Source organism: Rhizobium sp. NLR10b (assembly GCF_019685435.1).
Classification (GTDB): domain Bacteria; phylum Pseudomonadota; class Alphaproteobacteria; order Rhizobiales; family Rhizobiaceae; genus Rhizobium.
The window spans coordinates 57,672-115,342 of the sequence record NZ_JABDWV010000014.1; the positions used below are offsets into that span (position 1 = coordinate 57,672).

52 protein-coding genes (2 of these 52 cut by a window edge) are annotated in these 57,671 nt (G+C 61.4%); 21 read left to right on the plus strand and 31 right to left on the minus strand.

The window, feature by feature from the left end; genetic code table 11:
• Nucleotides 1-154, minus strand: the start of a protein-coding gene (locus tag HJB91_RS22195) for an ABC transporter substrate-binding protein (protein WP_210631859.1). It extends 674 nt beyond the left edge of the window; 154 of the gene's 828 nt are visible here — the first part of the coding sequence; its start codon is at nt 152-154; its stop codon lies off the left edge, out of view.
• A 178-nt stretch (nt 155-332) separates the two neighbouring features.
• On the opposite strand from HJB91_RS22195, the gene HJB91_RS22200 reads away from it, so the two are divergent.
• Complete coding sequence (locus tag HJB91_RS22200; RefSeq protein WP_210631858.1) at nt 333-1,403, plus strand: LacI family DNA-binding transcriptional regulator; 1,071 nt, start codon at nt 333-335, stop codon at nt 1,401-1,403.
• 31 nt (nt 1,404-1,434) lie between these two features.
• Here the strand turns inward: HJB91_RS22200 and HJB91_RS22205 are convergent, their stop codons facing one another.
• The 5 genes from HJB91_RS22205 to HJB91_RS22225 form a co-directional block, all read right to left on the minus strand.
• Nucleotides 1,435-1,698 (minus strand): hypothetical protein, encoded by a 264-nt coding sequence (locus tag HJB91_RS22205; protein ID WP_210632202.1) that lies wholly within the window; start codon nt 1,696-1,698, stop codon nt 1,435-1,437.
• A 99-nt stretch (nt 1,699-1,797) separates the two neighbouring features.
• Complete coding sequence (locus tag HJB91_RS22210) at nt 1,798-2,028, minus strand: hypothetical protein (protein WP_221155945.1); 231 nt, start codon at nt 2,026-2,028, stop codon at nt 1,798-1,800.
• Nucleotides 2,029-2,237: 209 nt separating this feature from the next.
• A complete protein-coding gene (locus HJB91_RS22215) occupies nt 2,238-2,486 on the minus strand; it encodes a hypothetical protein (protein ID WP_221155900.1) in 249 nt (82 codons plus the stop codon).
• Between the two features lie 66 nt (nt 2,487-2,552).
• Nucleotides 2,553-2,960 carry a hypothetical protein gene (locus HJB91_RS22220; protein ID WP_221102841.1) on the minus strand — a complete coding sequence of 136 codons (408 nt, stop codon included), beginning with the start codon at nt 2,958-2,960 and terminating at the stop codon, nt 2,553-2,555.
• Between the two features lie 15 nt (nt 2,961-2,975).
• Nucleotides 2,976-3,266 carry a hypothetical protein gene (locus HJB91_RS22225; protein ID WP_210631854.1) on the minus strand — a complete coding sequence of 97 codons (291 nt, stop codon included), beginning with the start codon at nt 3,264-3,266 and terminating at the stop codon, nt 2,976-2,978.
• Between the two features lie 286 nt (nt 3,267-3,552).
• On the opposite strand from HJB91_RS22225, the gene HJB91_RS22230 reads away from it, so the two are divergent.
• From HJB91_RS22230 to HJB91_RS22250, 5 genes are all read left to right on the plus strand, one after another.
• A complete protein-coding gene (locus HJB91_RS22230; protein ID WP_221155901.1) occupies nt 3,553-3,813 on the plus strand; it encodes a DUF982 domain-containing protein in 261 nt (86 codons plus the stop codon).
• A gap of 200 nt (nt 3,814-4,013) precedes the next feature.
• Nucleotides 4,014-4,202, plus strand: coding sequence for a hypothetical protein (locus tag HJB91_RS22235; protein WP_184491010.1), 189 nt, complete (start codon nt 4,014-4,016; stop codon nt 4,200-4,202).
• A gap of 207 nt (nt 4,203-4,409) precedes the next feature.
• Nucleotides 4,410-4,700: a hypothetical protein gene (locus HJB91_RS22240; protein WP_247241766.1), complete on the plus strand. Its 291-nt coding sequence runs from the start codon at nt 4,410-4,412 to the stop codon at nt 4,698-4,700.
• Between the two features lie 47 nt (nt 4,701-4,747).
• Nucleotides 4,748-4,969: a hypothetical protein gene (locus HJB91_RS22245; RefSeq protein WP_210631852.1), complete on the plus strand. Its 222-nt coding sequence runs from the start codon at nt 4,748-4,750 to the stop codon at nt 4,967-4,969.
• A gap of 11 nt (nt 4,970-4,980) precedes the next feature.
• Nucleotides 4,981-5,124: a hypothetical protein gene (locus HJB91_RS22250; RefSeq protein ID WP_210631851.1), complete on the plus strand. Its 144-nt coding sequence runs from the start codon at nt 4,981-4,983 to the stop codon at nt 5,122-5,124.
• 57 nt (nt 5,125-5,181) lie between these two features.
• Here HJB91_RS22250 and HJB91_RS22255 read toward each other — a convergent pair whose 3' ends face one another.
• The 7 genes from HJB91_RS22255 to treZ form a co-directional block, all read right to left on the minus strand.
• Entirely contained in the window at nt 5,182-5,343 is a 162-nt protein-coding gene (locus HJB91_RS22255; RefSeq protein WP_210631850.1) for a hypothetical protein, read from the minus strand.
• An 83-nt stretch (nt 5,344-5,426) separates the two neighbouring features.
• Complete coding sequence (locus HJB91_RS22260; protein ID WP_210631849.1) at nt 5,427-5,615, minus strand: hypothetical protein; 189 nt, start codon at nt 5,613-5,615, stop codon at nt 5,427-5,429.
• A 9-nt stretch (nt 5,616-5,624) separates the two neighbouring features.
• Complete coding sequence (locus HJB91_RS22265) at nt 5,625-5,801, minus strand: hypothetical protein (RefSeq protein ID WP_210631848.1); 177 nt, start codon at nt 5,799-5,801, stop codon at nt 5,625-5,627.
• A 10-nt stretch (nt 5,802-5,811) separates the two neighbouring features.
• The gene (locus HJB91_RS22270; RefSeq protein WP_210631847.1) at nt 5,812-6,027 is read right to left on the minus strand and encodes a hypothetical protein; all 216 of its coding nucleotides are present in this window, start codon (nt 6,025-6,027) and stop codon (nt 5,812-5,814) included.
• Nucleotides 6,028-6,130: 103 nt separating this feature from the next.
• Entirely contained in the window at nt 6,131-6,331 is a 201-nt protein-coding gene (locus HJB91_RS22275) for a hypothetical protein (protein ID WP_210631846.1), read from the minus strand.
• 11 nt (nt 6,332-6,342) lie between these two features.
• Nucleotides 6,343-8,262 (minus strand): 4-alpha-glucanotransferase, encoded by a 1,920-nt coding sequence (malQ, locus tag HJB91_RS22280; protein ID WP_221155902.1) that lies wholly within the window; start codon nt 8,260-8,262, stop codon nt 6,343-6,345.
• A 13-nt stretch (nt 8,263-8,275) separates the two neighbouring features.
• Nucleotides 8,276-10,054 carry a malto-oligosyltrehalose trehalohydrolase gene (gene treZ / locus HJB91_RS22285; protein ID WP_221155903.1) on the minus strand — a complete coding sequence of 593 codons (1,779 nt, stop codon included), beginning with the start codon at nt 10,052-10,054 and terminating at the stop codon, nt 8,276-8,278.
• Nucleotides 10,055-10,359: 305 nt separating this feature from the next.
• Here treZ and HJB91_RS22290 point away from each other — a divergent pair, with 305 nt between their 5' ends.
• Nucleotides 10,360-10,959: a hypothetical protein gene (locus HJB91_RS22290; protein WP_221155904.1), complete on the plus strand. Its 600-nt coding sequence runs from the start codon at nt 10,360-10,362 to the stop codon at nt 10,957-10,959.
• Here HJB91_RS22290 and HJB91_RS22295 read toward each other — a convergent pair.
• Together HJB91_RS22295 and HJB91_RS22300 are read right to left on the minus strand one after the other, a co-directional pair.
• Nucleotides 10,895-12,568 carry a response regulator gene (locus tag HJB91_RS22295; RefSeq protein ID WP_221155905.1) on the minus strand — a complete coding sequence of 558 codons (1,674 nt, stop codon included), beginning with the start codon at nt 12,566-12,568 and terminating at the stop codon, nt 10,895-10,897. The two genes, HJB91_RS22290 and HJB91_RS22295, sit on opposite strands and share 65 nt — an antisense overlap.
• A gap of 10 nt (nt 12,569-12,578) precedes the next feature.
• On the minus strand, nt 12,579-18,878 hold the full coding sequence (locus HJB91_RS22300; RefSeq protein ID WP_221155906.1) for a HAMP domain-containing protein: 6,300 nt from the start codon (nt 18,876-18,878) through the stop codon (nt 12,579-12,581).
• Between the two features lie 168 nt (nt 18,879-19,046).
• Between HJB91_RS22300 and HJB91_RS22305 the strand changes: the two genes are divergently transcribed.
• The 5 genes from HJB91_RS22305 to HJB91_RS22325 all read left to right on the plus strand — a co-directional run bounded on the left by HJB91_RS22305 (nt 19,047) and on the right by HJB91_RS22325 (nt 22,789).
• The gene (locus HJB91_RS22305) at nt 19,047-19,499 is read left to right on the plus strand and encodes a hypothetical protein (RefSeq protein WP_221147391.1); all 453 of its coding nucleotides are present in this window, start codon (nt 19,047-19,049) and stop codon (nt 19,497-19,499) included.
• Between the two features lie 26 nt (nt 19,500-19,525).
• A complete protein-coding gene (locus tag HJB91_RS22310; RefSeq protein WP_210631840.1) occupies nt 19,526-19,807 on the plus strand; it encodes a hypothetical protein in 282 nt (93 codons plus the stop codon).
• Between the two features lie 161 nt (nt 19,808-19,968).
• The gene (locus HJB91_RS22315; protein WP_221155907.1) at nt 19,969-20,994 is read left to right on the plus strand and encodes an ABC transporter substrate-binding protein; all 1,026 of its coding nucleotides are present in this window, start codon (nt 19,969-19,971) and stop codon (nt 20,992-20,994) included.
• Entirely contained in the window at nt 20,991-22,031 is a 1,041-nt protein-coding gene (locus tag HJB91_RS22320; RefSeq protein WP_221155908.1) for an iron ABC transporter permease, read from the plus strand. The genes HJB91_RS22315 and HJB91_RS22320 overlap by 4 nt, the downstream gene beginning before the upstream one ends.
• Complete coding sequence (locus HJB91_RS22325; RefSeq protein WP_210631837.1) at nt 22,028-22,789, plus strand: ABC transporter ATP-binding protein; 762 nt, start codon at nt 22,028-22,030, stop codon at nt 22,787-22,789. Before HJB91_RS22320 ends, HJB91_RS22325 begins: the two co-directional genes overlap by 4 nt.
• Nucleotides 22,790-22,807: 18 nt before the next feature.
• Here the strand turns inward: HJB91_RS22325 and HJB91_RS22330 are convergent, their stop codons facing one another.
• On the minus strand, nt 22,808-23,275 hold the full coding sequence (locus HJB91_RS22330; RefSeq protein WP_221155909.1) for an Lrp/AsnC family transcriptional regulator: 468 nt from the start codon (nt 23,273-23,275) through the stop codon (nt 22,808-22,810).
• Between the two features lie 153 nt (nt 23,276-23,428).
• Here HJB91_RS22330 and HJB91_RS22335 point away from each other — a divergent pair, with 153 nt between their 5' ends.
• Both HJB91_RS22335 and HJB91_RS22340 read left to right on the plus strand, forming a co-directional pair.
• Nucleotides 23,429-24,607, plus strand: coding sequence for an amino acid aminotransferase (locus tag HJB91_RS22335; RefSeq protein ID WP_221147389.1), 1,179 nt, complete (start codon nt 23,429-23,431; stop codon nt 24,605-24,607).
• Nucleotides 24,608-24,632: 25 nt separating this feature from the next.
• Nucleotides 24,633-26,261: a thiamine pyrophosphate-dependent enzyme gene (locus HJB91_RS22340; RefSeq protein WP_221155910.1), complete on the plus strand. Its 1,629-nt coding sequence runs from the start codon at nt 24,633-24,635 to the stop codon at nt 26,259-26,261.
• Nucleotides 26,262-26,282: 21 nt separating this feature from the next.
• On the opposite strand, the gene glgB is transcribed toward HJB91_RS22340, so the two are convergent.
• From glgB to HJB91_RS22355, 3 genes are read right to left on the minus strand one after another with little or no spacing between them, the layout of a single operon-like run.
• Nucleotides 26,283-28,487, minus strand: a complete 2,205-nt coding sequence (gene glgB, locus HJB91_RS22345; RefSeq protein ID WP_221155911.1) for a 1,4-alpha-glucan branching protein GlgB — start codon at nt 28,485-28,487, stop codon at nt 26,283-26,285.
• Nucleotides 28,484-31,765 (minus strand): maltose alpha-D-glucosyltransferase, encoded by a 3,282-nt coding sequence (gene treS / locus HJB91_RS22350; protein WP_221155912.1) that lies wholly within the window; start codon nt 31,763-31,765, stop codon nt 28,484-28,486. Before treS ends, glgB begins: the two co-directional genes overlap by 4 nt.
• Complete coding sequence (locus tag HJB91_RS22355) at nt 31,766-34,993, minus strand: alpha-1,4-glucan--maltose-1-phosphate maltosyltransferase (protein WP_221155913.1); 3,228 nt, start codon at nt 34,991-34,993, stop codon at nt 31,766-31,768.
• Nucleotides 34,994-35,262: 269 nt separating this feature from the next.
• Here HJB91_RS22355 and HJB91_RS22360 point away from each other — a divergent pair, with 269 nt between their 5' ends.
• The 3 genes from HJB91_RS22360 (at nt 35,263) to HJB91_RS22370 (ending at nt 37,361) form a co-directional block, all read left to right on the plus strand.
• Nucleotides 35,263-35,625: a hypothetical protein gene (locus HJB91_RS22360; protein ID WP_221147385.1), complete on the plus strand. Its 363-nt coding sequence runs from the start codon at nt 35,263-35,265 to the stop codon at nt 35,623-35,625.
• Nucleotides 35,626-35,695: 70 nt separating this feature from the next.
• A complete protein-coding gene (locus tag HJB91_RS22365; protein ID WP_221155914.1) occupies nt 35,696-36,577 on the plus strand; it encodes an MBL fold metallo-hydrolase in 882 nt (293 codons plus the stop codon).
• A gap of 10 nt (nt 36,578-36,587) precedes the next feature.
• Complete coding sequence (locus HJB91_RS22370) at nt 36,588-37,361, plus strand: phosphotransferase enzyme family protein (RefSeq protein WP_221155915.1); 774 nt, start codon at nt 36,588-36,590, stop codon at nt 37,359-37,361.
• Here HJB91_RS22370 and HJB91_RS22375 read toward each other — a convergent pair whose 3' ends face one another.
• Nucleotides 37,362-38,405, minus strand: a complete 1,044-nt coding sequence (locus HJB91_RS22375; RefSeq protein ID WP_221155916.1) for a magnesium and cobalt transport protein CorA — start codon at nt 38,403-38,405, stop codon at nt 37,362-37,364.
• Between the two features lie 160 nt (nt 38,406-38,565).
• A complete protein-coding gene (locus tag HJB91_RS22380) occupies nt 38,566-39,276 on the minus strand; it encodes a DUF4272 domain-containing protein (RefSeq protein ID WP_221155917.1) in 711 nt (236 codons plus the stop codon).
• Between the two features lie 198 nt (nt 39,277-39,474).
• Between HJB91_RS22380 and HJB91_RS22385 the strand changes: the two genes are divergently transcribed.
• On the plus strand, nt 39,475-41,358 hold the full coding sequence (locus HJB91_RS22385; RefSeq protein ID WP_221147381.1) for a HAMP domain-containing methyl-accepting chemotaxis protein: 1,884 nt from the start codon (nt 39,475-39,477) through the stop codon (nt 41,356-41,358).
• A gap of 89 nt (nt 41,359-41,447) precedes the next feature.
• Here HJB91_RS22385 and HJB91_RS22390 read toward each other — a convergent pair whose 3' ends face one another.
• The 4 genes from HJB91_RS22390 to HJB91_RS22405 all read right to left on the minus strand — a co-directional run bounded on the left by HJB91_RS22390 (nt 41,448) and on the right by HJB91_RS22405 (nt 48,357).
• A complete protein-coding gene (locus tag HJB91_RS22390) occupies nt 41,448-42,899 on the minus strand; it encodes an NCS1 family nucleobase:cation symporter-1 (RefSeq protein WP_221147380.1) in 1,452 nt (483 codons plus the stop codon).
• Between the two features lie 234 nt (nt 42,900-43,133).
• A complete protein-coding gene (locus HJB91_RS22395; RefSeq protein WP_210631823.1) occupies nt 43,134-46,205 on the minus strand; it encodes an efflux RND transporter permease subunit in 3,072 nt (1,023 codons plus the stop codon).
• Nucleotides 46,202-47,287, minus strand: coding sequence for an efflux RND transporter periplasmic adaptor subunit (locus tag HJB91_RS22400; protein WP_221147379.1), 1,086 nt, complete (start codon nt 47,285-47,287; stop codon nt 46,202-46,204). Before HJB91_RS22400 ends, HJB91_RS22395 begins: the two co-directional genes overlap by 4 nt.
• The gene (locus HJB91_RS22405; RefSeq protein WP_221155918.1) at nt 47,284-48,357 is read right to left on the minus strand and encodes an efflux RND transporter periplasmic adaptor subunit; all 1,074 of its coding nucleotides are present in this window, start codon (nt 48,355-48,357) and stop codon (nt 47,284-47,286) included. Before HJB91_RS22405 ends, HJB91_RS22400 begins: the two co-directional genes overlap by 4 nt.
• Nucleotides 48,358-48,465: 108 nt before the next feature.
• Between HJB91_RS22405 and HJB91_RS22410 the strand changes: the two genes are divergently transcribed.
• Both HJB91_RS22410 and HJB91_RS22415 read left to right on the plus strand, forming a co-directional pair.
• Entirely contained in the window at nt 48,466-49,098 is a 633-nt protein-coding gene (locus HJB91_RS22410) for a TetR/AcrR family transcriptional regulator (protein ID WP_210631820.1), read from the plus strand.
• 113 nt (nt 49,099-49,211) lie between these two features.
• Nucleotides 49,212-50,249, plus strand: a complete 1,038-nt coding sequence (locus tag HJB91_RS22415) for a LacI family DNA-binding transcriptional regulator (RefSeq protein ID WP_221155919.1) — start codon at nt 49,212-49,214, stop codon at nt 50,247-50,249.
• A gap of 161 nt (nt 50,250-50,410) precedes the next feature.
• On the opposite strand, the gene HJB91_RS22420 is transcribed toward HJB91_RS22415, so the two are convergent.
• The gene (locus tag HJB91_RS22420) at nt 50,411-51,439 is read right to left on the minus strand and encodes an AraC family transcriptional regulator (protein ID WP_221155946.1); all 1,029 of its coding nucleotides are present in this window, start codon (nt 51,437-51,439) and stop codon (nt 50,411-50,413) included.
• Between the two features lie 168 nt (nt 51,440-51,607).
• On the opposite strand from HJB91_RS22420, the gene HJB91_RS22425 reads away from it, so the two are divergent.
• Nucleotides 51,608-52,759, plus strand: coding sequence for an ROK family transcriptional regulator (locus HJB91_RS22425; protein ID WP_210631818.1), 1,152 nt, complete (start codon nt 51,608-51,610; stop codon nt 52,757-52,759).
• A gap of 137 nt (nt 52,760-52,896) precedes the next feature.
• Here HJB91_RS22425 and HJB91_RS22430 read toward each other — a convergent pair whose 3' ends face one another.
• The 5 genes in view from HJB91_RS22430 to HJB91_RS22450 are tightly spaced (at most 1 nt apart) and all read right to left on the minus strand, a layout consistent with a single transcriptional unit that may run on beyond the window.
• On the minus strand, nt 52,897-53,943 hold the full coding sequence (locus tag HJB91_RS22430) for a carbohydrate ABC transporter permease (RefSeq protein WP_210631817.1): 1,047 nt from the start codon (nt 53,941-53,943) through the stop codon (nt 52,897-52,899).
• A 1-nt stretch (nt 53,944) separates the two neighbouring features.
• Entirely contained in the window at nt 53,945-54,940 is a 996-nt protein-coding gene (locus tag HJB91_RS22435; RefSeq protein ID WP_210631816.1) for a carbohydrate ABC transporter permease, read from the minus strand.
• A 1-nt stretch (nt 54,941) separates the two neighbouring features.
• Nucleotides 54,942-56,048 (minus strand): ABC transporter ATP-binding protein, encoded by a 1,107-nt coding sequence (locus HJB91_RS22440; protein WP_221147376.1) that lies wholly within the window; start codon nt 56,046-56,048, stop codon nt 54,942-54,944.
• Nucleotides 56,036-57,400: a glycoside hydrolase family 28 protein gene (locus HJB91_RS22445; RefSeq protein WP_221155920.1), complete on the minus strand. Its 1,365-nt coding sequence runs from the start codon at nt 57,398-57,400 to the stop codon at nt 56,036-56,038. The genes HJB91_RS22440 and HJB91_RS22445 overlap by 13 nt, the downstream gene beginning before the upstream one ends.
• Nucleotides 57,397-57,671: the end of a glycoside hydrolase family 105 protein gene (locus HJB91_RS22450; RefSeq protein ID WP_221155921.1), read on the minus strand. The gene runs 820 nt beyond the window's last position; only the last 275 of its 1,095 coding nucleotides appear in the window; its start codon lies off the right edge, out of view — the gene reads right to left on this strand; its stop codon occupies nt 57,397-57,399. Before HJB91_RS22450 ends, HJB91_RS22445 begins: the two co-directional genes overlap by 4 nt.

The window sequence follows — 57,671 nt, forward strand, 5'->3', positions numbered from 1 at the left end:
CGCCCATCGTGCCAACGCTGATAACGCCAGGCTCGATCAGATTGTAGGGATTGTCGGCCGCTGCTGCGAAACCCACTCCCATCGCCAGAAAGCAAGCCGTGAGGCCGGCTTGCAGAGGCGCAATGACTGCCGGAAGTGATTCAAAAAGTTTCATGTTCGTTCTCCGCTCCGGAAGGAATGCTCTTGTCGGCATTAGCTGTTTATCCGTTGCCGCCGTTTTGCGGCAACACTTTCTGCAAGGAAACCGGTCTCTATCTAAAAGAGACCGGTCTCACAGCCATTTTGATAACTGTCAATTGACCGCCCGTCAATAACTCTTGTAGTGCTGCGGCATGGAAAATTCCGCTGGTCCGAAACGTTCAGTTACTGTCGCCGACGTCGCGAAGGCGGCACGGGTGTCGAAAGCGACGGCCGCCCGCGTGCTCGGCGGCTACGGTGTCGTTAGCGGTAAGATAAAGGATCAGGTCCTGGCGGCGGCGGCCGCACTCGAATACCGGCCGAACGAACTTGCGCGCAGCATGAGCACCGGCCGGTCCGGCATCATCGGGATCGTCGTCGGCGATATCGAAAACGCCTTCTTCAGTCTGGCGGTACGCGGCATCAGCGATGCGGCTCGGCTCGCCGGCTTCAACGTGATCATTTCCAATTCGGGCGAGAAGCTCGAAGCGGAGAAATCAGCCGTCGACCTCCTGATCGGCAAGCGTGTTGATGGCTTGATCGTGACGCCCGCTCGCTGCGACAGCGTCGACCATCTCCGGCACGTCGGCCGCGCCGGTATGCCGCTGGTCCTCTTCGACCGGAGCATCCCGGAACTCGATGTCGACGCCGTGACCGGCGATGATCGCGAGGCTGCCATCGCCGCCGCCCGGTTTATGGTCGAGGCAGGACATCGACATCTCGCTTACGTTTCGGCCATGGACGCCGAGGACGGCGGACCCACCGATGTCGCCCGCATATCGAATTCTGCCGTGCGTGAACGCGTGGAGGGCTTCGTGAGCGTCCTGACAGAGGCAGGCTTGCCCAACCCCCTTCACTATGTGCGGCTCGGCGCGACGGACCAACCGCAGACGGACGCCGTGATCAGACGCCTGCTCTCGGATTCATCACCGCCAACGGCAATCCTCGCATCAGACAGCCTGGTGGGGCTGCGCGTCTTCAAGTCGCTGCAATCACTCGGCCTCTCAATTCCCGACGACATCTCGATGATTTCCTTCCTGGATGCCGATTGGACAAGCGTTACCGTTCCCCCGATCACAGTCGTTGACCAGCGCGTATACGAGATGGGCAAACTCGCCGGCGAGCGGCTCGTCGCCCGCATCGAACAGATCCCCCTAGCCGTTGAACGGCTGCGGGTCAGCACGAGCCTCGTCATACGCAGCTCGGTCGCAAGGATTGGCCGGTGAGATGCGTCCTGAGCCGGATGTGAGCGACGTCCTAATCGAAAAGCTCACCATGGCCGATCTGCTCCCGCTTGCCCGGCACGTCGCTAATCACGGGATCTTCCGCAGGATCGGGATCTTTTTTATTGGCCTCGGTCAAAAACCGCGCCGCCTCAAGGAATGCGACCGAGATTTCTTCGGTTGCCCATCCGGCTTGATTGGCGGCTGCAATCAGCTCCTCCAAAGCGTCGCGCGCAGCAGCGCTCGCTTCTTCGAACCGCTGAGCGGGAGCCTCGGCTTTTGGCGGTGGAAAGGTCATCGGCGTTCCCTTCATGTCTGACTACCCAGGATGAACGCAGCTCCACTGAAATGGATGCACCACCAACACGATTTAGCGGTGGATGCTCGACTTTCTCGATCAGATGACCGTCCGCAAAAGAAACGGGGAACGCTCCAGCGGACGCTGGGCGAGGATCTTTAGCATCGCCGGACCCTGTATGCCGGTTGTCGTGCGCGAGCGGCCGTCGTGATAGACGACCGTCATAACATGACTGCGAATATCATAGCGTATCTGAGCGATCGTCCGGGTGTGAACCGGAAATACGAATTCGTCGGGCTCGGATATTTGCCCGGATGTTTCCAAAGTCATCGCGATGCCCCAACGATCACAGCGCCCCTGTTCCTCGTCCCCCGTTTCATGCATCCGGTGCCGGAAATCATAAGCGCTAAGCGGCCCAATCAAGCATATATTGCTTCCATGGTCGCGTGACATCGGCGTGACATGCAGTTACGCCTTAGAAAATTCCTTGGAAAACAGTAATTTATGGAAAACGACAGGGAGCCTGTGAAGTCACGCAATCAGTGCAATGTCGTCTGCAGCGCATGGACACGAGCGGCCTGCGGCCAGCGTTCGCTCCTGCGCGCGAGCGACCGGACGGCCTCCTCCACCGCAAGAACCGCGTCCCTCAGCAGCTCGATCTCATAATCGAGTTCATATCGCTCGCCCTCAGCAAGATCATGCCTGTCAAACAGCCGTCTCGCCGCTTCGATCAAGCGCTCCGCGCGCCGGACAATATCGAGAGCGCTTCGTATAAGGACGTCGAGCATGCATTTTCCCTCCTTGCCTGACAGAGAGTCGGGCAGAATCGGAATGCTGGCAATCCTAAAATCTTGTCAGATCCGCTCGCGCATCCTGTCGTAGAAATCCCTGAGATCTCGTAGGGCTGAGGACTCACGATGGCGTGGTGGGGAGAGCTGACGTGAGGCAAACGTCAACAAACCCGCGACAGCAGCCATGAGGGCAAACGTTGAGAGCGGATAATGCTTCACCAGAGCCTCGGTCTCGCGGACTGCGTTTCGGGCGCCGCCCTTCGCAGAACGCCCGGCACTGATGACCTGTTGCTGTAGCCTATCAACCTGTTGCCGCAGAGCGCCCAATTCAGTGCGCAAATCTTGCTCGGCCTGGCGGGGGACCCCGACAGAGGCGGTGTTGATATCGATGATCGCTTTCGGAACAGGCTCGCCGATCTTGGCTCCCTCGGTGTCGAGCGTCGTCCCAACATTGTTCTTACGGCGCGGCATGATCAGGTCTCCTTCCTAGTCGTCGTCGAGCGAAAAAACCGGTCGGTAGTGGCGCTGGGAAATCAGTAAGCTGCGGTCCGGCTGGATAATATAGATCTCCTCGACTTGCCGCCCCCATTGATCCGTGAAGCTGTGCGGGAACGATGAACCGACCGGCGATTTCGTCAGCTTTGTGCGCGGCTGCCCCTGATAGGTGATGCTGCCCGGAATAGGCTCAAGTCCCGCCGATGTGTAGCTGCCTGCGCTGGTGGTGCAACCCGTCAGCGCGATGGCCAGAACCAGCCCAAGCACAATGCTCCGCCTCATCGTATCCTCCGGCTGCTTCGGCATTCGCCTGTCGCACAAATAACAAGGCGAGGCAGACATTGTTCCAGTACTCGGTGGCGGCAGGCAGGAGTTCCTTTTTCGAACAGGAACAACCGTGCCATGGCGTAGTTCGACCGGCAAAGGAGATGCCATATGGACCATGAAGCACCGATCCGACCAAGGCTCCCGGCCAGGGCCCGCCATGCGTTTGTTCACCCGGGCCAGTACCGGACGTTCCAGGACAGCGGCAGGGGCCACCGTCCGAAAGACCATTCTGGATCATATCATGGCTGACGTCATCGAGGTCGATTTCCACCTGGTTTGGCAATATCCAGTTTTCATCCGCACCGCCGAGAGCGAGCAGCAGCGCATAGAAGGTCCGGACGCGGCACTCGACATCCTGAATCATCGCTGGACCAACGTTCGGGGCGGCGGTTATTTCGAAGCGAAGCGGCGCTGCGTCGATGCGCTTCGCCGACGCGGAAGCGCCGAACTGGCGCGCCAACGTTTCATCCAGGCCGCCATTGCCGCGGGTGTCCTTGCCTGAGGCAAAGGAGGCTCGGCACGCCGCTCGAAATAGCTGGTCCGTGCGCTAACGCACCGAAGAAACAAGCCGCTTGGTATCAAACAGGACGGGCATTATCTTGATTAAGTGAAGGCGACAAGCGGCAATCGTGGTGGGCGTTCATGGCGATTTTCTACAGACCGATACTACCGCAGGATTTCAGATGTCTTTCGAAGGCTGTCATGAGCTGGTATCGCCATTTCGGCGTCTCGGTGAGCGAACACGACAGCCAGATCCTGTGCAGCGCCGCCATTCAGCTCTTCAATGACGGCAAGACGGATGTCGACGACCTCGCAGCAGGATTGATCGAGATGTTTCCCGCCCCGGATCTGCTCAAGATCAACGCTCCGACCTCGCAGTCGATCCACTAACGTCTATTCTCCCTTTGCTGCGACGAGACCGGAGCTCCCGCACTGCCGGAGATCCCGCCATCGCGAACTGTGCCACCTAATCTGGGAACAGGGTGCGCTTTACCGCGTTTCCAACGTTCAAAAGGGAGCTGTACTATGGCCAAGACAAAGATTCCGAAGAGGATTGCAGGATACAAGGTACCTAAAGGCATCCGGAAGAATTCTATAGTGAAAACATTACTGGCGAGCTCGACAGGCCGCGATATCTTGGGAAAGGCGCTGATCGCCGGGGCCGGCGCTGCAGCGGCCGTGCTCGTGGAGGATAGCGACGACATTGCCGGCGCCGCAAAATCGGGTGGGCGCAAGGGCGCCAAGACCCTTGGGCTAGTCGGCCGAGCCTTTCACAGCGCAACCGATGCGGCCGTCGGCGTCGTGCGTGACGCCGCCAGTTCGGCGCTCCCGAAGAAAGTCCGGAAACAGGCCGAAGAAAACCCTCGGAAGGGCGTCGCCGTACATTAGATTCGACGCCGCCCCGAAAGCGTTCGAAGCGAAAGCTGGAATCTCTCTTGCGCAAACGCGCTAATAAAGGCGTCCTGTCTCAGGCCAAGGCGGCTGCAGCCGCCAAAGTGCTGGGCAAGCTTGTGCGCAAGCACCCTCTTATCGCCGCTGAACTGGCGCTGGCGGGAACGGCCAGAGGTATCGCGGTCGCGGCCGAGGAAGTGAAGCAGCGCATTCTGCCTCGTCATGATGTCGAGGAAATCGAAGACGACGGTTCGGGGAACAGCTGATCAAGGCGGTGATGAAATCGCATCCGCAGGCCACCAAGAAAGAGATCGTTCGAGCCGCCTTCCATGCTCTTATCGCCCATGCCGGCAGCGAGCCTGAAAAGGCCGGCATCCTCCAGGACTTCGCGATCACCCAGCGCTCCAACGAAGAAGAATGAACCTGCGGAGCCAAAGATACGGCACCCCAAGTATTGATGGCCCGTTGTAACGGACAGCTAAAGCTCGTCGCTGCGACGCTTTACGGCGTGTTTCACAGCCAGCAAATGTCGGCGCCGCTCGATCATGTAGTCAGCATAACCAACGCAGATGTAAAGCAATGTCGGGCCGGCGTAGATGATGAGGAGAGCCAGTGCAACAAGGATGAATGCGGTCGTCATGGTCTGTTTTCCGTCATGTTGATCATGTGAAGCGGTGGACCTGCGACGTTGGCCGATCAGGGTTCCGCCGCCAGGTCTGTCCCTCACTTCTCTCTTGCGTCGTGGGTGTGGTGGCGATCATGCTCGCCGCCGCCGCCGGAAACCTTGCTTCGCGTGCGTCTATCCGGCTCGGCTGCCGGCTTCGGTACCTCGAGCGGCGCCTTGGCGTTTTCGTGGGATGCGCCTGGGCCGCCCTGGCGGATAGTTGACGGGCTCTTCTGCGAGGTAGACATCGATGCCTCCTACCTGTCCTGCTGGTAACCCTGATGGGTAGTGTTGACTTTGGTGTTTCCTTGTTGACCCTTCTTCTCAGGGTTTTCGTTGCCGCTTGCGGTATCCTCCGCCTCGGTCCGCGCCGGCTTGCCGGCTCCCTTGTTGCTGACGTTTTTGGCGGGAATGGGGGGCAATCTGCTGCTCATCACCTTTTCCTCACTTAGGATTCCGATTGGAGCTGTGATCCGCGTATTGCTCAGTTTGGATCGTCTTGCCGTCGAGGCCGCGCTCCTTGGAATGCTGCGTCTTGTCGCGGTTCGAGAGGACCATGTTTTCGGGAAGCTGTTCCCGGTCGAGATCGGTCATCGCGCCGCCGCCGTCGCCCTTTCCCTTCGTGCCAGCACCAATATGTTTCCGGTCGGCATGTGCCATGATTTTCTCCTTCGGTTTATCGAGTCAAACACTCCAGGCCCGCCGAGGTTCCGGGCTCGAATTCAAATCGCCTGCCCGCGTCGAGCTGGTAAGGTGACGCATCCTATGACTTGTCCAGATGCCGGTGCAGTTCGTCCTTGGGAATGAAAATGTCGGTGCTGCCCGGCTCGTGATCAGGATGCGATACCTTCACATCGAGATCGTCAGGAAGCGACAATGCCTGCTTGGCGTTCATGATGCCCAACGGCACCCGGCCTTCCTCGGTCTCTACCGCGACCTCGACAAGTGGTTTTCTGGCTTTCATCTCGGCGATCCTTATCCCTGTCTATTCGAAATCCGCCTGCTCCCTGATCGTTCCCTCGCCGCGTGAATTCGTGGCCTTTCTTCCCGCATCGCCGCCGTAATGCGATGCAGCAGCGGGTTCGACGCCAGCCCCTCCAGCGAAACCGACAGCTTCGGTTTCCAGTTGGGGTAGCTGTCGCTCGTGCCGGGGATGTTGGTGGGGCTTTTCTCGTCGGTCAGGTCGGCAACCCGAACCGCGACGAGAAGCGACGGAGTACGGGCGATGAAGCGGTAGGCGCTGACGGTCAATTCCCTCAAGGTCTCCCGGCTCGCCCTTGCGTTGAGACGGGCCGGCACGTCGATGCCGGCAGCGCGGAGCGCCGTCTTCAGATTTCGTCGCTCGCGTCGGCGGTGCTGAAGATGTTTTGCCGTGAGATCGGGCGGCACGATACCATGGTCGCGGCGATCCTGGATGTCGGCGCTGCGCCACCAACCGGCAAGCGTCTGATGGTCGTGCGTCGAAATGCAGGCCAGGCCGAAAACGGGATAGGCATCCGGCGGCTTGAAGCCTTTCCCGTCTTGTTCATAGGAGAGAATGCGATACGAAAGGATCTGCGCCGCCGCGAGCTCGTCAGGCAAATCCGGCGGTATCACTCCCAGCGCTTCACCGATGACGAGGCATCGATGCTCAGCGGAGGTCTCGGCCAGGATCTGTAGAAGCCGATGCTGGGGGTAGCGGACATAGGCGCCGCCATCCGGCCTGCTGCCGAGCGGCACCAGAAAGAGGCGTCGGAGCGCCGGGGCGTGATCGATCCGGATCGCACCGGCATAGCGCATGGCGGCGCTTACCATGCGCCGGTAAGGAGAATTGTCTCCCGCAGCGATCGCGGACGGCAGATATCCGGCGAGATGCCAGTCCTGCCCCTCTACCGCGAATGGATCGGGAGGGCTGCCGATGGTCGCCTTCGAGATATAGACATCCGGCTCGCTCCACATCGCCGATCCGTCGACCGCCTCGCCCACGGCAAGATCGAGATAAAGCCCGATCCGCAGGCCGGCTTCGCGCGCCCGCTCCGCCGCCTGCAGCAACTGCCGGTGGGCGAGCCACTGCAACCACATATGAAAACGGACCTCCTCCGCATGCTCACGTGCGAATTCGGCGACGGCGGCGCTGTCGAAGCGCCGGAAATCGGCCGGCCATCCCTGCCAACCGGCGCCCCTCCCACGCTCCACCATGGAAAGCGAAAGGCATTCGAAAAGCGCGTGTCGCCGCAAGCTGTCGCCGCCCTGCGCGACGAAGACATCGAAATCGACGGGATTGTAGGTTTCATCGGCGGCATCCGCTTGCAGCCAGGCGCGCCAGCGATCCCGCAGAATTCCAAGCTTGACCCTCGCAACTCCGGCATAATCGACGAGGTCGCTTCCGCGAAGTCCCTCCAATTGCCGTTCGAGTTCGGCACTACTGACAAAACCCGGCAATCGGTCGACCGCGATATAGAGCGGGTTGAGATGCTGACGGCTTGAAGGTTCATAGGGGCTGCAGCGATCGGGATCGGCAAGAAATGGTGCGTGAAGCGGATTGAGGCCGATGAAATCGGCGCCAAGCTTTCCCGCCAGGTCGGCCACATCGGACAGATCCTCGAAATCTCCGATGCCCCAGTTGCGCACCGAACGGAGTTCGTAAAGCTGCAGGCTGATACCCCAGACCCGCGTCTTGAGCAGGAAATCCGGCAGAAATGATTTGGGGATCGCCTCATCCGCCGGCCCCGACTGCCGCTGCCGTCGCAGTGGATAGATCTCGGGATGGGTGTTTCCCGATAGCTCGACTCCCAAAGCCGAGAGTATCTTGCGTTTGGTGTCGGCGGAAATTGCCACCTCGTGATCCTCGGGACTGGGCCTGGTTGGGCTGATCCCGTATCGACGGGCGAGCTTGTCGAGCTCGGCAGATTTCATCGTCCGATCGCCTTCATGCCAAGCCCTCACCTTTCGAAATGCTCCAGATCACCGTCCAGGGCGCCAGTTTGCCTCCCTCGCTGCCGCCGAGGCGGAAGATCATCTCGCCTTCGTTGCGCTGCTGGAGAAGCGGCGCCGCTTCGCTGCCGAGATTGGCATCCAGATGAAGCCGCCGATCGCCGGCCAGGGCCCAATCCACCGCAAGCGTTGAACTCGAACGATAGGCCGCGTTTCCACCGCCGGCACCTTTCAGCAGAGGTACGATCCGTTGACGTCGGAGGTCGAGAAGCGTCCTATAGAATTCAAGCATTTCTGATGAGACACTTTTCGACCAGTCGAGCTTGGCGGCCGCAAAGGTCGACGGCGCCGTCGGGTCAAGAAGCTCGTCAGCGTCGAAACCCGGCAGGCGCGAAAGCTCCTCGCGCCTGCCCTTCCTGACCTTCTCGTTCAGATACTCGTCGAAATCGCAAAAAAACGGAAAAGGCTCTCGCGCACCCCATTCCTCACCCATGAACAGCATCGGTATCTCAGGCGCCAGCAGGTAGATCGATGTGACGGCCTTGACGGCATCGGTCGGGCTCGAAGCCATGATCCGGTCCCCCAGCGCCCGATTGCCGATCTGGTCGTGATTCTGGATAAAGGACACGAAGGCGGTGGGCGGCAGGTGGCCGCTCGGCCTGCCTCGGCTTCCTCCACGATACGGCATGTGCTCGCCCTGGAACACGAATCCTTCCGTCAGCGCCCGACCGAGCTTGCCGGTGTCGCCGGCATAATCGGCATAGTAGCCGAAGGTTTCACCCGTGGCAGCAACATGCAGAACATGGTGGATATCGTCGTTCCATTGGGCCGTGAACAACCTCGCCTCGCCGTCTGCGTCACGTTCCAAAAGGTCGCTGTCATTCTCCTCGTTTTCCACGATCAGATGAACATGCCGGTCACCGGCCGCAGCCCTGACGCGGCGGGCCAGCGCGTGAAGAAGATGCTCAGAACTGTCGTCCTTGATGGCGTGGACGGCGTCGAAGCGAAAACCGTCGAGCCTGAACTCGCTGATCCAATAGATGGCGTTCTCGATGATGAATTCGCGGATCATCTCAGAGCCGTCGCCGTCGTAATTGATGCCGTGGCCCCAGGGCGTCTTGTGATGATCGGTAAAGAGCGGCGCGTAGGAGGGGATATAGTTCCCGTCGGGTCCGAAGTGGTTGTAGACTGCGTCCAGGAAGACAGAAATGCCACGTTCGTGCGCCGCATCCACCAGCGCCATAAGATCTTCCGGCCGGCCGTAACTGCTGTCGGGCGCGTAGGGAAGCACGCCGTCATAGCCCCAGTTGTAGCGACCCGGGAAGTCGCTGAGCGGCATGATCTGCAGCGCCATGACGCCCAGCTGCCGCAGATGGTCGAGACGCTCGATCGCGGCCTTGAAAGTCCCCTCTGGTGTGAAGCAGCCGACGTGCAGTTCGTAGATGACCATCTCCTCCCAGGGCCGGCCGGTCCATTCGCGCGTGCTCCAGCGATATGCAGCAAGGTCGACCACTTCGCTCGGACCATGCACATCCTGCGGTTGGAAGCGCGAGGCAGGATCGGGAATTTCGAGTCCATCCGGCAGGATAAAGCGATACTGCGTACCAGGGCCGGCATCCGCGACCGTGCACCGATGCCAGCCGTCTTCAGCCGCTTGCATCGGACGCGGATCGGTGCTTTCGATTTTCAATGAAACGCTTTCATGCAGGGGAGCCCACAGGCGAAACAGGACGCCATCTTCGGTGAACGCGGGGCCGAACATCGTTTTGGTCAAAGGAAAGCCTTCGGTGACGTGAGATGGGTTTGAGTAACTTTTGTCAGGGCAAAAAGTTTCGCCTGGGGTGGAGCGCAGCAAGCGAGCGAGACCTGATCAGCGGGCGGCGCAAGTCCGAATTTAGCCGCGACGTCATCTCGTTGATCGTGAAGGATTCACGCGGACGAAAGACTAGCTTTTCGTATTCCGTTTGCAACGCGGTTGTGATTCAACCATGCGGGGTAAAGGCCGCGATTTCAGCGCCAAACCAGTCCCAAATATGATATGCGCGTTATGTCGCGGATTAATCGAGTGTGGATGCAAAGATGACAGCAGCGCCTCACGCCTTCAGCTTTGTATCAATTTTGCTTGCAGTCTGGCTGTATACGCCTGCACTACCAGAGAGCTTTTCTATAAAGTCGCTCGATTCCGTCGCTACTAGCTGTCCAGGTTTTGGAAAAACTTCATCAGACGCGTCGCTCGTCAGGCAATGCGATGGAAACAAACGGACGTTGATGATTGCCAAGAGCTTAAATTTTGACGGCGCTTCGTATATTAGAAATCCAGACATCTACGCAAAGGAAATATTGCTGGACGTTGGTAAAACTATAAATGAAGAATTAAACATCAAAAATCGACACTTAATATTCTGCAATCCGTCTATAGATACTCTCGGAAGATGCAAAACAGTCTATCTCCTGGGCGGCGCCAGGAGTTTTGAGGAGGCAGCTTTGGCCATCAATCCAAAGGACAGTAAAATTGACAGCTTTTCGTATTTTCTGATCCTCTCCTGGGAGCGAGGCAATGGAACTGATCCTGCTCCAACCAGTCAAGCTCTCCCCAGCCGCCGCGCCTCGATCATCATGCCGCCGCGACCTTGTCCCTCAGCGCCTCGTCCATGGCCGCCTGGAGTTGCTCTTGCGTGAACGGCTTCGCCATCCTGAGCATGCGGCCGAGCCCCTGATCCTCGGCAAGCTCGACATAACCTGAAGCGAGGATCACGGGCAGGTTGGGGAAGGCTGAACGAAGGTGGCGCGCGAGCTCGGCGCCGGTCATCCCCGGCATGGCATGATCGGTGATGACGAGATCACACTCCTGTCCGCCGGCGAGGAATTCCAGGGCCTGGGTAGCGGAAGCCGCCTCCCGCGGCAGATGTCCGAGATCCTCCAGCATTGCCACGGTTCCGGCCCTGACGAGCGCGTCGTCGTCGACGACGAGGATGGCAAGCGATCGCGAGACCGGCTTCAAGGGTTCCGCGGCCGCAGGCACGACCGCCGGCTCCTCCTTGGCAATGCTCTGCGCAACGGGCAGCCAGAGCGAGACAGTTGTGCCCTTCCCTCTTGTGCTCGAAATCTGGATGGAACCGCCCGATTGCGCCGCCAGGCCGTGCACCATCGATAGGCCAAGACCAGTGCCTTTGCCGATTCCTTTCGTGGTGAAGAATGGCTCGGCGGCGCGCAGGACCGTCGCCTCGTCCATCCCTTCGCCGTCATCCGAGACCGATATCTTGATGTAGTTTCCGCCTGCAAGACCGGCGGGCCGGTCTTGCTCCGCCGCCGCGGCGACCGTCACCGCACCGCCACTTTCAAGCGCATCCCGCGCATTGACGAAGAGATTTAGCAGGGCCAGTTCCAACTGGTTGCTGTCCACCAGAAGCGGCTCCAGATCCGCCGGTATGCGCTTTCGGATCTCGACGCGCGGTCCAACCGCCTTTGCGAGCAGATCCTCGACGTTTTCGAACAGCCGGAGGAAGTCGACCGCCTGTGGCTTCAGCTCCTGTCGGCGGGCGAAGGCGAGCAGACGCTGGGTGAGCGCCGTACCGCGTTCGGCCGCCTGGATGGCGTTCGTCACCAGGCGTTCGCTGCGCTCATCGGCCGGAAGCCGCTTCTTGAGCAGACTGAGGCTGCCGAGCACCGCCATGAGAAGATTATTGAAATCGTGCGCCACGCCGCCTGTCAGGTGGCCGATCGTATCGAGCTTCTGCGCCTCGAACAGCTGCGCCAGCGCCTCCTCGCGTTCGCGCGTCCTTTGGTCGATGCGGTGTTCGAGTTCCTCGTTCAGCTGACGCAATTGCGCGGCCGAGGCCTCGAGCTCGGCGGTGCGCTGGTGCACCCTGGCCTCCAGTTCGGCATTCAGGCGCTCGAGTTCCCGTGTCTTCCGGTAGAGATCGGCAAAGACTCTGACCTTTGCCCTCAGCACCTCGGGCACGATCGGGACCGAGACATAGTCGACGGCGCCGACCGCGTAGCCGCGCAGCCGGTCAGGTTCGGCCAGCATCACGGCCGAGACGAAGATGATCGGCGTGTTCTGATAGCGCGGGTGCTGACGGATCATTCCGACGAGTTCGAAACCGTCCTGCTCGGGCATGCAGACGTCGACGAGGATCACGGCGATCTCGGTGCGCAACAGGTGCTCGAATGCTTCGCGCGCCGACTGCGCCTTGATCAGGTTTTCCTCGAGCTCTTCGAGAATCACCTCATAGCTCAGAAGCTTTGCAGGCTGATCGTCGACGAGGAGGATATTGACGGGGCTCATGACCGGATCCTCAGCGGTGCAGCCACATGCGCAGAGCCGACAGCAGCTGCTCTGTGTTGACGGGCTTCGCCAGGTAGTCCGAGGCGCCGGCTTCCAGGCATTTTTCCCGGTCGCCCTTCATCGCCTTGGCCGTCAGCGCCAGGATCGGCAGCCGCCGGAAGCGGGGCTCAGATCGGATCACCTGCATTGTTTCATAGCCATCCATCCCCGGCATCATGATGTCCATCAGCACGATCGCGACGGAAGGCTCATTGTTGATGACGTCGATCGCCTCGCTGCCCGTCGTCGCCGTCAGCACCTTCATGCCGCGACGTTCGAGAACGCTGCTCAGCGCGAAGATGTTGCGCGCATCGTCATCGACGAGCAGCACGGTCTCGCCCACCAGATCCTCGTCCGAGCTGTGCAGCTCCTGCAGCGTCGCTTGTTTTGCGGCCGGCAGGTCGGCGACGACGCGGTGCAGGAAGAGCGCAGTCTCGTCGAGCAGGCGCTCGGGCGACTCGACGCCCTTCACCACGACGCTGCGGGCCATGCTGTGCAGCATCGCGTCTTCGTCAGGCGAAAGCTCCCGGCCGGTGAAGACGACCACCGGGACTTCGGCGATCCCGTCGTCGTCGCGGATTTGCTCCAGCACTTCGAAGCCGGACATGTCAGGCAGCGTAAGGTCAAGCACGACGCAGTCGGCAGAGCCTTGCCGGAGAACGGCGAGCGCCTCCGAGCCGGAGCCGACGCTTGTTATGTCGATGTCGTCGTGCCCGAGAAGGGCGGTGACGCTCACGCGCTCGGCCTCGTTGTCTTCCACCAGCAGCAACTGCTTGCGGCGCGGCTCGGCATAGGCCTTCAGCCGCGACAGTGCCTTGCCGAGGCCTTCCGGGGTCGTCGGCTTGCTCATGAAGGCGAAGGCGCCGCGGGTCAACCCGTGCTGGCGGTCCTCGTCGAGGCTGATGATCTGCACCGGAATGTGTCGCGTCTGGGAATTCTGTTTGAGCTGGCTCAGCACCGTCCAGCCCAGCATATCAGGGAGGAAAATATCGAGCGAGATCGCCAACGGTCTGTATTCCTGGGCGAGAACAAGCGCGTCGCTGCCGCGCATCGCGACCAGCACCTTGAAACCGTTGTCGCGGGCGAGATCGACGAGGACGCGGGCATAATGCGCATCGTCTTCGACGACGAGCAGCACGGAGTCGCCGGGCTCGATCCGGTGACGGTCGTCCGCGACATGTTCGACCGGTTTGTCAGCCCGACGGGCAGCCGCCTCGGCGAACTCGACGACGTTCGCCGCTGCCGGAGTGGACTTCGGCGCCACCGCGCCGGCGCCGACATAGGTGAGCGGCAGGTAAAGCACGAAGGTGCTGCCGACGCCGGGCGTGCTGCGCAGCTGGATCTCGCCGCCGAGCAGGTTCGCCAGTTCGCGGCTGATCGCCAGGCCAAGTCCGGTGCCGCCATATTTGCGGCTGGTCGACGCATCCGCCTGCTGGAACGCCTCGAAGATGATTCGCTGCTTCTCCGGCGGTATGCCGATGCCGGTATCGACCACTTCGAAGGCAATGACCGAAGGCGCGTGCCGCAGAGAAGGATGCTCCGGTGACCAGCCGCTCGTCGCCGATGCGACGCGAAGCGTCACGCCGCCCTGCGCGGTGAACTTGAAGGCGTTCGAGAGCAGGTTCTTGAGGATCTGCTGCAGCCGCTTCGAGTCGGTGATGATGCTCTTTGTCACATCGGCGCCGACCTCGACCGCGAAGGAGAGGTTGCGGTTTTCCGCCTCGTGGCGGAACGGCCGCGCCATCACCTCCAGCAGGTTGCTGACGAAGATCTCCTCGGCATCGACCGAGACCGTGCCGGACTCGATCTTCGAGAGGTCGAGAATGTCGCTGATGAGGTTGAGCAGATCGGTGCCGGCGCCGTGGATCGTCTTTGCGAATTCGACCTGCTTGACCGACAGATTGCCGTCCGGGTTTTCTCCGAGCTGCTGGCCGAGGATGAGGATCGAATTCAAAGGTGTGCGCAGCTCATGCGACATGTTGGCGAGGAATTCGGATTTGTATTTGGAGGTGAGTGCAAGCTCCGTCGCCTTTTCCTCGAGCGCGCGTCTCGCCTGCTCGATTTCCTGGTTCTTCGCTTCGACTTCGACGTTGCGTTCCTCCAGCTGTTGCGCCTTCTGGCCGAGCTGTTCGTTGGTCTGCTGCAACTCGCGCTGCTGCGTCTGCAGTTCGGCGGCAAGCTGCTGCGACTGCTTGAGGAGTCCTTCGGTTTGCATCGTCGCTTCGATCGAGTTGAGAACGATGCCGATCGAGGTCGTCAGCTGGTCGAGGAAGGAAAGCTGCAGCTCGGTGAATTCACCGGCGGAGGCAAGCTCGATCACCGCCTTCACCTGCCCCTCGAAATGCACCGGCAGGACAATGGCGCTTCGCGGCAGCGTCGTGAACACGCCCGAACTGATGGGAACGACGTTGTCGGGAAGATCGGTGACGAGGATGCGGCGGGCATCGCTGGCGCATTGCCCGACGAGGCCCTGGCCGAAATCGAGCCGCGGCGGATGCGCCGCTTCGACGCCCTGCGCATAGACCGACAGCAGCGACAGAAACGCCTGCTCTTCGTCGGCATCCACCTGATAGATGACACCCTGATGCGCGCCAACCAGCGGCGCGAGCTCGGAGAGCATCATCTTGCCGACCAGCGTCAGGTCGCGCTGCCCCTGCAGCATGTTGGTGAAGCGCGCCAGGTTGGTCTTCAGCCAGTCCTGCTCGGTGTTGCGCTCCGTCGTCAGGCGCAGGTTGTCGATCATCGTGTTGATGTTGTCCTTGAGCTCGGCCACTTCGCCGCGTGCATCGACCTTGATCGAGCGCGTCAGGTCGCCCTTGGTGACGGCGGTGGCGACCTCGGCGATGGCGCGCACCTGGGTCGTGAGGTTCGCGGCAAGCAGGTTGACGTTACCGGTCAGGTCCTTCCACGTTCCCGCGGTACCGGGGACATTCGCCTGGCCGCCGAGGCGGCCCTCGACGCCGACTTCACGCGCCACCGTCGTCACCTGATCGGCGAAGGTCGCGAGCGTATTGGTCATGTTGTTGATGGTTTCGGCAAGCGCCGCCACCTCGCCCTTGGAGGCGACGGTGAGGTTCTGCTTGAGGTCGCCGTTGGCGACCGCCGTCACCACCTTGACGATGCCGCGCACCTGTTCGGTCAAGTTGGCTGCCATGACGTTGACGGTGTCGGTCAAATCCTTCCAGGTGCCGGCCACACCCGGCACCTGCGCCTGGCCGCCGAGCTTGCCTTCGGTGCCGACCTCGCGCGCCACGCGCGTCACTTCGCCGGCAAAGGCGTTGAGCTGGTCCACCATCGTGTTGATAGTGTTCTTCAGTTCGAGGATTTCGCCCTTCACGTCGACGGTGATCTTGCGCGACAGGTCGCCGCGCGCCACTGCGGTCGTGACTTCGGCGATGTTGCGCACCTGGGTCGTCAGGTTGGCGGCGAGCAGGTTGACGTTATCGGTCAGGTCCTTCCAGGTGCCGGCCACGCCGGGAACGACGGCCTGGCCGCCGAGCCGGCCGTCGGTGCCGACTTCGCGGGCGACGCGCGTCACTTCGCCGGCGAAGGAGCGAAGCTGGTCGACCATGGTGTTCAAGGTATCCTTGAGGAGCAGGATTTCGCCGCGCACGTCGACGGTAATCTTGCGCGACAGGTCGCCATTGGCGATCGCGGTCGCCACCTCGGCGATGTTGCGCACCTGCGCCGTCAGGTTGCCGGCCATGGAGTTGACGCTGTCCGTCAGGTCCTTCCAGGTGCCGGCGACGCCGGAGACCTGCGCCTGGCCGCCGAGTTTGCCTTCGGTGCCGACTTCGCGGGCGACGCGGGTCACTTCGCCGGCGAAAGCGTTGAGCTGGTCCACCATCGTATTGATGGTGTTCTTGAGTTCGAGGATTTCCCCCTTCACGTCGACGGTGATCTTGCGCGAGAGGTCGCCGCGCGCCACGGCGGTGGTGACTTCGGCGATGTTGCGCACCTGGCCTGTCAGGTTGGAGGCCATGGAGTTGACGTTTTCGGTGAGGTCCTTCCAGGTACCGGCCACGCCAGGCACCTGAGCCTGGCCGCCGAGCTTGCCTTCGGTGCCGACTTCGCGGGCGACACGAGTCACTTCCGAGGCGAAGCGGTTCAGCTGGTCCACCATGGTGTTCAGCGTTTCCTTGAGCTCGAGGATTTCGCCCGAGACCGACACGGTGATCTTTTTCGACAGGTCACCATTGGCGATCGCTGTGGAGACTTCGGCAATGTTGCGCACCTGCGCCGTCAAATTGCCGGCCATGGAGTTGACGCTGTCGGTCAGGTCCTTCCAGGTACCGGCGACTCCGAGCACGTTCGCCTGGCCGCCGAGCCGACCTTCCGTGCCGACCTCGCGCGCCACGCGCGTCACCTCGCCGGCAAAACCGTTCAACTGATCAACCATCGTGTTGATGGTCTCCTTCAGCTCGAGGATTTCGCCCGAAACCGGAACGGTGATCTTCTTGGAAAGGTCGCCCTGGGCGACGGCGGTCGCGACTTCTGCGATGTTGCGCACCTGGCCGGTCAGGTTCGAGGCCATGGAATTGACGCTATCGGTCAGGTCCTTCCAGGTGCCCGCGACGCCGCGCACGTTCGCCTGGCCGCCGAGCCGGCCTTCCGTGCCGACCTCGCGCGCCACGCGCGTCACTTCCGAAGCGAAGGCGTTCAGCTGGTCCACCATCGTATTGATGGTTTCCTTGAGTTCGAGGATTTCACCCTTCACGTCGACGGTGATCTTCTTCGACAGGTCGCCGTTAGCGATCGCAGTCGAGACTTCGGCGATATTGCGCACCTGCGCCGTCAGGTTGCCGCCCATCGAGTTGACGTTTTCGGTCAGGTCCTTCCAGGTGCCGGCGACGCCACGCACGTTCGCCTGGCCGCCGAGCCGGCCTTCCGTGCCGACTTCGCGCGCCACACGGGTCACTTCCGAGGCAAAGGCGTTCAGCTGGTCGACCATCGTGTTGATGGTCTCCTTCAGTTCGAGGATTTCGCCCGACACTGTCACCGTAATCTTCTTCGACAGGTCGCCATTGGCGATGGCTGTGGAGACTTCGGCGATATTGCGCACCTGCGCCGTCAGGTTCGAGGCCATCGAATTGACGTTGTCAGTCAGATCCTTCCAGGTGCCGGCGACGCCGGGCACCTGCGCCTGGCCGCCGAGGCGGCCCTCGGTGCCGACTTCGCGCGCCACGCGCGTCACCTCGCCGGCAAAGCCGTTCAGCTGATCGACCATCGTATTGATGGTTTCCTTCAGTTCAAGGATTTCGCCCGAGACGTCGACCGTGATCTTGCGCGAGAGGTCGCCGCGCGCAACCGCCGTCGTCACCTGCGCGATGTTGCGCACCTGGGCAGTCAGGTTGCCGCACATGGCGTTGACCGAGTCGGTCAGGTCCTTCCAGGTGCCGGCGACGCCAGGCACCAGCGCCTGGCCGCCGAGCTTGCCTTCGGTGCCGACCTCGCGGGCGACGCGCGTCACTTCGGAAGCGAAGGAGCGCAGCTGGTCGACCATGGTGTTGATCGCTTCCTTCAACTGCAGGATCTCGCCGCGCACGTCGACAGTGATCTTCTTGGAAAGGTCGCCGTTGGCAACGGCGATGGTCACTTCCGCGATATTGCGCACCTGCGCCGTCAGGTTCGACGCCATCGAGTTGACGCTTTCGGTCAGGTCCTTCCAGACGCCGGTCACTTCAGGCACCTGCGCCTGCCCGCCAAGTTTGCCGTCGGTGCCCACTTCGCGGGCAACGCGCGTCACCTCCGAGGTAAAGACGCTGAGCTGCTTGATCATCGTGTTGACGATATCGGCCGAGCGCAGGAATTCGCCCTTGAGCGCCCGCCCGTCGACATCGAGCGGCACGGTCTGCAGCAGATCGCCCTTGGCGACCGCGGTGATCGTGCGGGTGACGGCCGTCGTCGGCCAGAGGAGATCCTCGATGAGACCATTGATCGAGCCTTCCATCTCGGACCATGAACCATCCGACAGGCCGAAGCGCACGCGCGTGCTCGTCCGCCCGTCGCGGCCGACCACCTGGCCGACATGTTCGAGCTGCTTTGCCATGCGCTGGTTGGCGGCGATGATATCGTTCAGCGCATCAGCGACCTTGCCGGTAACACCGGTCAGGTCGGAGCGCATCCGTACGGAAAAATCGCCGCGCCGGACCGCGACAAGCACCTCCAGAAGCGCGCTGGCATCGTCAAACGCCATGCTTTTATGGTCACGTCCGTTGAGGCTCTCTGCCGCAATGCTATCGGCCGAATATTCACTGGTCTGCTTGCTCACGGAATCCCCCTTATTCGACAGAAGGTAACTAGTGCTCGGCTGGAAAAAGGGTATGGGTGTGCGGCAGGGTTGCAGAGATAGGCCTAACCCATCGTCAACGCCCAAACTTTGCCTGCGCGGGAACAGTTTCCCGCCGCCCGTCGTTTCCGCCCTGACAAGGAGAGCGACATGTCGAACGTCTCAAGGACAGGCAAAGACGAGATCAACAACGCGACCAGCCCGACAACATTCGGGCGCTCGGTCGAGAGTCAGGCGCAGATGCAGGATGCCGCCGCGGAGGCATCGCCAGAGGCCGGCGGCGAGGTGCTCAACATCTATCGGCTGGAACCGATTGCGAAACCCGATGATCCCAGATGGGGCAATGCCACCAATCACGGCACGATCGTCGTGGCCGCCCGAACGCCAGGCGATGCCAGGATCGTCGCGGCCGCACGAGAACTCGATTTCATGGAAGTCGATGCGGCGCCCGCCGAGGACGTCACGACCGCCAATGCTAGCGCCTTTCGCGACGATAAACTCTACACCGTGATAGAGATCGATCGGAACAGACATGATATAAAGCGCGGTATACTCGAGGGTACGGTCTCGGTCGAAACAATCCGGCCCGTCGAGCCAGACTAGGATCCTTTCTTCACCTGGGAGTTCTCATGAATACCGCCAATCTGCAGCTCAAAGGCCTGATCATGGCGATGGCCTCGATATTCGACGCCATCGTGGAAAAGGAACTGCTCACGCGCGGCGAGATCGACGCCGCGCTCTCGAAAGCTCAAAAGGCGATTGAGGAAGACGATGACCACGAGCTGTCCGGCGCCAACTTGGCGGCAATCCTATTTCCGATCCGCGTACTGCAGCTTGCCGGCGAAGCCGGCGGAAAAGGCGAAGGCGCCACTTTTTCGGACTATGCCAAGCTTGTGGGCAAGCTCAGCTGATCATGTTCGAAGGCTTTTCGCTCGACACCGGCGAGCACTGTTCCGGCGGCAATGTTCAGTGCCGTCGATTTTTGCGATAAGTTGATCTTTTTTGTCTTGTTTTCCGATCGTTCCTGTGGCTATACCCCGGCCGCATATATTCACGCACCGGGATTTTCTTCGTGACCAGCCTCAAATCACCTCTGGCCGCCTGCGGCCTCTCCGCCCTGATCGGCCTTGCCGCAGCCCCGTCATTCGCCGGTTCGACAACCTACCCGCTGACGCTCGAAAACTGCGGCGCGCAGGTGACCTTCAAGAAAGCGCCCGAGCGGGCGATCGGGCTTGGGCAGAACAGCGCGGAAATCCTGCTGCTGCTCGGCCTCCAGGACAAGATGGTCGGCACCGCCTTCTGGCCGAGCAAGGTCCTGCCGCAACTCGCCGAAGCCAATGCCAAGGTCAAGCTCCTCACCGTGGAGATGCCGACCTTCGAATCCATGCTTGCCGAAAATCCCGATTTCGTGGCCGTCGCCCTGCCGAGCCTCGTCGGCCCGAACAGCAAGATCGCCAAGCGCGAGGATTTCGACAAGGTCGGCGTTTCAACCTATCTCTCGCCGAGCACCTGCCTCAGCACCAAGAATGTCAAGGACCAGTACGGCAGCCGCGGCGAGCCATGGAACATGGATCTGCTCTACAGGGAGATCGACGAACTCTCGCAGATTTTCGATGTCGCCGATCGCGGCCAGGCGCTGATCGCCGATTTCAAGGCGCGTGAAGCCAAGCTCCGCGGCAGCGTTGCCAAGGACGGCCAGAACCTCTCCTACGTTTTCTGGTTCTCCAGCCCCAGCCCCTCGGCCGATGCCTATGTCGGCGGCAAGTACAGCGCTTCCGGCTTCATCGCCGACCTGCTTGGCGGCCACAATGCGATCACCGCGGACGCCGAATGGCCGACCGTCGGCTGGGAAGGCATCATCGCCTCCAATCCCGCCGTCATCGTCGTCGCCAGCCTCGACCGCAACCGCTGGGAGCTCGACAAGCCCGAGGCCAAGATCAACTTCCTGAACACCGATCCGGCCGTCAGCCAGATCCCGGCCGTCAAGAACAAGGCTCTCGTCGTGATGGACGGCCAGGCGATGAATCCGACCATCCGCACGATCTACGGCGCCGAGCAGGTTGCCGAGCAATTGAAGGCCCTTGGTCTGCTGAAGTGACCAACGCAGGCCGTCTCTTCCGGCGGCTGGGAGCGGTCACCGCACTGCTGCTCGCTTCCCTCTGCCTCATCGCTGTCGCCATTGGCGTCAGCGTCGGGATCGGCGACCTGCCGATCCCGCTTGCGACCACTTTTTCGGCCGTCACCAACCGGCTCGGCTGGACCGCGGTCGAGCTGAACCGCATCCATGAGACCGTCATCTGGGACTATCGGCTCAGCCGCGCGCTCGTCGCCGCCTTCTGCGGCGCGGGGCTGGCGCTGTCGGGCGCCATCATGCAGTCGCTGCTGCGCAATCCGCTGGCCGAACCCTATGTGCTCGGTATCTCCGCCGGAGCCTCCACCGGCGCCGTCGCGATCGTCATCTTGGGCGTCGGCGCGGGCGCTGTATCGCTCTCGGCAGGCGCCTTCGCCGGCGCCTTCGCGGCCTTCTTCTTCGTGGCGCTGCTGTCGAACGGCACGCGCGGCGGCGCGGACCGCACCATCCTTGCCGGTGTCGCCGCATCGCAGCTCTTCAACGCCTCCACCTCCTATATCGTCACCACCTCGGCCAACGCGCAACAGGCCCGCGACGTCATGTTCTGGCTGCTCGGCAGCTTCAGCGGCGTGCGCTGGCCGGAATTCGCGCTGGTCTCGATCCTCGTCGGTTTCGGCCTCGCCGCCTGTCTGCTCTACGCCCGCGTGCTCGACGCCTTCGCTTTCGGCGACGAAGCGGCGTCCTCGCTCGGCGTCAATGTCAGCCGCGCCAGAATGGCGCTCTTCGCGCTGACCGCGATGATGACGGCGACGATCGTCAGCATGGTCGGCTCGATCGGGTTCGTCGGCCTCGTCGTGCCGCATGTCGCCCGCTTCGTCGTCGGGCCGCTGCATATCCGTCTCCTGCCGGCCTGCGCCATCGCGGGAGCGATCTTCATGGTGCTCGCAGACATTGCCGCGCGCGCCCTCATTCCCAACCAGATCCTGCCGATTGGCGTCGTCACGGCGCTGGTGGGCGTGCCCTTCTTCTCAATCATCCTCTACCGGTTCCAGCGCGCGCCATGAGCATCAAGGCTGACAACCTCACCTGGAAAATTGGCAGGAAGACCATTCTGGACGGTGTTTCCATGGAGGCGCAGCCCGGCCGGATGCTCGGCCTGCTCGGGCCAAACGGCTCGGGCAAGACCTCGCTGCTGCGGCTTCTCGCCGGCCTGAAGCGGCCGCATTCGGGTCGCGTCATCCTCGCCGGTAGCGATATCGGTACCATCAGCCGCCGGTCGATCGCCCGGCGCATCGCCTTCGTCGAGCAGCACGCGACGACGAACGCCAACCTCAAGGTCGTCGACGTCGTCAAGCTCGGCCGCTTCCCGCACCGGTCGATGTTCTCGGGCTGGACGAGAGCCGACGAAGAGGCGGTCGAGGCCGCACTCGCACGCGCCGGCATGGCCGAAAAGCGCGACGAGCGCTGGCAGAGCCTGTCGGGCGGCGAAAAGCAGCGCACCCATATCGCCAGGGCGCTTGCCCAATCGCCGCAGGAGCTGATCCTCGACGAACCGACAAATCATCTCGACATTCAGCACCAGATCGGCCTAATGCGGCTCGTTTCCGGCCTGCCGATCACCAGCATCGTCGCGCTGCACGATCTCAACCATGCCGCCATGTTCTGCGATGAGCTTATTATCATGCAGCAGGGCAGGATCGTCGCCTCCGGCGCGCCAGAGGACGTGTTGAGCGAGAAACTGCTGCGCGAAGTCTTTTCGGTCGAAGCCCGCATCGAAGCTTCACCCCATCATTCGCGCCCGCATATCCATTATCTCAGGTGAAAGCGGCCGGAGCCGCCCTCACATCACGATCTGCAGCGGCAGAGCGGTCGTTTTTTTGATCGTCTTCAGGACGATGCTCGATTTCACCGACGCCAGATTGTCGGTGACCCGGATCATTCTTTCGAGAAACTGGCTGAGATGGTCGAGGTCGCGCGTCATGACCTTCATCAGAAAGTCGGCGTCACCCGTCTGCGAATAACATTCCAGGATCTCCGGCGCAGTCTCGATGAAACGATGGAGCCGCTCGTTTCCGCCTTCTGTATGCGCGCGAAGGCTGACGAGCGTATGCGCGACGACGGTGAAACCCAGCTTCACCGGATTGAGGATGGCGACGACGCTCTGAATATATTGCTCGTTGCGCAGCCTTTCCAAACGGCGGGCGCATTGGGTCGCCGAGAGATTGACCTTCTGAGAGAGTTCGCTCTGCGTCAGTTCGCTGTTCTGCTGGAGAGCGGCGAGCAGTTTGATATCAAATGGGTCCAGCATGGTCATCGGCCTCGATTGCGGTGAGTTTCTGCGTATTATACCGATATGACGCAGATTATCTGCACAGTTACGCTTAAACAGGAAGATAATCGCAGAAATTCGTCGCGATTGTTCCGTTAATCTTCGGCCTCTGACATGCAAGTGGAGGTGACAGTGTTTGACCAACTGAACAGCCGGCCGGCCGATAGCCTGCTCGCGCTCATCAAAGCCTTCCAGGCCGACGATCGTCCCGGAAAGATCGACCTCGGCGTCGGCGTCTATCGCGATGCCATGGGACGCACGCCCGTCATGCGGGCCGTCAAGGCGGCGGAGCAGTTTCTCCTGGAGACCCAGGACAGCAAGAAATATCTCGGCCCCGAGGGTGATCTGCAATTCGTGCGCCTGCTTGAGCCGATCATCTTCGGCAACTCGCCGAAATTCGCCCAACGGCTCGCCGGCATTCAGACGCCGGGCGGCAGCGGCGCGCTCCGTCTCGGCGCGGAACTCATCCAAACGGCAAATCCATCGGCAAAGGTTCTCTTGGGAACGCCGAGCTGGCCTAACCATGCACCGATCTTCGCTTCGGCACGCTTGGACGTAAAGGAATATGCCTTCGTCGACCTGACGTCACAGCAGGTGACGTTCGAAAGCGTGGTCTCCGCTTTGTCTTCCGCCGGGGAAGGCGACGTCGTGCTGCTTCACGGTTGCTGCCATAATCCCACGGGTATCGATTTTACCGTGGAACAGTGGCGAGAGATTACCCAACTTCTCGTTGCGCACAGGCTCGTGCCCTTCATCGATCTTGCCTATCAGGGGCTCGGCGACGGTCTTGAACAAGATGCAGCACCGACGCGCATAATCCTCGATGCGGTCGAGGAAGCGCTGATCGCCTATTCCTGCGACAAGAACTTCGGCCTCTATCGCGAACGCGTCGGCGCGCTGTATGTCGTGGCTCGCCATGCCGATGACGCCAGAAAGGCGGAAAGCAACATGGCGGCGCTTGCCCGCGTCAACTGGTCCATGCCGCCGGATCATGGGGCCGCCATCGTCAGGGCCATTCTCGAAAACCCGGAAATGACGGCAATGTGGCGCGCCGAACTCGAAGAGATGTGCGAGCGCATCAACGGCAATCGCGCGGCGCTGGCTGCTGCCTCGCCCGAACTGGCTTTCATCAGCCGTCAGCGCGGCCTGTTTTCCAATCTCTCCATGCGCAAGGAAACGGCGGTCGCGCTCAGGGCAAACCACGGCATCTACATGGCGGATTCCGGGCGCATGAACCTTGCCGGCATGCAGCCCGCCGATGCCGGCGCCATCGTCGCGGCGCTCCGGGCCGAAGGCTGCCTGAAATCATAACCGATCGCACCATTGGAGCCTTTGAATGAACAGGAAAGAAACGACCGGCCAGGCGATCACCCGATCGCTTGTCGCCCATGGGATCGATACAGTCTTCGGCATCCCCGGCGCCCACATGTACGATTTCAACGATGCCCTCTACGACGCCGGCGACAAGATCCGGTTCATCCACACCCGGCATGAACAGGGCGCGGCCTACATGGCCTACGGCTATGCCAAATCCACCGGCAGGATCGGCGCCTATACCGTCGTGCCCGGCCCGGGCGTTCTCAATTCGGGCGCCGCCCTCTGCACCGCTTACGGCGCCAACGCGCCGGTGCTCTGCATCACCGGCAACATCATGTCGCACCTCATCGGCCGAGGCAGAGGACAGCTGCACGAACTGCCGGATCAGCTTGCGACGATGCGCGGGATTACCAAGGCGGCAGAACGCATCAACCATCAGTCCGAAGCCGGCCCGGTCATGGCGGCGGTCGTCGGCAAGATGCTCTCCGGCCGCCAAGGCCCGGGAGCGGTCGAAGCCCCTTGGGACGTGTTCGGACAATCCGGCCCTGAAATCGACATTCCCGTTGGCGCGAGAGCGCCTCATCCAACCGTCGATCCCGATCAGATCGCGGCCGCGGCAGCACTGATATCAAGCGCAAGCAATCCGATGATCATGGTCGGCGGCGGCGCGGCGGATGCCGGCGCGGAGATCGCCGCGTTAGCGGAATTGCTGCAGGCGCCGGTGACATCGCATCGCTCCGGCAAGGGCATCGTGCCCGACGACCATCCGAACTATCTGAATTTCGTGGCCGCCTATGAATACTGGAAGAAGGTCGACGTGCTGATCGGGATCGGCAGCAGGCTCGAATTGCAGTTCATGCGCTGGAAGTGGCTTCCCAAGGGGCTCAAGATCATCCGCATCGATATCGATCCGACCGAGATGGTCCGGCTCAAGCCGGATGTCGGCATCGTCTCGGACGCCAAGGATGGGGCCCAGGCTCTTACCGACGCGCTGGCGGGGTACTTCCGAGGGGATCGCAGGCACAAATTTGCCAAACTCAATGAAGAAGCAAGATCTCGTTTCTCGGCGGTGCAGCCACAGCTTGGCTATCTCGAAGCCATTCGCGAGGCCCTGCCGAAAGACGGCTTCTTCGTCGAGGAAATCAGCCAGACTGGCTTTGCCGCCCGCTTTGCCTTCCCGACCTACGGCCCTCGCCAATACGTGACATGCGGCTATCAGGACAATCTCGGTTTCGGCTTCAACACCGCCTTGGGCGTGAAAGTCGCCCATCCCGATAAGGCAGTGGTCTCCGTTTCGGGCGATGGCGGCTTCATGTTCGGCGTCCAGGAACTTGCCACAGCCGTCCAGCACAAGATCGCCGTCGTCGCCATCGTCTTCAACAATTCAGCCTACGGCAATGTGCTGCGCGACCAGAGGCAGATCTACAAGGGCCGCACTCTCGGCTCGGATCTGACCAATCCCGATTTCGTCGTCCTTGGCGAGAGCTTCGGCATCCGATCCTTCCGGGCGACAAGCCCCGGCGAATTGAGAGAGGTGCTGGAGAAGGCACTCGCACTCGACGAGCCCGTTCTCATCGAAGTTCCGGTTGGAAGGGGATCTGAGGCGAGTCCCTGGCCTTTCATTCATCCGGCTCCGCATGCCGAATGACCGCAAGGGGCCGAGACCTTTTCACGGCGACGGCCCCTTGAGAAATATCGTCGCCAGCGGTGGCAGTGTCAGCGCGAGGGAATGCGGCCTGCCGTGGGCGGCCACGGGTTCGCTCGACACTGCGCCGTTGACGAGACCGGACCCGCCATATTCGCGCGCATCCGTCGTGACCCGTTCGACCCACACGCCATCCTGCGGCACGCCGATCCTGTAGCCGTAACGGGGCACCGGCGTGAAGTTCGAGAGGACGAGAACCGAGGACGAGCGATCGGGGGCATAACGCAGCATGCCGAGCACTGAATTCACCGCGTCGTCGGCCGCCGCCCATTCGAAGCCTTGGTGATGGAAATCGCCGAACTGCAATGCCGGCTCGTCTTTGTAGAAGCCGTTCAGATCCTTGACCAGCCGCTGGATTCCCGCATGCGCGGGCCGATCCAGCACTTCCCAGCTGATTGAGGCGTCGTGGTTCCACTCGCCGAGCTGAGCGATCTCGCCTCCCATGAACATCAGCTTCTTGCCGGGATGGCCCCACATGAAGGCGAGGTAGCTCCGCAGATTGGCGAACTTCTGCCACTCGTCGCCCGGCATCTTGCCGAGCAGCGAGCCTTTTCCGTAGACCACCTCGTCGTGCGAAATCGGCAGAATGAAGCGTTCGGAATAGGCATAGATCATGCCGAAGGTCATCGTGCCGTGATGGTAGCTCCGATGGACGGGGTCCTTCTCGATATAGCTCAGGCTGTCATGCATCCAGCCCATGTTCCACTTCATGTCGAAACCGAGCCCACCCTCTTCCGGCGGCTTGGTGACGCCGGGCCAAGCGGTCGACTCCTCTGCGATCGTCATCGCATGCGGGCAGCGCTCATGGACGATGCTGTTCAGGTGCTTGAAGAATTCCACCGCTTCCAGGTTCTCACGGCCGCCATACCGGTTCGGAATCCATTCCCCCTCGTTGCGGCTGTAGTCGCGGTAGAGCATCGAGGCGACGGCATCGACGCGCAATCCGTCGATATGGTAGCGTTCGAGCCATTCCAGCGCGCTGGCGATCAGGAAGCCTTTCACCTCGTTGCGGCCGAGATTGTAGATCAGCGTGTTCCAGTCACGGTGAAAGCCTTCACGCGGATCCTCGTGTTCGTAGAGCGCGGTGCCGTCGAAGCGGGCGAGCCCCCAGACGTCGGTGGGAAAATGAGCCGGCACCCAATCGAGGATGACGCCGATCCCGGCGCCATGGCAGCGGTCGATGAAATAGGCGAGATCCTCAGGCGTGCCATAACGGCCGGTCGGGGCGAAGAGGCCGAGCGGCTGATACCCCCAGGAGCCGCCGAAGGGGTGTTCCATGATCGGCAGCAACTCGATATGGGTGAATCCCATATCGCGAACATAGGGAACGAGCCGCTGGCTGAGCTCGACCCAGTCGAGCGACCGCCCGCCATTCTCCCGCAGCCAGGAACCGGCATGCACCTCGTAGACGGAGATCGGCCCTTCCAGTCTTTGCTGTCGCGACCGGCCCTTCATCCAATTGTCGTCAGTCCACCGGAATCGCATCGACGATGCGACGATCGAAGCGGTGGACGGGGCAGCTTCGCTCGCTCTCGCCACCGGATCGGCCTTCTGCGGCAAACAGTTTCCATGCGGATCGATGATCTCGAACTTGTATCTTTCGCCGGGCGCCAGCCGGGGCACGAACAGCTCCCAGACGCCGGCGGACTGCCTCAACCGCATCGGGTTTCGCCGCCCGTCCCAGGCGTTGAAATCGCCGACAACCGAAACGCGGCGGGCATTCGGCGCCCAGACGGCGAAACGGACACCTGCGACGTCGTCGACCGACATTTCAACCGCGCCGAGCGTCCGGCTCAGGCTATAATGCGTGCCCTCGGAGATCAGGTGGAGATCGAGCTCTCCAAGCAGAAGTCCGAAACTATAGGGATCCTCTGTGATCTGCTCGCCATCCGGCCATGTGATCCGCAACCGGTAGGGCATCCTCGAACCCATCGCCGCCGCAAACAAGCCTGAGGGGTGAGCGATGCTGAAGGGTGCCACCACCCTGCCGCTCGCCGCTTCGATGAGATCGACGCCTTCGGCACCCGGCAAATAGACGCGCACGATCGTCATGCCGCCGCTTTCATGCGGGCCGAGGATCGAGAAGGGATCGCCGTGGCGTCCCTCGATCAGCGCCCAGAGCGCATCATGTCCGATGCCGGCGAGAAGTTCCGAGCGTTCAACATTCATGCCTCGACCCCCGCTAAGCGCGATACGATTTCGGTAAGGCCGGCAAGCGGGATCGGCAGCCATTTCGGCCTGATGCGGGCCTCATAGGCGATTTCGTATGCCGCCTTTTCGAGAAGAAAAGCATCGAGAACCCTCCGTCGTTGTTCGGTCGGCATGGCGAGCGCCTTCGAGGCCGAGACCGCCTGCCAATAGGCATCGAGAAAAGCCTGCTCGGCATTGCGCCCGAAACGGGCGATGGCGTCATGGCGCACCTCGTTTTCGTGTTCGGTGACTGCGTCATTGTCGAGCTGGGCGGTGGCGACGAGATAGCTGAGCGACCGGAGAAGCCCGGCGACATCGCGCAGCGGAACCGTCTTGGCGCGGCGTTCAGCGAGGTTTTTCGCGGGTTCGCCCTCGAAATCGATGATGACGGCGTCGCCCTCACTGACCAGGATCTGACCGAGATGGAAGTCGCCATGCGTACGCGTCATCAGCGTGCCGCGGGCGCTCTCCGCCAGGCGCGCGCCAAGTTCAACCAGTTCGGAGCGGCGTTCCAGAAGCGGACGGGCGAGCAGATCGATAGCGGGCTCGGCATTTTCCTCGCGCTCGGCAAGCTTCGACATGGCATAGGCGACTTCGCCCGCCACCGCCTTCTTGATCGCCTCGACCTCATCGTCGCCAGCGACCACAGGGCTGAAAGCCTCGTCCGCGTTTTCCCCGGAGAGCACGACGTGTAACTCGCCGAGCCTCATACCGACCATGGCAACGAAGCTGATCAGCGGCCGGAAGACGTCGTCGCCGGGCTCGACCGCCGGATCGTTCAACACGAGCTCGTCGGCCGCGCGGCGCAGATTGTTCAGCATCCAGTTCCAGGCGTCGCCCTGGTTGCGGATCGCGCCCTGGACGATGATCAAGGTCGAGCGACGCCCACTGGAATCCGTATGCGCGACCTCGCCGAGGAGTGGAGCGGTGTGATGGTAACCCGCGCAGGTCAGAAACCGCGTCATCTCGACTTCCGGATGGACGCCCGGAAAGATGTGCCGGATCAGCTTGATCATGGCGACGTCGCCGACGATCAGCGAACTGTTGGATTGTTCGGCCGATAGCCAATGAACCGGCATGCCGTCGGTAACCTGTAGGCGGTCGAGCCGCTCGGTGCCGAGAAATTCGAGGGTGCCGGTACGTCCGGTGATGCGCGAGCGGTCGGTCAGCCCGCGCAGGATACCGCGCGCCATCGGCTCGACCGCGAACCCATCTGTCAGGAAGCCGACCCGCCTGCCCTGACGAACCCGCCCGAGCGCAAGCTGCTGTGTCAGAGCGGAGGGTTGCGCATCATCCCAGGCGACCGCCAGCGGCAACTGATAGGATTCGCTGTGATCCGGCAGCTCCACCTCCAACTCGCCGAGAACGATCCCATCGGCATAGGGGATCGGCGTTGCCGAAATCAGTCGAGCCGCCTGAAGCGGCTGATCCTTTGCGCCGAACCACCGCCGTTTGGAGAGGTAGGCGGGCAGAATTTCGTTGCTGAGGACGCGTCCCAGCCGCGGTTCATCGACGAGGTCGAGCAGACCGCGGCGGAGGACCATCGTCACGAGATCGGGAAGCTGTTCGGGCGGAGCAGTACGCCATGCCGGCGGATCGGCATCGGCCTCCAGCTGAAACCAGAAGAAGCCATAGGGCGGCAGCGTCAGGAGATAGGTCAGTTGCCCGATCGGCGGAAAGGGCGACATGCCCGTCAGTTCGATCGGCACGCGGCCCTCGAAGGCCGAGAGGTCGAGCTCGACCGCCTGGGGCAGTCGCGAGAGGTTTGCGACGCACATCAGCGTCTCGCCTTCATATTCCCTGAGATAGGCCAGGATCTTGCGGTTCTCAGGCGAGAGAAAACGCAGCGAACCGCGTCCGAAGGCCGGATGCCGACCGCGCAGCGCCAGCATCTTGCGCGTCCAGTTAAGCAGCGAATGCGCATCGGTGCTCTGGGCTTCGACATTGACAGCTTCGAAGCCGTAGAGCGGATCGGCGATCGGCGGCAGGACGAGGCGCGCCGGATCCGTTCGGGAGAAGCCGCCATTGCGGTCGGGTGACCATTGCATCGGCGTCCGCACCCCGTCACGGTCGCCGAGATAGATGTTGTCGCCCATGCCGATCTCATCACCGTAATAGATAACGGGCGTCCCCGGCATCGACAGAAGAAGCGCGTTCATCAACTCTATGCGCCGGCGATCGCGTTCCATCAGCGGCGCCAAGCGCCGCCTGATGCCGAGATTGATGCGGGCGCGCTTGTCGGAAGCATAGGTCTCCCAGAGATAGTCCCGCTCGGCGTCGGTGACCATCTCAAGCGTCAGTTCGTCGTGATTGCGCAGGAAGATCGCCCATTGGCAATTCTCCGGGATTTCAGGCGTCTGGCGCAGGATGTCGGTGATCGGGAAGCGGTCTTCCTTGGCAATCGCCATGTACATGCGCGGCATCAGCGGGAAGTGGAACGCCATATGGCATTCGTCGCCTTCGCCGAAATATTCGCGCGTGTCCTCCGGCCATTGATTGGCTTCGGCAAGCAGCATCACGCCGGGATGAGTGGCATCGAGGGCGGCACGGATGCGCTTGAGGATTGCGTGCGTCTCGGGAAGGTTCTCGTTGATCGTCCCCTCGCGCTCGACGAGGTACGGAATCGCATCGAGGCGGAAACCGTCGATACCGGTCTCCAGCCAGAAGCGCATCACCTTCAGTAGCTCCTCCATAACAAGCGGGCTGTCGAAATTGAGGTCGGGCTGGTGGGAATAGAAGCGGTGCCAATAATAGGCGCCGGCGACGGCATCCCACGTCCAGTTCGATTTTTCCGTGTCGAGGAAGATGATGCGCGTTTCCGGAAATTTCTGATCGCTGTCCGACCAGACATAGAAATCCCGCTCCGGCGATCCCGCAGGTGCATGACGTGCCCGCTGGAACCAGGGATGCTGGTCGGAGGTGTGGTTGATGACGAGCTCGATGATGACACGGATATTGCGCTGGTGGGCGGCGTCGACGAAGGCGCGGAAATCCTCCATAGTCCCGTAATCCGGGCTGACATTGCCGTAGTCGGCGATGTCGTAGCCGTCGTCACGACGCGGTGAGGGAAAGAAAGGCAAAAGCCAGATCGCGTTGACGCCGAGGGCTGCGACGTGATCGAGCTTCTGGTGCAGGCCGGCAAAATCGCCGACGCCGTCGCCATTGGCGTCGTAGAATGACTTGATGTGCAGCTGGTAGATGATCGCATCCTTGTACCAGAGCAGCGGGTCGACGCTACCGGGATTCATCGTGTCCATTCATGCCTCCGCTGCGCGAACGCGCCAGATCGCAAAGGGCAGGATCTGAGGATTGAAACCCACTCTCTGCCGCTTGCCGTTCCACCTGAACCGGTGCCCCGTGACCAAGTCCTCGGCGTCGAGCGCGCCGCCATCATCCAACGACCACTTCCAAAGCGGCAGTTCGACATCGCTTTCCTGAAAATTATGGGGGTCAAGGCTGATCGCGATCAGCAAGACATTGTCGCGGGCTTGGCTCGCCTTCTCGAAGAACAGGATGTTGTCATTCCAGGCGTTCAGCAGCGTCAGCCCGAGATGCGAATGCAGCGCGGTATTTTCGTTCCGAATGCGGTTCAGCATCCTGATTTCGGCGATGATGTTGCCCGGCCGGTCGTAATCCCAGGCGCGGATCTCGTATTTCTCGCTGTCGGCATATTCCTTGCGCTTGGCGTCGGGACGGCCCTCGCAGAGTTCGAAGCCGTTATAAACGCCCCACAGACCGGAAAGCGTCGCGGCGAGTGCAGCGCGGATCAGGAAGGCCGGGCGCGGCGCGTTCTGCAGAAAATCCGGATTGATGTCATGGGTGTTGACGAAGAAATGCGGGCGGAAGAATTCCTTCGGCGCCGTCTCGGTCAGCTCTCGCATATATTGCTCGAGCTCCCACTTGGTATTGCGCCAGGTGAAGTATGTGTAGGACTGGGAGAAGCCAATCTTCGCCAACCGGTACATGACCTTCGGCTTGGTGAAGGCTTCCGACAGGAAGACGACGTCGGGATGGCGCGCCCTGATATCGCCGATCAGCCATTCCCAGAACGGAAATGGCTTTGTGTGCGGATTGTCGACACGAAACAGCTTGACGCCCTGGTCGACCCAAAGCTGGACAATATCCCTGAGTTCCACCCACAGAGAGGGCAGCGCGTCTTTCGTATAGAAATCGACATTGACGATGTCCTCGTACTTTTTCGGCGGGTTCTCGGCATATTTGATCGTGCCGTCGGGCCTCCAGTCGAACCAGCCGGGATGTTCCGTCAGCCAGGGATGATCGGGCGAAGCCTGGATCGCGAGATCGAGCGCGATCTCCAACCCATGCCGGCCCGCCTCCTCGACCAGACGGCCGAAATCCTCGAAATCGCCAAGCTCGGGATGAATGGCATCATGGCCGCCCTCCTCGGAACCGATGGCATAGGGACTTCCGGGATCATCAGGCGCTGCCTTCAGGCTGTTATTGCGTCCCTTTCGGTTGGTCGTTCCAATCGGATGGATCGGCGGGAAGTAGAGCACGTCGAAACCCATGTCGCGGATGGCAGACAATCTCGGGATGACGTCGTCGAAGGTGCCGTGCCGATTGGGATCGCCGCTCTGTGAGCGCGGGAAGATCTGATACCAGCTGGCGAAGGCCGCCGACTTGCGTTCAGCATCGACGGCGCTTGTCGTGGAGCGAAGCCGGAAGGGCCGCCTGTCAGCCTTGTTCATCAACTCGGAGGTCTCGGGGTCGAGCAGGATTGCCGTGCGCTCGGCATCCGAGGCGTTTTCCAGACCGTCGATGAGCGCCTGCAAGTCGGCGCCGAGTGCCGCCGGCGCTTCGGCCCTCGCGGCGCGCACGAGGTTCAACCCCTCCTGAAGCTCCAGCTTCAGGTCCAACCTGGCATCGTTCTTCTTGGTCAGTTCGTAGCGGAAGATCGCGAACGGATTCTTCCACGCTTCGACCGCGAACTCGTAGCGTCCGATGCGCTCCAGCAGGAATTCGGCGCGCCAGCGGTCGTTCTCGACCAGCTGCATCTCAGTCTCGTTCCACTCCGCCATGGCGTCGTGCGGCCGCCAGAGCAGGACGGCCGCGATCGGGTCGTGACCGTCGGCGAATAGATCGGCCTCGACGGTGACGGTCTCGCCGACCACCCGCTTGACAGGAAAGCGTCCGTCATCGACCCGCGGCATGATGTTTTCGATGGCAAGCCGCGGCGAAGCGATCGCCTGCTCAACGTCGAGGGCGGGTCGGGATGTGATCGGCTCCGGCGCTCTGGCTCCGATGATCCGCGTCTCCCCGGCCCGCAGGCGCAGGATTGCGCCATCGGCCGCGACGGGAAGATAGCCGGACACCGCCTCGCGAACCGCCGTCATCGGCGCGGGCGCGCTTCTCCGGAGGTCCCGGTTAATCAGGACGAACCGCACATTCGATGCACTGCGGAGATCCTGCTCCTCGGATTGCACAAGCGCGGAGACCGGCCCGTTGGCGTTGCGGATCAGGCGAAGCGACGGAGCGCGCGCGTGGCCGGGCCTGCCGATCTCGGCATTGGCGGCGCGTATTTCAGAGGAGATGTCGAAGGCGAGATCATGGCGCAGCTTCCGCAGCCCCGAACCATCGCCGTGGGTTGGATCGAGCGGCGTCGCCGCACCATATTCGAAACCAATCGGAACCATGAGGCCGCCGCCGAGCGAGGCGGCGAGCCGCAGCGCTCTGACGGCACGCCGCTCGAGAATTTCACGGCTCTCTGTCCCATGCGCAATCCGTCTGGCAAAGGGCGGTTCGGGAAAGGCAATTTGCCAGCCGAGCGCCTCCTGAACGCGATGCTCCTCGACGAACCATCTCTCGTCGAGATCCCACCAGGCCATCGATGAAAAACATCCAGAAAAGCCCGCATCCGCGATCCCTCTTCTTACCGCAAAGTCGGTGCCGGGCGTCCAGGCGAGGAATTGCGCGTCAGCCTTCTCGCGCACCGCAGCGATCAGCGATTTGAAAAGCGCCGGTTCAGCGCGATCGATCCCGAGCACTCGGTAGCCGGAGAGGCCGAGCCCGGACAGCCGCCACAGCCGTTCGGTCCACTCCCCCAACAAACGCAATTGCCGCTCGGACCCGATCGTGTTCATCGGCTCCGCCGGATCGAGCGGCGAGCGTCGAGGATCGATCGGACGAAAGCCCACTTGCGCATCGCCGACTTTCCCGTCGAGCATCAGGTCCATCATCAGGCCGACGCCGTTCTTGTCAGCGGCCTCCGACAGGCGCGATATCCCATCATCGACCGCGCTTCCGAGCTGCAGTTCAGGATCGAGCCGATCGAGATCCCGGGAGGTAAAGACGCTGCAGTCCCCGCCTCGGTCGAAGAGCGGCGCCGTCAGAACATACTCAAAGCCAGTATCCGCCGCATGGTCGAAAACCTCGCGCCATGCATCGATGCCTTGGAGAAGTAGCGGGTTGACATAATAGATCCGGGGTGGGGTGCTGAACGCACCCTGCTTCGCAGAGAGTAACATCGGCCGCCGCCTCGTGTTGCTTTTCAGGCAAACTTCTTTTGGCGGAGGTTGTTCCACTCAAACCGTCAATTCACGGCTGCATGGGGCACATGGCTAAAGGCTGAACGCGCCTGCGCGCGAGGTGGGAGACGACGTGATCCGGCAGGCCGATCTCGCTCAGCGAGAGAAGGAAGTCCTCACGATTTGCCGGTAGAGATATTGCCGCCATGCGATAAAAGATCGTCCGACTGTTTCCGATCCGGAAATCTCGAGCGGTTGAGAGCCCATCAATGCTTCGATCAATAGTCTTCATCACCGCCCTCACGGCTTGCATACCCTGCCTCGCCTCCTGGAGCATCGAGACCGATCGCTCGACGCCGGATAAGCACGGCCTGTTCGAAATCCGCGAAAAGGCCAGGCGCTTCATCGCACAGGAGAACGCCAAGGCGCACGAGCAGTGGAACGTGCTAGAACCCAATGCGAAGGTGCTTGTGCCCCGATGCGCGGTGCCCCTGCAGGCACGATGGACGCCGAAGAGCCTCGGCCGCTCGAAGCCCAGCGTTATAGTGATCTGCGCGGCCGCTGTGCCGAACGCCGTGATGGAACGGTGGGATGTGCCAGTGCCGGTGGAGCGGAAATCGGGAAGCCCTTAGAGGGCGAGCATCCAAACGAGATTTGATGTAGTAGATGATATCACTGCGATTGCAGCGAAGGCGGGCAGACGTGAACCCAGCGGTAGAATTGTGCTCCTATCCCGGACTTGACGAGCGCATCATTATCCTCCGGGCGGGAGACGAGGTCGATGCCGTGTTTGTGCGGACCGAGAGGTTCAATGTCCTGGTCGATACGCTCGGCACGCCGGAACTGTGCCGGATTGCGCTCGATCTGGTTGGGGACAGAGGCGAGGATCGCCCGCTGATCGTCGTCAATTCGCATATGGATTGGGATCACTTCTGGGGGAACACTGCGGTTTCAGGGCGTGCTCCGATCATCGCGCATGCCGCCGCGCTCGACCGTCTGCGTGATGCCTCTACGCAGCAGATCCTGAAGGACAAGGCGAGACAGGAAACGCGGTTTGCGAACGTCGAACTTATCGGCCCGGATATCACCTTCTCCGGCTCGATGGTCCTCAACGGCGGCGATCTGACGTTGGAACTCATTCACACGCCGGGACACACGCCTGACCATATCGCCGTCTGGATTCCGGAACTCCGCATCTGCCTCGCCGTCGACGCGGTGGAATATCCCATTCCCGAAGTCTGGAGCAGGAGTGCCGATGATCTTCGCCAGATCCGCTCCTCACTCAGGCTTATCCGTGACCTTGATGCGAAACTGGTCATTCCCGCACACGGCAGAACATCGACGCCTTCGGCAGTGGACGAGAACCTCGCTTATTTCCAAGACTTGGCCGTTCGCGTCGGCGCCCTGAGTGAAAGCCAGCTGGCTGACCCGCAACTCGGCAGTACAAGTGGTTTCCGGCTTGACGACTTCGTCGCCATTCCCAACGGGATGCCGTCGGACACGGCGGCGTTCTACAGGAACTGCCATGAGACGAACCTTGGCGCTACGGTTCAGGCCCATATCGAAAAACTGAAATCTGCGTAGGAGGCCATGCGTGGAATTATTGGAGGGCGGTCGAACCGGGCAGATCTGGCGCGACGGCGATACCGTCATCAGACCATCAGGAGCATGGACGCCGACCACGCACCGGTTCTTGCGCCATCTCAGAAGCAACGGCTTCCCGGCGGCTCCGCAGCCCATTCAAATTATCGGCGACGATCAGGAGGTCGTCAGCTATGTCGACGGGCGCGTCTGCGAAGACCTCAGTGATCCCCTTGTCGGATCGGAGCGCATGCTGATTTCCGCAGCAAGACTTCTGCGCGATTTTCATAGAGCATCTCAAGGCTTTCTGGAATCGGATGACGATGCTCAGATATGGATGCTGCCGCCGCAGGAGCCGCGGGAGATCGTCTGTCACGGAGACTTTGCGCCCTACAATGTCGCCACCGTCGATCAGGAAGCTGTCGGGATCGTCGATTTCGACACTGCCCATCCCGCCCCGCGCCTTTGGGATCTCGCCTATGCGGTCTATCGCTGGGCGCCCCTCTCCGATCCTGCCAATGCCTCCGTGGCATTCGGTCTCGACGACCAACTGCGGCGGGCGGAAATCTTCTGCACCGCCTATGGCGCGACGATGGCAGAACGGCGTGGGCTTCCCGAAATGGTCTGCACGCGGCTCCAAGCCCTTGCCGATTTCATGTTGGCAAAGGCTGCGGCCGGCGACGAGACCTTCGCGGAAGACGTCGATGCAGGAGACGCCAGGCTCTATCTGAACGACATCGGCTATATCGGGATACACCGAAATCGGCTGCTGAAAGCGCTGTCCTGACTAAAGCCACTTTCGCCGACGGAAGAAGCCGAAAAGGCTGAGGCACAGGACGGCGATGACGCCCAACACGACGAAATAGCCATATTGGAATTTTAATTCCGGCATGTCGCTGAAATTCATGCCGTAGATGCCGGCGATCGCGGTGGGAACAGCGAGGATCGCCGCCCAGGCGGCGAGCTTGCGGGCGATTGCCGTCTGTTCCGTCTGGCCGATCATCACGCTGGCTTCGAAGGCGAAAGCGAGCACCTCGCGCAACGCGTCGATATCCTCCTGAACCCGGCGCACGTGATCGGTCACATCGCGGAACAGCGATTGCAGCGTCGGATCCATGCCGGGAAGATCGATATGCTCGTATCGCCGGCAGACGTCGACGAGCGGCACCACGGCGTTGCGCAGCCGCAGAAGCTTGCGCCGCAGCATGTAAAGCCGCTCGATGTCGGATTTTCCCAGCTGTTCGCGCAGCACGAGATCCTCGAGCATCTCGACCTCTTCCTGCACCACCTCGATAACAGGCATGTAGTTGTCGACGATGAAGTCGAGGATGGAATAGAGAATGTAGTTCTCGCCATGGGCAAGGGCGGCGGGCGTCGCCTCGCATCGCTGCCTGACGGCCAGATAGGAAGACGATTCTCCGTGGCGAACGGAGACGACATAACCGCGGCCAACGAACAGATGCGTTTCGCCGAAGATGATCTCGCCATCCTTCATATGGGCGGTCCGGGCGACGATGAACATCGCGTCACCGTAAATCTCCAGCTTCGGACGCTGGTGCGGCTGCGCCGCATCCTCAATCGCCAGCGGATGGAGATTGAATTCGGCCTGGATCTGGTGCAGCAGCACTTCATCCGGCTCGTGCAGGCCGATCCAGACGATCGCATCCTCCCGGTTCCGCCATTCGCCAGCCTCCTCTATCCTGATGTCGCGAATGCGCTGCCCATGCTGGTATACGGCTGCGGCCACGACGCCGCGCCGCTCGTAGGGAGACGACGCCGACCCGCTGTCAACCCGCGCGGAAACACTGTCCAGATCCTTCAGCCGTTCCAAATCCTGCCGTCCTCCCCGTCCTGCGGATCACGTGTTCGAAACCAACGCCGGTCAGGCGATGCGCCGATCATAATGCCATTTCGCAAAACATGCATCCACTTCGGCACGGGGGCCGACTGCCCCGCCTCAATCCTCGACTTGGGCAGGAAGTCCACACTCGTCACGTATCGGTGGAAATATCATCCCAGTCCTGATTCAGGTAACCGATCAGCCAGTTGAGGGCGTAGTGGCGCTCGTAAACCACGTCCTTGTCCAGTCCGGCCGGCGCCTCCTCGCCCTTCAGCCGTGCATTCACGACCGCCCAATCGTAGCGGTAGATCAGGTCGGCGGCGTCGAGCAGTTCTTTCTGCGGACGCAGCCTGGCGCGGCGCATCAGCCCGTCGGTGCCGAGTTCGCGAAGCGTCCCGGCGATGGATGGCACATCGCAAATATGGTCGGGACGTTCGAGATCGGCCGTGATCCCGAGCGCCCATAACATGACGTGCACGCCCTCATAGCGCCAAGCGAAGTTCACCCGGTCCTGCTCCGAAGGATCGGGGTCGTCCATGAACGCCTGTTCCTTGGGGGTGAAGAAACTTGCTGCATCGAATTGCCGGTTGAGAGCCTGGCCCATCGAGTGATCACCAGTCTCGCCTTTTACGGCAACGATCGCAAGCGCGATAGCGCGCTGAACGACTGCTCTTTTATCGCGGCGGGTGCTGTCGCTCTCTGCCTCCATGGACGGCAGATGATCGATGGTCGGCACGCCTTCCGACTGAAGCTGGGCGACAGACCGGGCTTTGCGTGCCTGTGCGTCATCAGGGGGTTGAGAAACGGCTGCCTGTACCGGCAGGACCAACGCAAGAAGGGCGGAAAATATGCGCTTCACCATGTCGGGCTCCTATTGTCCCTGACGCCGTCGATTAAGCGTTTTTCGGTTGGAGCGGGAATCTGAACACGAAGAGGGCGGCGAGTTTCGCGTAAACTGGTAAACGGCGTTTTACACTCCGGAACACATCGTTAAATTTTTTCCGTTACAAACACCCCTGGTCAAACCGGCACGACACCGGACTGTTCGATGGGGACTTTGATGCGCCGTCCAAACATTAAATCGAGTTTGCTGTTCATTTTCAGCGGCATAGCTCTGCTTTTCGGGCTCGTTGCCTATCTCGCGGTCGACGGCCTGCAAAAGACGAACGGCTCCACCGAAGAAATCGCCGCCAACTGGCTGCCGAGCGTGCAGGCTTCGCAAGCGATCAGCCTCGCCATGACAAATCTGCGCCTCGCTTACCGCGATCACATTATCGTCCAGGCGGAAGCAGAGAAGAAATCCCGTGAAGAGGCCATTAAGGCGGCCGAAGATGCAACTCGCAAATCGGCAGACGCTTATCTTCAGCTGGCTTCATCCGATCGCGAGCGGGATCTGATCAAGACGATCAAAGAAAGTGTCGAAGGCTACGTCGCCAGCAGTTCGCAGTTGCTTGCTCTTTCCCGTGCAAACAAGACCGAAGAAGCTGGCCAATATCTGGGCGGCGAGATGCGTTCCTATTCGGACAAGCTCAAGGAGGCCACGGCGGCCCTGGTCGAATTGAACGTCAGCGGCAGCAAGAAGGCTGCCGATCTCAGCAAGGAGACCTTCGCCTCCATCGAATCCTACCTCCTTGCAACGATCGCCTTTGCGGGATTGCTCGTTCTCGGCGCGATTGTCTTCGTACTGAAGAGCATCGCCAATCCGATTACCAACATCACCGCCTCGATGCGGCATCTCGCCGAAGGCGACACCGGCTCGGAAATTCCTTTTGCCGATCGCGCCGACGAAATCGGATTGATGGCGGGAGCGGTGGAGATTTTCCGCCAGGCCGCGATTGCGAACAAGCGCCTGGCGGTGGAAGCCGAGGAGAACCGCAACAGGGCGGAGGCAGATCGTGTTGCGGCGCAGATGCAGGCGGAAGCCGACGCATCAGAGCGGTTGCGCATCGCCACTTCCGGTCTGGCCGCCGGTCTGAAACGGCTCGCTTCGGGCGATCTCGCTTTCCAGCTCAATGAGGCCTTCGCCCCCGAGTTTGAAGCACTCCGCCATGACTTCAACCAGTCGGTCACGCAGCTTGGCGCGACGCTGAGAGCAATCTCCGAAAGCATCGGCACGATCGACGAAGGCACCCGGGAAATCTCCTCGGGCGCCGGTGATCTTTCGAAACGGACAGAGCAGCAGGCGGCCTCGCTCGAAGAAACGGCGGCCGCATTAGAACAAATCACAGCGAACGTGTCGAACTCCAGCAAGCGGACCGAGGAGACGCGCGCAGTCGCCACCGAGGCAAACCGGAGCGCCGGGATTTCGGCGGAAGTCGTCTCCCATGCGGAGGAAGCGATGGAACGCATCGAGGCCTCGTCGCAGCAGATTTCCAACATCATCGGCGTCATCGACGAAATCGCATTCCAGACCAACCTTCTTGCCCTCAATGCCGGCGTCGAAGCGGCGAGAGCCGGCGAAGCCGGCAAGGGTTTTGCGGTCGTCGCCCAGGAAGTGCGCGAACTCGCACAGCGCTCTGCCGGCGCTGCCAAGGAAATCAAGGGGCTTATCCAGAACTCATCGAGGGAAGTGGAAAGCGGCGTCAAGCTGGTGCGCGATACCGGCCAGGCCCTGAAGACCATCGGCGGCTTCATCACCCAGATCAATCACCACATGGATTCGATCGCCACCTCTGCGAAAGAACAGTCGATCGGACTGAGCGAAGTGAACGTCGCGGTCAATCAGATGGACCAGACCACACAACAGAACGCAGCGATGGTGGAAGAATCGACTGCAGCATCCGATTCACTGGCGCAGGAGGCCCAGAAGCTTCGCGAACTTGTCGCACAGTTCAGGCTCGACGAGGTGGTCTCCAGCCATTCCGCAGCCCTCCGCTCGACGGCAAAATCCATGGCCCAGCCCATCGGCCGTGGGGCCATCCATGCGGTGGCGGCACGCCGTTGAACCGGGCGAAATGACCGGCTCCCTCGGGCCGGCAGATTTTCCAAACAGAACATGAAGGCGCCTGGCGATGGCCAGGCGCCTTTGTTTCGTCATGCGGCGAAGGCCGGATTGCGCCGTGCGCCCATCCTCAGCACGAAATAGATCGCTCCGCCGATGGCGACGCCGAAGAACCAGCCATAGGTGCCCCACCAGTCCGGCAGGATGGAGGTGAAGGTCGGCAGGATCGACGAGAACAGCGCACCGACCGCAAAGGCGATGAAGGCATTGCCGTGCCAGCCGTTCTGGAACCGGAACTCGCCATTCTCCTGGTAGAGAGCCTCGACGTTCAGCTGGCTCTTCCTGATGAGATAGTAGTCGACCATCATGATGCCGAAGATCGGCCCCATCGTCGAACCGATGAAGTTGACGAAATGCGCAGCACCCGTCTCCCAGGGAGCGAAGGGATAGAGCACGAGGGCGATCAGCGCGGCGATATATCCGCCGCGCTTGAAGTTGATCTGGCGCGGGAAGACATTGGCAAAGTCGAAGGCGGGCGAAACGAAGTTCGCCACGACGTTGATGCCGAGCGTTGCAACCGCGAATGTCAGCGCCGCAAGCAGCGCCAGGAACCAGCTGTCGAATTTCGCCGATATCATTTCGGGATGCAGCAGGACCTCACCGTATACGGTGAAGGCTGCCGTGGTCGTGACACCTGCGACGAGGCAGAATGCCAGCAGGTTGATCGGCAGGCCCCAGAGATTGCCCTTCCTGAGCGCCTTCTCGCTCGTCGCGTAACGCGAGAAATCGCAGAAGTTCAGATAGAGTGCCGCGAAATAGGTGATCCAGGTGGCGGCCACCGCGGCAAGCGCCGCAATCGAGCCCGGCTCGCCCGGCACGCCGGCATCCTTGGTTTTTTCGATCAGCACGTCGCGCGGGATTTCGGAACCGAACGAGAAGGTGCCTGATTTGACGACCAGATAGATGGCCAGGATCAGCATCATGATCCAGACGGCGGGACCTGCCCAATCCTGGAACTTGCGGACAGTTTCCATGCCGCGCTGAATGATCAGCAGCTGCAGCGCCCAGACGATGACGTAGCAAATGAGTTCGAGGGTCGAATGGCCGAGCATGTGGCTGTTCTGGTGGAAGGCGAGCAGGCTTTCGTTGCGGATCAGCAGGGCAACGATTGCGCCGGAGGCGGCGGCAGTCTGCGCGCCGTACCAGAAGCAGGCGACCACCGCCCGGACGAGTGCGGGAACATTGGCGCCGAAGGTGCCGAAGGAGGCGCGCGCCAGAACCGGAAAAGGGACACCGGTGCGCACGCCGGCATTTCCGACGAGGCTCATCAGGAAGAAGATGACGAGAGAGCCGATGCCGATGGCGATGACGAAATTCACGAAGCTGCCGCAGAGCAGGAACAGGCTCGCCGCTAGATAATAGCCCCACAGGCTGTGAACGTCCGATGTCCAGACGTTGAAGATGCTGAATGCACCCCACTTACGCTCCTCGGCGGGTGCAAGATCCTCGTTATATAACGAGGGAGACGGATTTCGTACGCTCATGAATGCCCTCCCATATCCCCTGAGGCCGACTCGGCCACAGACGGAAGTCTGCTCCTCATTTGGGCACCTGACAATTTAAGAGTCACATTGTACACAATCCTGATCGACCAGATGGACAGGCCATCAGCCTATTGCGGGCGAAGGACACGCCCGGCCAGGCCATGCTGTGCCCGAACAGGATGATGTGCTTCACCTTGCCGCGGCGGCCGTAGGCGATGGCCATCGAAGACCGCATCATGCCTCTGCCGTGGCTTCGGCCCGAGTACCCTCATCCCTTGGGATTCTGAACCATGCGACGTAGAGCGCCGGCAGGAACAGCAGGGTGAGGGCCGTGCCGATGACGATGCCGCCCATCATGGCGTAGGCCATCGGACCCCAGAAGATCTCGCGCGAGATCGGGATCAGCGCGAGGGTTGCCGCCGCCGCCGTCAGCATGATCGGCCGCATGCGGTGTTCGGTCGCCTCGATGACCGCCTGCCATGGCGTCACACCTTCGGCACGCAGATGCTCGATCTGCACCACGAGGATGACCGAGTTGCGGATCAGAATGCCGATCAGCGCCAGAATGCCGAGGATGGCGACGAAGCCCATGGGAGCATTGCTGAGCAAGAGCGCCGCCACCACGCCGATCAGGGCCGTCGGCGCGACCGCAAAGACCAGGAAGAGGCGGCTGAAGCTCTGCAGCTGGATCATCAGGATCGTCGCCATCGTAAACAGCATCAGCGGAGCCACGGCCGCAATCGGCCCTTGCGCCTCGGCGCTGGATTCGACGGCGCCGCCGATTTCCACCTTGTATCCGACAGGAAGGTTCTTCTGGAATTCCTCCACCTTCGGCTTCAGCTGATCGACAATCGTAGCCGGCTGTGTCGAACCGATGACGGCCGCCTTGAGCGTGATGGTGGGCTGCCTGTCGCGACGCCAGATCGTTGGCTGCTCAAGTTCGAAGCGGAAATTCGCCACGGCCGAGAGCGGCACGACCTTGCCATTGGAGGTCGAGAGCTGCAGATTCTCAAGCGTCTGGACGGAATCGCGCTCGGACGCCCTGGCCCGGCCGATGACATTGACCAGGTAGATATCGTCGCGGATCTGCGTCGCGGTCGAACCTTCGACAATGCCGTTGAGGGCGGTCGCGATGTCCTCGGAAGAGACGCCGAGCTGGCGCGCCTTGTCCTGCAGCACATCGACCTTCACCACCCGCGAAGGCTCGTTCCAGTCCAGCACCATGTTCGACAGCAGCGGATGAGTACCGACAACGCCTGCAAACTGCTGGGAGATATCACGTACCTTTTGGATATCCGGGCCGCTGATCCGGTACTGGACCGGTTTGCCCACCGGCGGGCCGATATCGAGAAGCTTCACGAAGGCGTCTGTGCCGGGGAAGGTCTTCGTCAGATAATCCTGCAGTTCCGCCCGCACCTTGTCGCGCACGTCGAGGCCTTTGGTGACGATGATGGTCTGTCCGAAGGTGACATCGGGCGTTTGCACGTCAAAGGACAGGATGAAGCGCGGCGCGCCCTGGCCGACATAGGTTGTCCAATGATCGATATCCTTGTTATCGGCCAGCATCTCCTTTTCGAACTTGGCCATCTGCCTGTTTGTCTCGGCGATCGAGCTGTTGTGGGGCAGGTTCCAGTCGATGACGAGCTCTGTTCTGTCCGAGTTCGGGAAGAACTGCTGCTGCACCAGCCCCATGCCCCCGACCGAAAGGGCGAAGACGACGACCGTCAGCACGATGGTGACCCAACGCCAGCGCATCGCCAGCCCCAAAAGCCAGGAGAACACGGCGGCGAAACGACCCTTCTTCTCGTGATGCGACTTCATCGTCTTCGGCAGGATCGTGACGCCGAGAAGCGGCGTGAACAGCACGGCGACGATCCAGGACACCACAAGCGAAACCGCGATGACGACGAAAAGCGTGAAGGTGAATTCGCCGGCCGCACTGCTGTTGAGACCGACCGGGATGAAGCCGGCGACGGTGACAAGTGTTCCAGTCAGCATCGGAAAGGCCGTCGACGTATAGACGTGGGTGGCGGCTTTCCTCAGATCGTCACCTGCCTCCAGGCGAGCCACCATCATCTCGACGGCGATCATGGCGTCGTCGACGAGCAGCCCGAGCGCAATGATGAGCGCACCGAGCGAGATGCGCTGAAGCGAAATGCCGGAGTATTCCATCACCACAAACGTGATTGCCAGCACGAGAGGAATGGAGATCGCCACCACCATGCCGGCGCGCAGGCCGAGGCTGATGAAGCTGATGACGAGGACGATGACGATCGCTTCGAAGAGCGCGCGGGTAAAGCCGGAGACAGCCTCGTCGACGACGTGCGGCTGATCGGAGACGCGGTGGACGTCCACCCCGATCGGAAGATCGGCGACGACCTGTTTCATCCGCGCGTCGAGCGCCTCGCCGAACTCCAGCAGATTGGCGCCCTGCTTCATGCCGATGGCTAGTCCGATCGCCGGCTCGCCGTTGAAGCGGAACAAAGCCGAGGGTGGATCGACATAACCGCGCTTGATGGTGGCGACATCGGTCAGCGGGAAGAAGCGGTCGTTGATGCGAAGGTTGATCGAGCGCAGGCTTTCCTCGGAGGTGAACTGTCCGCTCACCCGCAATGCGATGCGCTCCGGACCGGCATCGACGAAGCCGGATTGGGTGACGGCGTTCTGGGCCTGCAACGTCTGGATAACAGACTGCTGGTCGATGCCGAGCGCTGCGATCTGGCGCGTGGAGAATTCAAGATAGATCGCCTCGTCCTGGGCGCCGATCACGTCGACCTTGCCGACATTGGGTACCGTGAGAACTTCGGAGCGCGCATTTTCCACGAGATCGCGAAGCTGGCGCTGGGTCAGCCCGTCACTGGTGAACGCGTAGATGTTGCCGAACACGTCGCCGAAGCGGTCATTGAAGAAGGGACCAACGACCCCGCTCGGGAAATCTCCCTTGATGTCGGCGATCATGTTGCGGATGCGCAGCCAGGTCGGCGCGACATCCTTAGCCTTTGTCGTCGGCAGCAATTCGACGAAGACGGTGGTCTGACCGGCAACAGTCTGGCTTTTGGTGTAGTCGAGCGATTCCAGTTCCTGGAGCTTCTTCTCGATCCTGTCGGTCACCTGCCGCGTCACCTCTTGGGCGGATGCGCCGGGCCACTGGGCGGTGATCACCATCGTCTTGATGGTAAAGTTCGGATCTTCCTCGCGGCCGAGGTTCAGGTAGGAGAATGCGCCTGCGAGAATGAAGACGATCATGAAGTACCAGACGAGCGAACGGTGCTCGAGCGCCCAGTCGGAAAGATTGAAGGACTTCACTGGCTGATCTCCTGGTCGATGCTGATGGCTTGGCCATCTTGAAGTTTATGCACGCCGGCAACGACCACCCGCTCTCCGGGAGCGAGTCCTTCGGTGACGCGAACGGTGCCGCCGTCGGTTAACTTGCCGTCGATCGTGACGCGCCGTAGCGTCACCTTCTTGCCGGCTACGTCGACGATCCAGACACTGGCGCCGTCGGCACCGGCAAGGATCGCCGAGGACGGCAGCATGATCTCGGGATCGGCAGCGATGGTTGCGGAAGCCGTGATGACCGCGCCGAGCCTGAAGGCTTCAGGCGGATCGGCGAGCGCGATCTTGGTCCGACTCGTTCGGGTGGCGGTCTCCGCCTCCGGCGCGATTTCGCGCACGACGCCCCTCGTGCGGATCGAAGGCTCGAGCTGCAGCGTCACCTCAAACGGCGCGCCGATCTCCAGTTTCTGCGCAGCGGCCTGGGGCACGTCGACGACGGCGTCTCGCTTGTCCGGCCGGGCGATGGTCACGACCGTCTGGCCGGCCGACACGACCTGGCCGACCTCAGCCGAAGTAGCCGTGACGACCCCATCGAATTCAGCCTGAAGCTGCGCATAGCCGAGCTGCTCCTTGGCCTTGTCGAGGTTGGCCTGCGCCTTGGCGACCGCGGCCGTGGCCGTCCGTCTCGCCTGCTCGGCTTCTTCGAGCGAGGCTTCCGTGCCGGAGCGCGATTCCACAAGCGCGCGCTGGCGCTGCTCCGTGGTCACGGCGTTTCGGAGCTGAGCGTCGCTGTTCTCTACATCGGACTGGGCGCTGCGCACGGCAAGCTCCAGCGCCAGCGGATCGATGGCGGCAACCACGTCACCCTTCTTGACGACATCACCGACATTGACGTTGCGGGCGATCATCCGCCCGAGGATCCGGAAGCCTAGATCGGTTTCTATGGTCGGCTGGATCGTGCCGGTCAGGCCGAGGCTTGTGGCGGGCGTCTGCCTGACCGTCATTGACAGCACGGGACGGGGCGCCTCCTGCCTGCTTTCCTCCTGCTTCGTGCAGGAGGAGATCAGGGCCGCACCCATCAACAGGGCGATTATCTTGGGACGAATACTCACTTGGATGCTTCCTTGACATAAGACACGGTTTCACCGGGCCTGAGGAATTTGGTCCCGTCGGTCACCACGACATCTCCCGCCGACACGCCCGACTTGACGACGAAGCTGCCGGTCTCGTAACTGGCGACCTCGATCGCTCTCACCGCAACCGCAGAGGATGCAGGATCGACGATCCAGACGGCCGGTTTGCCGTCCTTTGAGGTCATTGCCGACCAGGGCAGCTGGATCACGTCCTGCGGGACGTAGTTGAATTTTCCGACGACGGGAGCGCCGAGAGGAATGGGAGCATCGCTCGATATCGCGACCTTGACCCTGATGGTGCCGGTGGAAGAATCGATCGTCGGCGATATCTCGCGCACCTTCGCCGTGATCTTCTGCGAGGGGTTCGCAAGCAGGTTCACGGTGCCGTCGCCGTCGATCGGGCGCAGGAACGCACTCTCGACCACTTCGAAGACGGCGTCCCTGTCGCCGTCATGGGCAAGGGTGAAGACAACCTGGGCGGCCTGCGCCACCTGCCCGACCTCGGCATTGCGGGCGGTGATCACGCCATCGGCATCGGCTTTCAGCTCCGTATAGGACAGGGTGTCCTGCGCGGTCTCGAAGAGCGCCTGCGCCGACTTCGTCGAGGCCTGCGCGGTCAGAAGCGCCTCCTGTGCCTGGTCGAGTGCGGCGCGCGTCGTCACCTGCGTCCGAAACAGGCTCTGCTGACGGTCGAAGGCGAGCTGTGCCTGGGTCTGCTGGGCTTCAGCCGACTGAAGATTGGCCGCGGCCACATCGAGATCGGCCTTCTGCTCTTCGGGATCGATGCGCGCCAGTACCTGCCCCGCCTTCACTGACTGACCGACTTCGACCAGCCGTTCGATGATCTTGCCGCTGACCCGGAAGGACAGATCGGTCTGGACCCGGGCGCGCACCTCTCCCGTCAGCGCACCGCCATCACTCAGCGGCTCAGACTTGGCGACGACGACGCCGACCTGCCGCGCGCCGGGTTCTTTCGGCCCGTCCGATTCGCTGCAGGAGACGAGACCGATCGTGCATACGATCGCTGTGGCGAACAGAATGGTTCTCATAGCTGACCTCTTGCTCTCAACGGCAGCTGCTATATAATTGACTGACGGATTAGTCAATGAAACTTTTGCACAGGACCGATAGCGCAAAACAAGGGAGGCGAGGCACGAATGACAGCTCAGAAGAAACTCACACGCGCGGAACAGAAGGCGCTGCGACCCATCCAGATCCTGGATGCCGCATTCGAGGAATTCGTCAGAAACGGGTTCACGGGCGCCCGCGTCGACGACATCGCAGACAGGGTCGGCGTCACCAAAGGCACAGTCTACGTTTACTTCGAGACGAAGGAAAAGCTCTTCGAAGCCATGATCAGTCACTTCTCCGTCCCCTTTCAGGAACTGCTTGAAATCACCGCTGGCCTCAGCGGCAGCGCCACCGACAGGCTGATGTCCATTCTCGGTCTGCTTTACGACCAAATCGCGGAGGATCGTACAACCCGCGAATTGACGCGTCTGGTCATTTCGGAAGGACAGCGCTTCCCCGACCTGATCGATCGCCACCACGATGAATTCATCGCGCCGATTATCGCAAGGATCGACGCTCTCATCCTGGAAGGTGTTGCGTTGGGGGAATTTCGCGAAATTCCTGTCGAATTTTCCGACATCGTGGTTGCGCCGATTCTGACGACGACGGTTCTGCGGCTGATATTCGATGATCGCCGGGTGCCGACGCCCGACAAGGACGCCTTCATGCGCGCCTATTTCGACCTGCTGTTCAACGGGCTGCTTGCCGAACGTCGCTGATTGCGAATGACGAAAATATCGGCGCAAGCACATAGCTTTTTTAAAGTCCTTTATGTGAAAACATCAAGTTAGCTTATGCTTCGAAGGTACGATCTGAATTCGCGGCGGAAAAAGTGGAACGTAAAGTCAATCTCAAAGATGTCGCACGCGATGCCGACGTGTCGCTGAGCACGGCCTCGCACGCCCTGAACGGAACTGCGCCGCTCACGATCGAGGTGCGGGAAAGAGTGCTGGATTCGGCAAAACGGCTCGGTTATCTCGATCGCCGCAGAAAGAAGGCGACGATTGCCGCCTTGCACGTTCTGCTTCTCGCCATTCCTGACGATGCCGCCCCGGAGAGCGACCTCAATCTGGTGAGCTGGACGATTCTCAACGGTCTTCGCAGGGAATGCGAGCGTCGAGGCATCCGGATCGTACCCTATGTCAGCAGCGGCCGGCGCATCGACGGCGCCGAAGTCAGGCAGATTGCGATAGCAGAACGCGCTGACGGTATCGTGGTGCTGAACGACGATCAGCCAGAACTCATCCGCAGCCTCGCCTCGGCTGACATGCCCGTCGTCATCGTCAACGGCGAGGATCCCGCCATGCTGGTCGATACGGTGACGCCAGAAAACCGCTTCGGCGCACGGCTCGGCATCGAGCACCTCCTGGCGCTCGGCCACCGCCGGATCCTGCATCTGACCTGGAAGGGCCGAACGACCATCCAGCGCCGGTATGACGGTTTTTCCGATGCTTATTTGGCCGCACAGCTTCCGGTGCCGAAGGACATGATCATCGAAGCCGAGGGATATGAGCCCCGGCATGGCGAAGCGGCCATCAACGCGCTGCTCGATCGCGACGCCGCGCTGAAAGGCGCAACCGCCGTCTTCTGCGCGGCCGACAATCTGGCGCTCGGCTGCCTGAAGGCATTGGCCGATCGCGACATGCGCGTGCCCGACGCGATATCTGTGCTCGGCTTCGACGACATCGTTCCCGGCGAGTTCAGCCGCCCGCCGCTCTCCACCGTGAGCGTGCCGACCGACCGTCTCGGGGCGGCAGCGCTCGCGCTCATCGAACAGCGGCTGATCGCCAATGATCCGCAACGGCCGGCCCATCGCCTGGAGCTCGGCTGCCATCTCGTCCTGCGCGGCAGCATCGCGCCGCCTCCGTGATCCCAGCCGTCGGAGAATGCAGAAGGCGCGACCTCTCAGCAATGCATCGAGTGCTCCGCCGCGTCGAGAAGAAACATCACGCCATAGGGACTGCCCGGGAGACCGGGGATTCATGTATGTGCCGGCTCCATCTTCTCACCTGGGAGAATGTAGAAAATCATTCAGCGCAATCGCTCAGCCCGTAACCGCGTATCCCTCGGACTTTCACCAAAAGTGCTGCGGTAGATGATGGAGAACCTGCCGGCATGCGCAAAACCCCAGATCGCGCAGATTTCGCGGACAGATTGCTGGTTTGTCGGATCCCGCAGCTGCTCGCGGGCCGCCTGCAGTCGGATCGTGCGGAGGTAGCCGGCCGGTGAGGTTCCCCTGAAGGCCTTGAAGCCCGTTTGCAGCGCCCGTAGCGAAACGCCGACGCCATCGGCAACCATCGTCATGGTGATAGGTTCCGCGATATTGGCATGCATGTAGTCGATAGCGCGTCGGACATGCCAAGGTGCAATCAACGGTACTTTCTTTTTTTCCAGATGATCGGAAAACCGATGCCGGCCAAATCGGATCACGAGGTGAGCAAGAGTTTCGCTCATCGCGGCTGCGGCAAGAGGCGAGGATAGCAACGGACCGGCGCCGCGCATGCCCTGCACGATCGTCTGGAGCAGATTGCCGATCAGTTGGCCTGACTGCGTCGCGCGATCCAGAATCGGGTCGAGATCGAACGACTCCGAGAGGGGCTTTTCCACCAGCGAGGCGAGGACCCTTTTCACAACCTTCCAGTCCAGAAAAAGGGCGTCCGAGCGGTGCGGTCCTCCCTGGACCACACGATCGCCGACTTCGTGATTGTTGGCCATGAGAAAGTAACCGGCGCCGCTTTCGACCGTTGTCTTTCCTATCGACAGTCGAAAAGAGCCTGTGTGCGGCATGAAAAACGCGAGATGCTGCGGAGAGTCATCAAGCGTCCGAATCGTCCAGGAACTCTGATAGACCGAATGAAGCACCGTGAGCGCCTCGGTCCTTCTCAGATCCGCGGCCCAGGCGAATTTTCGGTCATCCTTCAACGGCTGTGCGCCGAAAACGCCGTAACCAGCCGTAAAGGCCTGAACCATTGATTCGAAGCTGGTGCCTCCATGCGTGGGCTCGAATCCATAACCACGATGCTCGGCAATTGCCATTTTCTCCCGTGTTAACGCATCCATGCCGCTCGGTTCTTTTCTTCTGCCGCCTGACATCATCGCGACTGGTCTGGCCAATCTTGATGGGTTAAGCAGGACCGGCAAAACCACGGATGATTTCGTTGCCCCGCAGAAGCAAAGCGTCCCCTCCACCTGCTTCACACTTACAGTGTAAATCAATATGTTTGGAAAATGAAGTACGCTCCGCTGGACCACGTTGCCCCACATTTCCTGCGAGACACAGAGCCCGCGAGAGTAGCCTCCCGTAACGAACGGGACCTCTTGCGGTTGATCTGGAAGTCGCCCGGCATCGAGCGCTCCAGCCTGACCGATCCACTCGATCTCACCCAACAATCGTTGCACAGAATCGTCGGCCGGCTTCATGATCGGGGAATGGTCGTCTTTTCCCAATCGGAAAACCGGCGCGCCGGTCCACCAAGTCCGGAGCTGACACTGCGAAGGGAGTGGTGTCTGACGCTCGGCATCTCCATCAACGTCGGAACGATTGGCCTTTGCCTCATGGGTTTCGGCGAACCGTTGGACAATATGGAAATTCCCCAGGCCGGCTCGTCGCTATCCCTGGAAATGGAGCGGATCGAAGCAGCCGTCGAACAGATCCTCGCCCGGCGCGGCGCCAAGCGGCGCGACATCCTCGGCGTCGGCCTTGCAGTCTCCGGCCATCGCATGCTGGATACGGCTTTCAATTGTCCCCTGCCGCTGGCCCATTGGTCGCTGATCGACCTGGCGCCATTGCTTGGGGAGCGGCTTGGCCTGCCGGTCTGGGCGGACAATGTCGCCAGGACTGCGGCCTTGGCGGAAGCAATTTTCGGCGTCGGGCGTGACGTTGCCGATTTTGCCTATATCGCCCACCTTCATGGCTATGGCGGCGGCCTTGTCTCCGGCGGCATGCCGTTTCGCGGCAGTTTCGGAAATGCCGGCGAAATCTCCGTTCTTTTCGGGCGTCAGGACTACGATGATCGCCCCGCTCTCAACCAGCTGCTCGAGCATCTTCGCGGCAAGGGGCGCAGCGGCCTGACCCTGAGGGATCTGAAGGACGAAAATATGGTGGAGTGGGATGGTGTCGAGGAATGGATCGACCGCGTCACTCCGGCCCACAATCGTGCCATCAACGCGATCTGCGCGATCTTCGACCCGGCATTGATCGTGCTTGGCGGCGAGCTTCCACATTCGCTTGCGAGAATGTTGATCAAACGCACCGAATTCAACAATCTGCCTCGGCATGGCGCCTTGCGCGACATCCCGCAGCTCGCAGTGGCCCAGATCATCGATGCCCCCGGCGCGATCGGCGCAGCATTGATCCCGCTATTCGAAACCGTGTTGTGATGGCCTCTGCCAGTTAATCCTGCACGGCTCCGATCCAAATAGGACTGAAGCTGGCGCGACGAAATCGGAAAGGCAGACTTAAATCCTTGGAGGTTTCCTCGCCTCGACCCCAATCGGTGCCGCGCGCCAGGATTCGTTCACTTCATTCCCGTACCGGCAATGCCTGTGGTGATGTATTTCTGCAGGAACAGGAAGACGACGGTGACCGGCAACAAGCTGAGGAACGTCATCGCCAGGATATAGTGCCACTGCACCGAGAACTCTCCCTGGAAGGCGTTGAGCCCGACCTGCAGGGTGAAATTCTCGCGGCTGTTGAGGACGATGAGCGGCCAGAGGAAATCGTTCCAACGCCAGAGCACGGAAAAGATCGCCAGCACGGCAAGCGCCGGCGCCGTCAGCGGCAGGATGATCCGCCAGAAGATGCAGAATTCGCTCGCCGCATCGACGCGTGCCGCCTCGATCAGTTCGTCCGGTATGGTCAGCATATATTGCCGCAGCAGGAAAACGGCCGTCGGCGAGGCGACGGTCGGCAGGATGACACCCCAGAGATTGTCGGCGAGCCCGACCCCGACAATGACGAGATAGGCCGGGACCATGACGACGGCGAGCGGGATCATCAGCGTCGAGATGATGATGACGAACACAGTCGTGTCACCGCGAAATTTGTATTTCGACAGCGCAAAGGCAGCCATGGCGTTGACAACAAGCGTCAGCAGCGTCGCAACCACGGTGACGAAGACCGAATTTTTCAGGAAGGTCAGGAAGTTGAAGCGCGTCAACGGATCGGTGTAGTTCTCGGTGGCAACGGTCAGATGCTGCACCGGCGTGATTCCCTTGACATCGACACCGATCGGTTGCCCCGGATTTGCAGGATCGACCATCTGCGCCTTGAGACCGATGCGCCGCACCATGGCCATTTCACGCTGCTGGCCATCAATCGTTACGTTCCAAAGGCTGAGAGGCTTGTCGAATCCGGGCACGGTCTGCTCCACGGCGGCCCGCGGAAGCAGCGACGGCGGAAAGCGGGTGATCTCGGCCGCCGGCTTCAGCGAGGAGAGGCCTGCCCAGACGACGGGAATGAGCACGGCGAGCGTTCCGCCGATCAGCCAGACCCATGACAAGATATCGGTGATATCGATGCGTCCGGCCCGGCGTGTGCGTGAGAGAAAACTGATCGGGTTCATCTCAGGACTCCATCCGCTTGCCGAGGCGCAGCTGTATGAGGGTGAGAACCAGAAGCACCAGCCCCATGAGAACCGAGGCGGCGGAGGCAAGCCCGAAGAGACGAAGATCGCTGCCGAAGGCCATCTGGTAGATATATTGGACGATGAAGCTGTTGGCCGTGCCCGGGCCGCCGCCATTGGTCAGAACCCAGGCTTCGTCAAAGATCTGCACCGACTTGATCATCAGAAGGATGAATACGACCAGCAGGTTCGGGGCAAGAAGTGGAAGCGTGATCCTGAACAGCGTGCGGCGCGGTGAAGCGGCATCGATGGACGCGGCTTCATAGAGATCTTTCGGGATCGCCTGGAGGCCGGCGAGCAGGATCAACGTGTAAAAGCCCATATGGAACCAGACCGACACGACCACGACAAAAAAGCGCGACCAGCCAACGTCGAGCAGGAAGATCTCGGGCGGAACACCAAGCATCTGAAAGAAGGCGTTCAGCAGGCCGTTGCGATCGAGGAACCACTTCCAGATCAGGCCGATGACGACGGGAGACAGCAGAACCGGATAGAAGAACATCGCTCGGAAGAAGCCACGCGCCAAGATCGCCCGATTGAGGATCAGCGCCGTGATCAACGCCACCAGCAATGTGGCGATGACGTTGAAGGCCACGAACCAAAGCGTGTTCCACACCGCCGTCCAGAACAGCGATTCCTGGCAGGTTCCGGGCTGCAGATAATTGCCGCAGGAAAGCAGGGTGCGGAAGTTGTCGAGACCGACGAACGGCCGGTCGGAGACGAAGAGATTGGTGCCGCCCGTGAAGGCGTAGCCAACGGCGATGGCGATGGGAAGGAAGGTGAAGATGGCGAACAGGATGAGGTTCGGCGCCAGGAACAGCCATGGCATCCGCTTGCGGCCGAACAGACGCTCGATCGCATTCATCGGCGCCTCGACCACCCTCATCGCCGTTTCGCCTGTCTGAGACAGCAACGTACCGGCCGTGAGCTCTGCCATATCAGCGCCTCCCCTGCCCGGACCGTCTGCCAAAGGCCAGGCCGCTTTCGGGATCGAACAGATGAACGCGGGCCGGATCGGCATCGATCATGATCCGGTCGCCGGAAACCGGCGCGAAATGGCCGGCTTCATGGATGATGATCTGATCGTCTTGCCCGGCGAGATTTCCATAGACATAGGTCTCGGTCCCGAGCCCTTCGTGATACTGCACGACGAATGGCAGGCCGCGCTCGCTGGAGCGGGTGAAATGCGCTGGCCGGATACCGGCAACAACCGACCGACCGACCGCAATGCCGGCTGGATCGACACTGCTGACGATTGTGCCGCCGTTGCCGACATCGACGACGACGCCGCTTTCGCCGACGCCCGAGACCTTGCCCTTGATGATGTTCATGCGCGGCGAACCGAGGAAGCCGGCGACGAAGAGATTGCGCGGATGATCGAAGAGCTCCAGCGGTGCGCCGACCTGCTCGATCCGACCGGCGCGTAAAACGACAATCTTGTCGGCCATGGTCATCGCCTCGACCTGATCGTGGGTAACGTAGATCATCGTCGTCTTGATGTCGCGGTGGAGCTTGGTGATCTCGGCCCGGGTCTGGACACGCAGCGCCGCGTCGAGGTTCGACAGTGGCTCGTCGAAGAGGAAGATGTCGGGCTCGCGCACGATCGCCCGGCCGATCGCCACGCGCTGGCGCTGGCCGCCCGAAAGCTGCTTCGGACGTCGGTCGAGATACGGTTCGATCGCCAGCATCCTGGCCGCCTCGGCAATGCGCGCCTCGATTTCGGCACGTTTGAACTTCAAATTTTCCAGGCCGAAAGCAAGATTCTTGCGTACGCTCATATGCGGATAGAGCGCATAGGACTGGAAGACCATCGCGATCTTGCGCTCGGCCGGCGACAGCGCGCTGACGTCGCGTCCACCGATCGCGATTGCGCCCGAAGTCACCTCCTCAAGGCCCGCGATGATGCGCAAAAGGGTTGACTTGCCGCACCCCGACGGACCGACGAAGACGACGAACTCGCCGTCCTTGATGTCGAGTTCGACGTCATGCAGGATTTTGACGGCGCCATACGACTTGTTGACGGTGGAAAGTTTCAGTTCTGCCATGCCCCACTCCCATCAGATGCCGCCGTTTCCATGACGACGTCGATTGCGTTCCAGCCTTGCGGCAGCGGTGCAGGCCTCGTAATCCGCACCTCGTTCATCAATATCCCGGCGACATCGGCCACGTAGACGGCCGGCATTCCGCCGGGATACTCCTGCAGGCCGATCACCCGTCCGTCCGAACCTCGGGTCCAGGCATTGGCACGCCCGCCGCCACCCGTCTTCGGCGCGAGGTCGGCATTCGTCGGGCGCAGATCGTAGGTCCGCCCGGTACCAAGCTGCCCCGGCTGCTGATCGACGGTGATACGGGCCAGCGACACGTTCCGGATGCCTGACGGCGCCGCCGCAATGATGGTGATCGCGCCTTCCATCCGCCCGGTCACATCCTCGACGATCAGATTTTCGATGGCGCCCGCAGGGCGTTCGGCGATGCGATCGACGACATTGACGGTCAGCGCCTCCCCCGAACCCCAGAAACCATCCGGCGTTTCGCGGCACTCTACCGAAATTCTGGAAAACCTCACATTCGAGATCCGGCCGCCGTCGCGCGAGAATATGCCGAGCGCCCGGCTGGAAGCCGAGACGCTGCAATCCTCGAACAGGACATTGCTGACGTCGCCATGTGTTTCCGTGCCGATCTTCAGCGCGCAGCTCAGGCTCTGAACGGAGCAGCGGCGCACGAGAATGTTCTCGCACCGGCCGATGGCGACGCCTTGAGGACCGATGCTGGTTTTCAGGCAGATGCCGTCGTCGGCGGTCGAGATGTTGCAATCCTCGATGACGGCGCCGCGGCAGGCATCGAGCACGATGCCATCCGTATTGGGAAGGCGGCGGTCGTTCTCGATGGTGACGTCGCGGACGAGGACATCGGTGCAGTCGACGAAATGCAGTGTCCACATCGGCGAGCGGCTGACATGAATGGAACTGATCTCCACGTCGTCGCAGCCTTCGAAGACGACGACGCGGGGGCGGAATTCGGCGGGGATGAAGGTTCCCACAGTCTCATCGTCGCCAATGATGAAGCTCTCGCAGCCGGCTTCGATGCGCCCTTTCCCCGTCAGGCTGATCCGCTGCGCATCCTTGGCGACGATCATGCCGCGATCCGATTTCTCGGCGATCACCGAAACCGTCGTATGCGCGTACGCGGCATAATCGGGAACCGGACGCAGGATCGCCCCGGCGGCAAGATGCAGATCGACGCCGGAGCGCAGCCGGAGCCCCCGGCAGAGGTGGATGCCCGCCAGGAGTTCCAGGCGTCCGCCGCCGGACGCCGAAAGACGGTCGATCTCCGCTTGCAGACCGTCGGTATTGTCGCCGTCGAGCGCCTCGATCGCGACGAGGGAGGTGGCGCTCATTGGCGGCGGCCGCCTTCGATCAGGACTTCGGTCAGCAGCAGCATGGTCAGCGCCTGGCCGTAAGGCGTCGGCAGGTTCGGGATGCGCCGGTAGAAATCGAGGTCATGGCCCATCGGCGTGCCATCGGAAACGCCGTGGACGACGCCCTCGTCGTCGATCTGCGCCATCACGGCCTTGAGCGCGCGCTCCGCATGAACCCTGTCGCTCTCGTCGAGAATGCCGGCATTGATGGCGCGCAATATGCCATAGGCGATGCCTGCCGTGGCCGAGG

What these genes read in the sequence shown, in the direction of transcription:
- HJB91_RS22420 (WP_221155946.1), bottom strand. Translation starts at nt 51,439, where the DNA reads ATGGATGCGTTAACACGGGAGAAAATGGCAATTGCCGAGCATCGTGGT.
- HJB91_RS22260 (WP_210631849.1), bottom strand. Translation starts at nt 5,615, where the DNA reads ATGTCTACCTCGCAGAAGAGCCCGTCAACTATCCGCCAGGGCGGCCCA.
- HJB91_RS22255 (WP_210631850.1), bottom strand. Translation starts at nt 5,343, where the DNA reads ATGACGACCGCATTCATCCTTGTTGCACTGGCTCTCCTCATCATCTAC.
- HJB91_RS22265 (WP_210631848.1), bottom strand. Translation starts at nt 5,801, where the DNA reads ATGAGCAGCAGATTGCCCCCCATTCCCGCCAAAAACGTCAGCAACAAG.
- HJB91_RS22325 (WP_210631837.1), top strand. Translation starts at nt 22,028, where the DNA reads ATGAGCATCAAGGCTGACAACCTCACCTGGAAAATTGGCAGGAAGACC.
- HJB91_RS22330 (WP_221155909.1), bottom strand. Translation starts at nt 23,275, where the DNA reads ATGCTGGACCCATTTGATATCAAACTGCTCGCCGCTCTCCAGCAGAAC.
- HJB91_RS22360 (WP_221147385.1), top strand. Translation starts at nt 35,263, where the DNA reads ATGCTTCGATCAATAGTCTTCATCACCGCCCTCACGGCTTGCATACCC.
- HJB91_RS22230 (WP_221155901.1), top strand. Translation starts at nt 3,553, where the DNA reads ATGGCTGACGTCATCGAGGTCGATTTCCACCTGGTTTGGCAATATCCA.
- HJB91_RS22270 (WP_210631847.1), bottom strand. Translation starts at nt 6,027, where the DNA reads ATGGCACATGCCGACCGGAAACATATTGGTGCTGGCACGAAGGGAAAG.
- HJB91_RS22205 (WP_210632202.1), bottom strand. Translation starts at nt 1,698, where the DNA reads ATGACCTTTCCACCGCCAAAAGCCGAGGCTCCCGCTCAGCGGTTCGAA.
- HJB91_RS22355 (WP_221155913.1), bottom strand. Translation starts at nt 34,993, where the DNA reads ATGTTACTCTCTGCGAAGCAGGGTGCGTTCAGCACCCCACCCCGGATC.
- HJB91_RS22250 (WP_210631851.1), top strand. Translation starts at nt 4,981, where the DNA reads ATGAAATCGCATCCGCAGGCCACCAAGAAAGAGATCGTTCGAGCCGCC.
- HJB91_RS22295 (WP_221155905.1), bottom strand. Translation starts at nt 12,568, where the DNA reads ATGAGCCCCGTCAATATCCTCCTCGTCGACGATCAGCCTGCAAAGCTT.
- HJB91_RS22305 (WP_221147391.1), top strand. Translation starts at nt 19,047, where the DNA reads ATGTCGAACGTCTCAAGGACAGGCAAAGACGAGATCAACAACGCGACC.
- HJB91_RS22385 (WP_221147381.1), top strand. Translation starts at nt 39,475, where the DNA reads ATGCGCCGTCCAAACATTAAATCGAGTTTGCTGTTCATTTTCAGCGGC.
- HJB91_RS22200 (WP_210631858.1), top strand. Translation starts at nt 333, where the DNA reads ATGGAAAATTCCGCTGGTCCGAAACGTTCAGTTACTGTCGCCGACGTC.
- HJB91_RS22390 (WP_221147380.1), bottom strand. Translation starts at nt 42,899, where the DNA reads ATGAGCGTACGAAATCCGTCTCCCTCGTTATATAACGAGGATCTTGCA.
- HJB91_RS22405 (WP_221155918.1), bottom strand. Translation starts at nt 48,357, where the DNA reads ATGAGAACCATTCTGTTCGCCACAGCGATCGTATGCACGATCGGTCTC.
- HJB91_RS22220 (WP_221102841.1), bottom strand. Translation starts at nt 2,960, where the DNA reads ATGCCGCGCCGTAAGAACAATGTTGGGACGACGCTCGACACCGAGGGA.
- HJB91_RS22340 (WP_221155910.1), top strand. Translation starts at nt 24,633, where the DNA reads ATGAACAGGAAAGAAACGACCGGCCAGGCGATCACCCGATCGCTTGTC.
- HJB91_RS22275 (WP_210631846.1), bottom strand. Translation starts at nt 6,331, where the DNA reads ATGAAAGCCAGAAAACCACTTGTCGAGGTCGCGGTAGAGACCGAGGAA.
- HJB91_RS22435 (WP_210631816.1), bottom strand. Translation starts at nt 54,940, where the DNA reads ATGGCAGAGCTCACGGCCGGTACGTTGCTGTCTCAGACAGGCGAAACG.
- treS (WP_221155912.1), bottom strand. Translation starts at nt 31,765, where the DNA reads ATGGACACGATGAATCCCGGTAGCGTCGACCCGCTGCTCTGGTACAAG.
- HJB91_RS22310 (WP_210631840.1), top strand. Translation starts at nt 19,526, where the DNA reads ATGAATACCGCCAATCTGCAGCTCAAAGGCCTGATCATGGCGATGGCC.
- malQ (WP_221155902.1), bottom strand. Translation starts at nt 8,262, where the DNA reads ATGAAATCTGCCGAGCTCGACAAGCTCGCCCGTCGATACGGGATCAGC.
- HJB91_RS22425 (WP_210631818.1), top strand. Translation starts at nt 51,608, where the DNA reads ATGAAGTACGCTCCGCTGGACCACGTTGCCCCACATTTCCTGCGAGAC.
- HJB91_RS22290 (WP_221155904.1), top strand. Translation starts at nt 10,360, where the DNA reads ATGACAGCAGCGCCTCACGCCTTCAGCTTTGTATCAATTTTGCTTGCA.
- glgB (WP_221155911.1), bottom strand. Translation starts at nt 28,487, where the DNA reads ATGAATGTTGAACGCTCGGAACTTCTCGCCGGCATCGGACATGATGCG.
- HJB91_RS22410 (WP_210631820.1), top strand. Translation starts at nt 48,466, where the DNA reads ATGACAGCTCAGAAGAAACTCACACGCGCGGAACAGAAGGCGCTGCGA.
- HJB91_RS22445 (WP_221155920.1), bottom strand. Translation starts at nt 57,400, where the DNA reads ATGAGCGCCACCTCCCTCGTCGCGATCGAGGCGCTCGACGGCGACAAT.
- HJB91_RS22235 (WP_184491010.1), top strand. Translation starts at nt 4,014, where the DNA reads ATGAGCTGGTATCGCCATTTCGGCGTCTCGGTGAGCGAACACGACAGC.
- HJB91_RS22430 (WP_210631817.1), bottom strand. Translation starts at nt 53,943, where the DNA reads ATGAACCCGATCAGTTTTCTCTCACGCACACGCCGGGCCGGACGCATC.
- HJB91_RS22440 (WP_221147376.1), bottom strand. Translation starts at nt 56,048, where the DNA reads ATGGCAGAACTGAAACTTTCCACCGTCAACAAGTCGTATGGCGCCGTC.
- HJB91_RS22380 (WP_221155917.1), bottom strand. Translation starts at nt 39,276, where the DNA reads ATGGTGAAGCGCATATTTTCCGCCCTTCTTGCGTTGGTCCTGCCGGTA.
- HJB91_RS22225 (WP_210631854.1), bottom strand. Translation starts at nt 3,266, where the DNA reads ATGAGGCGGAGCATTGTGCTTGGGCTGGTTCTGGCCATCGCGCTGACG.
- HJB91_RS22210 (WP_221155945.1), bottom strand. Translation starts at nt 2,028, where the DNA reads ATGACTTTGGAAACATCCGGGCAAATATCCGAGCCCGACGAATTCGTA.
- HJB91_RS22215 (WP_221155900.1), bottom strand. Translation starts at nt 2,486, where the DNA reads ATGCTCGACGTCCTTATACGAAGCGCTCTCGATATTGTCCGGCGCGCG.